Here is a 47,651-nt window from a genome sequence, read left to right on the forward strand (position 1 = left end):
TCAAATTCATCACTTAAAGCAACCAATCTAATCTCAAGTAACTGTTTTTCAACAAGTTTCTATCTGCATCACCGCCGATGGATGTGCATTATAGACCATCTCATCCCCTTTGCAAGCGAAAATTAAAAATTAATGACTTGAGCGTTTACTTTTAAACCACCACACGAATTAAGCTATTGTTTTATATTGATAATTATTTTAATTTTTTATTTTTGACTTAAATAAGCCAGTATCATGCTCGATAATTCGCGTTTAAGTTGTTGTTCTGAGATAAGAAAATTGTTTTGGCTTACATATCGCATCATCGTAAAAAGCGTACTATTAATAATTACAAAGGATTTATGCTTTACCTGTTCGAAGTCCCACTGATGAGGATTTCTACTGAATGTATATAACCCTACTTCAAAAAAATGCTTTTCTAAAATCTGAGCAGCTTGCGAATGACTATAGTCATGCCAGTGTTTCAGCACTTCTATAAAAAATCCATGATCGGCTTTTAATGCATTAAATCCCAACTCTATTGCTAAGGGAATGAGCAGCTCTAAAGGAATATTTCCTTGTCGCACAACTAATTCTTTAAGTTGTAGCCCCAGCAATTCGCTTTTACGGCGCAATAGTTCTTCTATGATTTGATCTTTATTCTCAAAGTATTGGTAAATCGACCCAACACTTACTCCAGATTTCTCTGCAATTTTAGGCGTCGTCGTATGTAGTAATCCATACTGGGCGATACACTGCTGTGTCGCCTCTAAAATATGGTCAACAATAATTTTTGAACGCTGTTGCTGTGGGGCTTTTCTCATCGTTTTTATTCGTTAAATGCGAATTGAATGCGAATAATTATTCATATTAGCCTATTTATTATTCAGTTCAATAAGTAAGTAACGATATGCAAATGATTAGCCCGACTCGACTTGCTTCTTTTAATGACATGCAAGACAGCAATTTTTTTACTCAGTTTTTAAATATCTGTTGTGAAAAACCTGTACAACCAAACTATACGGAATATATGTCTTTACAACATGCTCTTTATGAAGGGGATATTGAAATGGATCAGGTGATTGATTGGGTTATGCAAAATCCCAAAGATCACCGCATGATTTTTGAGAAGATATTATTTCAAGGCCGCGATAATCTATCTGAGCCTATACCTACCGAGTTAGAAAATTTCTTTAATTACATTGAACAAAAGCCTGGATGGTTAGATGAGCGTCAAATTGATGAGGCTGTTAAATTTACTCATCGTTTAGGAATAAATAATGGTTTTATTCTTAGAGATCTATCCTTAATGGCGGGATATTTATATCCGGGATTTAATCAGCCGCTAATTTTAACGGGTGCATTAAAGAAACAGGCGGGTACTCGTTTAGCTGAAACCACAAAATGGTGGGTCGATATTACTGAACCTCAAGGACTTGTCCGTTTAAGCGCAGGTTTTACTTCAACGATTTATGTTCGCTTTATTCATGCACTCGTTCGCCGACAATTAAAAAAGTCTGATCGTTGGAATAGTGAGGTTTGGGGAATTCCACTTAATCAATTTGATTTAGCAATGACTAATTTGGCTTTTAGCAGTGTAGTTTTACTCGGTATTAGAGCTTTGGGTGTATGGCCGACCAAACAAGAAGCCAAGAGTTTTCTACATTTTTGGCGTTATGTTGGCTGGTTGATGGGTATTGATGAAAAATGGCTTATTCAATCTGAATCTGAGGGTTGGAGGTTACTTTACTGGATGCAGTTTGCTCACCCTCGCTCCGATCACAGCAGTGTTGAGTTAGGATCAAGCTTATCCAAAGAGCCTTTTGAGAGAAAATATCTACATTTACGTTCTTTGCAGCAGAAGCTTGCTTATCGACAACATTTAGAACTTACCCAATTTTTTATTGGCAAGAAGAGAATGAAACTACTCGGATTGCCTCAGCAGTCTGCCTCATGGTTTGCTTATTATCTAATTGTGCGTAATTCACTACTTTATAATGGTGCAAAGCTTTCACCAAAAGTTGAAAAGTTTTTATCTAAATCAGGCCGTAATATACAAAAACTTGGCTTAACGCTTTATCAGAATCAAGGTAAGGCAAAAACCTTAGCGAGTATGCATCAATAACTTTTAAAACTTAAAAACAAAAATGGAAGCCCGTTAATTAGACTTCCATTTTCAAATATTAAGGAACTTATTGAGCTGATGAACTGTGCATTTCAGCGTGATTCATTTGCTCGTGTGACTCCGTCATCTGCTTCTTTTTTTGACTTGGCATGTAGTCAGGTTCATTGTTGATCGCCAAGTAAAAAACAATCATAAACAATAAACTCAGAATAGAAGCCACAATAAGTAACTTCCATCCCCACCAAGACTGTTCAGGTGATAATTTATCAGTCATTTCATTTCTCTCTTTAAATTAATATTTTCAGTTCATTTAATTCGCTAAGCTTTTTAAAATTTCATGCTCATACGGACCCAGTAGTTTCTTCCGATATTGTTAAACTGCTCTTCACTCGCAAATCCAAAACCTGCACTACCCGCTTTATTTAAGTGTTCGGTATAGGTCTTATCTAATACGTTATCAATGCCAACAGAGACATCGATATCTTTACGAAGGTTGTAACTTCCGTTTAGAGAAAGAGTCGAGAAACCTTTACTTGGTTTTAAGTCATATCCTACGATATTACCTTGATGTAGACTCACGCGGTTTTGCTCAGCAACCGCTCGCCATAATAATCCTAAATTATATTTATCAGCCACATAGCGAATATTTAGGCGACCTTCTAAAGGTGAAATTTGAGGTAGTGGTTTGTCATCTGTGGTGTTCTTACCCCATGCATACATCGCACTCAAATCTGCCTGAATATGATCGGTAAATTGATATCCAATACCCGCTTCCGCACCTGCAATGGTTGCATCGACATTCTTGGCACCCGCAGTAATATCATGACTCATATCATGCCCACCCATTCCAGTACTTGGGTGATGGTGATAACTCATTAAAATGTAGTCATCCACCAAACCTGCATAAGCAGAAGCCCATGTGTTTAAAGCACCATGCTGTTGCTGAAAACCTAGATCTAACTGTAATGTTTTTTCAGGATTCACACCGTTAAAAGTATTAGTTGAGCCAGCGTTACCATGTTTAGGCGAGAAAAGTTCCCAATAATCAGGCATACGCTCTACATAACCTAAACCAATATAGCTTTTTAGGTCATGCTCTGGATGCTTATTTTCCCAACGGACAAATGCACTCGGTAAAGTCTTTTCAAGTTTAGTATTAAAGCCTTTTGCTTCAGAATCAGCACGCTCATCTTCAACTGTAACTCGATCTAAACGTGCACCTGCAACCATTTTGTTGAAATCGTTCCATTGATAGCCGAGTTCGCCAAAAGCACCATATGATTGAAAACGCATATCTTGGCGATATGGAATATTCATAGAAGGCATTGTTGGCGATGACATGCTACCGCCATGTTTATTAAATTGAGAGTCAACGCCTGTGATCAAACTCCATTTGTTCCATTCAGAAGTCATTGCCAAACGTGAGTTTAATGTACGGCGTGTCACTTGCATTGCCATTGGATTCGGCATCAGCATGGTCATACCACCATGATTCATTTCAACTAATGGCGGTGTGCGCAAACTAAAGTTATCCATAATATGGTCGTTATAGCTGTAGTTCACCTGCCCTTCAATTTTCTTGATCACATCAGTGATATTTTTCTTTTCAAAACGAAGCCCTAAACTTTCACGCGCAAACTGAGAACCATCCATTGAACGTCCAGCATAAAGCGATTCACCATCAGATTTCCCACCCGTGATTTCGACCCACGTGTTTTCATCTGGAGTAAAGCCAAGCGCTACATCAGCATTCCACTTTTTCCATGCTGACGGCACGGTATTTCCATCACCATCTTGATAACTATTCGACTCTGAACGGTTGGCATTTAAACGGATATATTTTTTCTCATCGCCAATTGCCGCTTCAACATTATGATCAATACGTCCAAATGAACCTAGCAAGACACTCGCTTGACCCCGATAAGGTTTTTCTGTGGTGAGCTGTTCAGGCTGACGCTCAAAAAGGACTGTTGCAGCAGAACCTGTATTGGCATATTGAACTGTTTGCGGGCCTTTAATCACAGAAATACGATCATAACTTTCTGGTGAAATGTAGGAAGTCGGTGCATCCATACGGTTTGGGCATGCACCTAAATTTTCAGTTCCATCAGTTAGAATTTTGATGCGTGAACCAAACATGCCTCGGAAGGTCATATCACCATTGGTTCCACCGCTTTGTATTGAGTTAAAACCCATAATACTTTGTAGGTAGTCTGCACCATCTGTAGCAGGCACTGGCTGAATGGGCTGTTTCGGGTCTGCATGTACAATCAAGCCATTTGCATCGTTGCCTTGTTGTGCTGTAACAACAATAGGTGCTAATGAGTGAAGCGCTTTAGTATCGGCATCATTTTTTTCTGAATTAGCAAAAACTAGCCCCGAATGAGAGACAGCAAACATCGCAACCCATAAAGGTTGTAGTAAAAATTTAGAATGTGGCATTTTTATACGCTCTAAAACATAAATAAAGTGATATCGAAGTCAGTTAAGACCCCAACAAAAAATTGCTTTTATTTATGCAAATAGAGGTGGTGCACGCCCTTGCGGGAGTAAAAAAAGTCGCTGTAGTGCAAAGTAGACATGTCTAAATGCTTGTTGATAAGCGACTAAGCGGACTTGTATGCGGACTAAAACTTCTTTTACGCCAAATTCAGGTGGCAAAACCAGATTGGCATAGACGGTACAATATTGACACTGGTGATTTGCATCATGATGATCATGTTGCTCAGAGGCTTGAGCCTGTTCAACAGGATGTTCATGATGTGAATGCATGGCATGTGACATGGTTTCCATTTGTGCTTTAGGTTTAAGCAAAGCGAGGGTAATAGTTTCACAGACCGGAGCAATTTGATACTGCTTCGGTAATAGCGGCTGTAGAAATACCGCAACCTGTAAAAATACTGCTGCACATGCAAGCAGTAAGCCACTACGAAAAACCAAAAATCACATCCACACTACATTAATGTTTCAAGAATAGAAATTTTTAACGTTTTACTGCAACTTTTTCACGCTCACGTTGACGAACAACTTTTTCGACTTTTTCTCGAGCACGCTGACGTTTAAGTGGCGACAAATAATCCACAAATAATTTGCCATTTAAGTGATCCATTTCATGTTGGATACAAACAGCGAGAAGTCCATCAGCTTCTAACTCAAATGCTTGACCTTCAAGGTTAATTGCCTCAATTTTCACACGTGACGGGCGCTCAACTTTGTCGTATATTTGTGGCACCGATAGGCAGCCTTCTTCGTACTGCTGCTTATCTTCTGTCAGTGGAGTTATTTTGGGGTTAATGAAAACCATAGGGTCATCTTTAGATTCAGACAAATCTATGACGATAAGCTGAATATGACGATCGACCTGAGAAGCTGCTAAACCAATACCCGGTGCCGCATACATGGTTTCAAGCATATCTGCTGCAAGTTGACGAATTTCATCAGTAACTTCTTCAACAGGCTTAGCAATGGTACGAAGACGGGGATCAGGAAAACTTAAAATAGGTAATAAGGCCATACTGACGTCCTCACTTATGCCATTGATTGAAAAACCAAATGAAGGAAATACTTCATCGAAAAATTGTGTGTTAGCCGCCTATTATAACGCATCTGCACGCATAATTTTTAGGAATTATCATAATGAAAAAGGTTTTTGACGGCATGGTTCAATTTCATGCTTTGGGGATAAAAAAGCATTTACTTGCTTTGGCACTTTTTACAGGGGTTGCATTCAGTACGGTAGCAGAGACTTATGCTGCTAGTCCGAACCATAATCCACCCTCTCTTAAAAGTAATGCACCACATGTCTACGTTGTAAAACGAGGAGATACGCTATGGGATATTTCCGGTCATTTTCTGAGTAAACCTTGGCGCTGGCCTGAAATTTGGGCAAACAATCAGCATGTCAAAAATCCACACTGGATTTATCCTGGTGATCGATTACTGCTGTGTAGTTTAGATGGCCGCCCATTGATCGGTAAAGATGAGGGAGATGGCTGTGTCGGCATTATTCGCCGTTACACAGGCCAAATGACAAATTTACAACCTCAAGTTCGTGTGGAGTCACTTAACAATAACGTACCTGTTATTCCCCTTGAACATATCAAACAATGGTTAGAACACAGCACTATTCTACCTATCGATGCAATTCAACACACTCCTTATGTAGTCGGTACTGCCGATCAACGTGTACTTGCAGCAAAAGGTCAAACTATTTATGCGCGCGGACAAGGTTTAATTGATGGTCAACGTTACGCAGTTTATCGTGAAGGTGAACCTTATTATTTCACCGATAATAAAGGCAAAAAGCACAGTCTAGGTATTGAGCTACAACAAGTTGCCTCAGGGATTGCGATCTCTTCTGAAAAAGACATTACCACGCTTGAGTTAACTGATAGCTACAATTCTGAAGTACGTCGTGGTGATCGGGTAATGCCAGAAGAAGAAGCAACATTGCCTACTTTGTTTTATCCGGTAGATGCCACTCAGGTGACGGACGGCGGCAAAATTATTCGTGTAATGGGCTCAATTGGTACTGCTGCCAAAAATAGTGTGGTCACTTTAGATCGCGGTACGGCACAAGGTATTCAAGTAGGACAAGTTTTTGATATTACGCAACAAGGTGAAACCATTCGAGATCCTAAAACCAAAGAACCAATACAGTTACCAGGACAACAAATTGGTAGTCTGATGGTCTTTAGAACTTTTGATCAGTTGAGTTATGCCTACGTATTAGAAAGCGATTTACCAGTTAAAGTTGGTTCAAGCATCCAGCCACCCCGCTTTAATGATTAATGCTGGATGTACCTTTTACAATGCTTACTCAACTTTCTTCACACCATTACCACACGCTTAAAGTGTGGTATTTGGTGCAACACTCTTTAGTCAGCTTTAAAAAAATTGTCGATTATTTTGGTAGCTGTGAAAAGGCGGTCCAACCTGCTGGATTATCTCAATGGCGCAATCTCGGGTTACATGCTAATCATTTAAAACGCGTAGATGAATTTCAAACTGCTCAGGGTCAAGCTCAGTTTGAAAAACTAACTGAGCAGATCCAGCAATATACCGACTTTATTTTAACGGCAGATGACTCAGGTTATCCCGCTCAGTTATTACCTTATACAGATCATCCACCTATCATTTTTGGAAAAGGCCAAGCTCAAGCTTTGTTGCAACCACAAATTGCGATTGTAGGTAGCCGAAAACCAAGCCCACATGGTCGTCAGGTTGCTTATGATTTTGCCTATTACTTAAGTGAAAAAGGTTTTTATGTGAGTAGTGGCTTGGCATATGGGATTGATGAAGCTGCTCACCAAGGAGCATCAGCACATCAACGTACAATTGCAGTAACAGGAACTGGTTTAGACAGTACCTACCCTGCTCAAAATAAAAAACTTGCAGAACATATTTTGGCTCAAAACGGCGCGATTATTACTGAATTTTTGCCTGGAACACCCCCATTACAACAGCATTTCCCACGTAGAAACCGAATTGTCAGCGGTTTGAGTTTAGGCGTGTTAGTGGTAGAAGCTACCTTAAAAAGTGGTTCTCTCATCACTGCGAACAAAGCTGCCGAACAAGGTAAGACTGTATTTGCCATTCCTGGTCATATTTACAGTGAGTTTCATCAAGGTTGCCATCAACTTATTCGTGAGGGAGCAATTTTAGTCGATCATCCTGAACAAATTATTGAAGACCTTGCTTTACCCACTCAATGGCAAAGTCAGCAACAAAACTCCACCGAGGAGGCTGTAGTTTCTAGTACTCCAGAAATTCCTGAGCATTTAATTAACCTTTATCAATCTTTAGACTGGGTCGGACAAAATATTGATCAGCTTGTTTTACATCACTCTCAGCCTGTTGCAGAACTCACCTCTTCACTGATGGAACTAGAACTACTTGGTTTATGTATGCAACAATCAGGATTGTATTTACGTTGTCGTTCTTAGTATTGGAGCGCACAATAGCAATTCTGTCTGATTGAAAGGAAGAGTATTACCATGATTACCACCTCAGTTACCGAAGCAGCCCAATGTTTACAACAAGGTCAAGTTTTGGCATATCCAACTGAGGCAGTTTGGGGGCTAGGTTGCGACCCTTTTAATGAGCAAGCTTTTCAAAAGATTCTTGAACTAAAGCAAAGGCCTATTGAAAAGGGTGTAATTTTATTAGCAGGTCATATTAACCAAGTTGAGCACCTACTAACTTCTCTACCTCAAACAACTCAACAAGAAATTATTGATTGTTGGACTAATCATCAACCTTCAGAAAGAGCAACAACTTGGCTATTACCTGCTGGTGAACATATTCCTTCATGGATTAAAGGTGAGCATCCACTTGTCGCTGTTCGAGTCACTACACATCCTTTATGTGTGGCATTATGCAATGCTTTTCATGGCTTTATTGTCTCGACTAGTGCGAACCCAAGTGGACAAGAACCTGCACACTCACTACAGGATGCCTGCCAATACTTTGGTTCACAATTAAACTATCTGAATGGTGACTTAGGCCAGAGCCAACAACCAAGCCGAATCATTAACGCTCTTACCAGAGAGATTATTCGCGCCTAATTTCAAACAAAAAAAAGCTCAGTTATATAGGGATAACTGAGCATAAAAAAGGATGGGTATATACCACATCCAGAGGGTTTGGATATCTGTGGAACAAAAGGTAATTTACAAAGAAAAGAGCGCCTTTCGTAGTGGCCGCTATTATGTGGTAAGAGATTCAATGAGAGAAATATATTATTTCTCTAAAAAAAGCATGAAAAGTGTAGGGAATTTGCGGTTTTTTGCCTATAAATTAAAATTATATTAATATTTTTACTCGGCTTTTTTAATATTTATATTACAACCTATTTCTATAAACTATTTATAAATCATATAGAAAAACTTTAACTAAGAAAAAATTGGCATATTTTTATGAGTTTTTTTCAAAATATGCCATAGTTTTTTTAGCAACTTTAGTTTTGTTCTTGCATTAATTCGCTCTTTTTAGGACTCACCTTCTTCTGAGCCATAATGATACCAATTAAAATAACAATCCCACCTAACGTATGATAAATGGTCCACTGCTCAGACAACCAGACGCTTGCAATAACTGCTGTAAAGACAGGCACCAAGTTCATAAAAATACTTGTTCTATTAGGACCGAGTTGTTGAACAGCTAACATCCAAACTAAAGGCGCAATAAGTGAAGCAAATACACCTGCATAAATAGCACTTGGTGCATTTTCTACATTTAAAGCATCGAGTCCAAACCAGAGAATTAAAGGAATATGAAATATGACAGAAAATCCAATCTGAACATATAAGCTTGTCATAATTGGTAGTGGCAACTGCCATTTTTTAAGGAATACTCCATAAAATGCATAGAAGAATACGGCAATAATCATCAAAGCATCACCAAGGTGTCCGCCACCACTTAAAAGCTTATTAATATTTCCTTGGGACATGACATATAGCAAACCTGCAAAAGATAGAATACTGCCAAAAACTGCAAAGCGATTAGGCACATCTTTTAAAATGGCAAGCGAAACAAAGATCGTAAAGATGGGAATAAATGCATTCACAATTCCCATATTGGTTGCACTGGTATAATGGGCAGCCGTATAAGCTAAGCCTTGATAAAGCACCATCCCAAATGCACTTAACACAGCAAGCTTAGGTAAATAGGGTATGACTAGTCGTCTTTGTCTCCACACAGACATAAACATAAATGGAGTCAAAATAATAAAAGCGATTAACCACCGATAAAAACTAATACTTACCGGAGAGATATAATCCGAGACATAGCGGGTGACTACAATATTTAAAGACCAAATCAATACTGCCAAAATGGGAAAAATAAACGCCCATTTGTGATATTTCATGACCTGACTCATAGCAATACACCATCTACAAAAGATGGTTTTATTTTGAAGAATGTCTTAATAAATTGAAATATCGTATTTCCGACATTGATATCGAACTTAGGACATTATCCTTTTTAGAATAATGTCCAAGCTTTCACGGCATGACCTACCACTTTATGTAATTGCTCGCTACTCGCACCGTCTCTTGCTTGAATGGTAAGGCCTTGAATGACAGTAGTATAAAAATCAGTCATTTCCTGTAAAGGTGCATGAGAAGATAAATCCCCTTGCTCTACCCCTTGCTGAAGACGTTTTAATAATTTTTCTTTTGTCTTTATGCGCTTATCTAATAGATTTTGCTGTACATCTTGAGTTGCATCAGAGCAGTTCATCGCAGCAACGACCACCATACAACCTGCTGGCTTATTCGGCTGAACCAATCTTTTAACAATGTCATAAAGATATAACTCAACAGCAATTTTTGCAGTTTTTGCTTCTACAAATATAGTGTCAATCGGACATCCTTCATGAGCTAAATAATAATCAACACTTCTGTAAAACAGCCCTTCTTTGTCGCCAAAGGCACTGTATAGGCTTGGTGCTGTAATTTCCAAAGCATGCGTTAAATCGCTAATAGACGTTGCTTCATAGCCATGCTCCCAAAAGAGCAACATTGCTTTTTGCAAAACCTCTTGTTCATCAAAGCATTTAGGACGTCCGCGCTTTTTTTTCAGCGTATCTTCTGTAACAGCTAAATTCGTTTCATGCCTATTTGTCATAAAGATCACATCTATTTTTATAACAATCGTTATTAAATTAATTGACGTTCGATTTTTTATCAACTATTTTATTTTCATAATGATCGTTAGTTAATTAATAAATTGCCTTTCTTTACTCCAAATTTAGCCAAGTAAGGATTTCCTATGGACCAATCGTCTATCTCTAAAGCGCGACCCACGACCTCTACTCAAGGAAGCTGGTTTGCCATTTTGGCCGTTTCTATCGCAGCATTTGCATTAGTAACAAGTGAATTTTTACCTGTTGGTGTTCTAAATAGTGTCGCAACTGATTTAAATATTTCTGTAGGTACAGCAGGCCTGATTATTACAGTACCCGGCATTATGGCAGCAATTGCAGCCCCTCTATTGCCTGTATCAGTAAAACAACTTGATCGGCGTTATGTGCTTATCTTGCTGACAGCTATTATGGTTATTGCCAATACCATTACCGCATTTGCTGAAAACTTTCATATTTTATTGTTAAGCCGCTTAATTTTAGGTATTTCAATTGGTGGTTTCTGGGCGACCGCCATTGCTCTAAGTGGAAAATTAGCTCCTTCGCATCTTCCTATTGCTAAAGCAACTGCGGTCGTGATGGCAGGTGTGACTTTTGCTACAGTTCTAGGTGTACCGATTGGAACTTGGTTAAGCGAGTTTTATGGCTGGCGTAGTGCTTTTGGAATTACAGCAGGAATTGGCTTAATTGTTTTAATCTTACAATTAATCTTTTTACCTAAACTTATTCCAGACTCGGCAATTCACCTGAAAGACTTACCAGCACTATTACGTACTCCCAAAGCACGTAGTGGCATGTTGATTGTTTTATTGATCGGACTTGCTCATTTCTGTGCCTATAGCTATTTAGCCCCTTTCTTTAAAAATGTTGCCGGTTTTAATGGAACAACCATTAGTTCATTATTATTGCTCTATGGAATTGCTGGTATTTTCGGAAATGCTTTTGCCGGATATAGTGGGAATCTAAATGTCCGTTATACATTAGCTTTTGTGGGTACATGCTTTGCAATCGTATTCTTTGGATTTCCTCTTTTTGCCGTTCATGAGTTTGGTGCTATTGTCTTAACCGCGTTATGGGGATTTGCATTTGGTGCCTTCCCTACCTCAGCGAATATTTGGATGTTTGTACATGCGCCAAATGCAGTTGAAAAAGGTATGCCGCTTTTTGTAGGTATGTTTCAGGTGATGATTGCGACAGGTTCATTATTAGGGGGATATGTGGTTGATCATTTCAATGAAAATACTTTAATTTATGGTGTATTAAGCTTTGTTGCCCTAGCATTACTGAGTACATTTACCTTAGCGAAAGGTCTTAATAACCCTAAAGCTACTTGTGAAAATTAAAATATGAGTCAGAGCATATAGATGAACAATGAGGATCAGCAATTTTCATTATTAAACAGTATAGAAGTTCATGAATTTCTATACCAAAAAGAAGATATTGTTCGTCCTCATGCATCTCTTTGGGGAGATTTTAATTTCAGTTTAAATGGCATATTAGAAATGGAGATTGAAGAACAGCTATATCTTTCTCCACCTAGCTATGGTCTTTGGATTCCACCTCAAACTGTTCATCAGTCAACCCATATCGACCATGAAATTCATTATATCTGTATTCGACTGCACCCTCGCCTATGCTCTATTTTAGGAAATAGCTGTCGATGCTTTAGTATTCAGCCTTTTTTTCGCACTTTAGTTTTACAAATTCTAGAGCAGCAAAAACAAACCGAACAACCTGAATATTTAGAACATCTTTTACAAGTTTTATTCGATCAACTCAAACAAGCTCCTGCATATTCGCATTATTTACCGCAAACACGGCATCCTGTTTTATTGCCTATTTTAGAAAAACTTTCAGATCCATTACTTTTTGATCACTCTTTACAGCAGTTGCTACAAAACTTTTCGGTCAGTGATCGCCACTTATTACGTTTGAGTCAACAAGAGCTTCAGCTTTCGTTGTCCGAATGGCGTAACCGAGCCAAAATTATTTATGCCATTCATCAGATTCGCCAAGGGACGCCTATCAAGCGTTTAGCATATGATTTAGGTTATCAACATAGCTCAAGTTTTATTGAATTTTTTAAACGTTACACTGGGCAAACACCTATCCAAATCAGAAATAACTAGAATTCAGTTTATCTTTAAAAACTTTTTCTTTTTTGAACACGAATATTATTGCACTACCCTTCAATAGCAGTTAAAACAAATGCGTTACTTGATATCAATTACAATCTTTAGGAAAGACTCATGACACAATCTGTATATCACATTCCAGTAAAAGCTATTTCAGGCGAAACGGTCGATCTTGAACAATATAAAGGTAAAGTTCTACTTATCGTAAATACTGCTTCTAAATGTGGTTTAACTCCACAATACGAAGGCTTAGAAAAACTTTACCAAGCAAAAAAAGACCAAGGTCTTGAAATTTTAGGTTTCCCAGCAAATAACTTTAAAGAGCAAGAACCAGGTTCTGATGAAGAAATTCAACAGTTCTGTTCATTAAATTATGATGTTCATTTCCCTTTATTTTCTAAGGTTTCTGTAGTCGGCGAAGATAAGCACCCACTTTACCAAACTTTGACAGCGGCTCAGCCGGAACGCACTGGTGAAGGTCCTTTCCGTGAGCGTTTAGAAGGCTTAGGTATTCCAACCAACCCTGCTCCAGAAGTTTTATGGAACTTCGAAAAGTTTTTAATTAATAAAAATGGCGAAGTCGTAGCTCGCTTTGCTCCAAACCTAACAGCAGACGATGAACAAATCGTTAAAGCAGTTGAAGCAGAGTTAGCAAAATAATATTTTAAAATATGAGAAAGGGCGTTTTATACGCTCTTTTTTATGCTCTCCTCAAAGTGTTGTTCGTTTGCAAAAATACAATCTTTCTTCATATTTTATGCCTATAGTATCCATTTGCTTTATTTGATGTTGTTTGTAGTTATGAAAAAAATTTTACAGGGCGCATTTCTTCCTTTTGTAATTTTTGCCTCAGGCATGCTTTTACTCGGGTGTGATCAGGCACAAGACCATGCTACCGAACAAGAAAAAACTGAAATAGCTGAACAGGCAGCTGACCAAAACATTGAACAACAAGAGTCAGAAATTGCACCCAACAAAGCCGAACTTAAAAGCGGCAATATTTTTTATATGGTCCGCGACGCTGCTAATTTACAGCTTAAAGCTGGTGACTATGTTGAACAGCTTAAAGATACTCAGCTTGATGTTGAACAAGCCATCCAAGATAAGAATCAGAATGAACTAAAAACTACTGTCACTACGTTAAAACAGCAACTAGAAGGTTTAAATCAAGCACTTTTGACTTTAGATATCAAAAGTCAGGAAATTGAGAATATTCGCCAAAGTTTATTACATGCCAACCAACAAGCTCTTAGCATGCCATTACTCAATGGGAAATTAGATCAAATCAATTTTGACCAAATTGAAAAACAGCTTAATACCATTCAAATGGATATGGTGAAGCTTGCTGCCATGATTATGGCAGGAGATGAAAAGTCAGATTCAAAAACTGAATCTTAAAAAAACAACGTATAAAAAAAGCCACCTTACGGTGGCTTTTTCAATCTCAAACCGGCAATTATAGTGCGCGGTTTTTGATTTTACGGATAGTTTCAAGCTGTGCAGCTGTTTCTGCCAAGGCAGCCAACGCAGCAGCTGAGTCCAAATCACTCTTTTGGTTTGCAAGCAATTGTTCAGCATTTTTACGTGCTTCTAAAATTGCCGCTTCATCCAAGTTGTCTGCACGGATTGCAGTATCTGCAAGAACCGTTACAACATGAGGTTGAACTTCTAAAACACCGCCAGATACATAGACGATTTCTTCTGTACCATTTTCCAACTGAACACGAATCGGGCCCGGTTGAAGCAAGGTTACAAGTGGAGCATGTCCTGGCAAAATACCAAGCTCACCACCAGCACCTTTCGCGATTAACATCGTTACTGCGCCAGAGTAAATAGACTCTTTAACACTTACGACATCACATTGCATAGTCGCCATGAGATGATCTCCTTAAATTAGAGTTTCTCAGCTTTAGCAATCACTTCGTCAATACCACCAACCATATAGAACGCTTGTTCTGGGATGTGATCGTATTCACCAGCTAATAGACCTTTAAAGCCACGAATCGTTTCTTTAAGCGGTACTAATTTACCAGGAGCACCAGTAAACACTTCAGCTACGTGGAATGGTTGAGAGAAGAAACGTTGGATTTTACGCGCACGGTAAACAACCAATTTATCTTCTTCAGCTAATTCATCCATACCCAAGATTGCGATGATGTCTTTAAGCTCTTTATAACGTTGCAATACGTTTTGTACTGCACGCGCAATTTCATAGTGCTCTTGACCAACAACTAATGGGTCTAACTGACGTGAAGTTGAGTCAAGTGGATCGATCGCTGGATAGATACCAGAAGATGCGATGTCACGGCTCAATACTACTGTTGCATCTAAGTGAGCAAATGTAGTTGCAGGAGATGGATCTGTTAAGTCATCGGCAGGTACATATACCGCTTGGATCGATGTGATCGAACCAGATTTAGTAGATGTAATACGCTCTTGAAGAACACCCATTTCTTCTGCAAGTGTAGGTTGGTAACCTACCGCAGATGGCATACGACCTAACAATGCTGATACTTCAGTACCCGCAAGTGTATAACGGTAGATGTTGTCGACGAATAATAATACGTCACGACCTTTACCATTTTCGTCTTTTTGATCACGGAAGTATTCAGCCATAGTCAAACCAGTTAACGCTACGCGTAAACGGTTACCTGGTGGCTCGTTCATCTGACCGTAGACCATTGCTACTTTGTCAAGAACGTTAGAATCTTTCATTTCGTGATAGAAGTCGTTACCTTCACGAGTACGCTCACCAACACCAGCAAACACAGATAAACCTGAGTGAGCTTTCGCGATGTTGTTGATCAACTCCATCATGTTAACGGTTTTACCAACACCAGCACCACCGAATAGACCAACTTTACCACCTTTTGCGAACGGGCAAAGTAAGTCAATTACTTTAATACCAGTTTCTAAAAGATCAGTAGAAGCTGCTTGTTCAGCATAAGAAGGGGCTTGACGGTGAATCGGCAAACGCTCTTCAGTCGCTACAGGACCTGCTTCATCAATTGGGCGGCCCAAAACGTCCATGATACGACCAAGCGTAGCTGGACCTACTGGAACAGAAATCGGTGCATTTGTGCTAGTTACATTAAGGCCACGTTTAAGACCTTCTGTAGAACCCATTGCGATGGTACGAACAACACCATCGCCAAGCTGTTGCTGAACTTCTAATGTAGTTTCAGTACCGTCAACTTGGAGAGCGTCATAGATCTTAGGAACGCTATTGCGCTCAAACTCGACGTCGATAACCGCGCCGATGATCTGAATGATACGACCGCTACTCATTGCTGTCTCCTCAATTCAAACTTAATAATGTTAAACGGCAGCGGCACCGCCAACGATCTCGGAAATTTCCTGAGTAATCGCGGCTTGACGCAGCTTGTTGTAAATGAGTTGTAGGTCTTTAATCAATTGTCCTGCGTTGTCTGTCGCTGCTTTCATCGCGACCATACGAGCTGACTGCTCACATGCAACGTTTTCAATCACACCTTGATAAACCATAGACTCGATATAGCGAACCAACAAACCATTTAACAATTCTTCTGCTTCTGGTTCGTAGATATAGTCCCAACCATAAGTACGGTTGAGATCATCGCCTTCTTCTGCTGGTGCTAAAGGAACAAGTTGTTCTACTTTAGGCTGCTGAGTCATTGCATTAACGAAGCCATTTGATACGAGATAGATACGATCTAATTCGCCTTTATCAAATGCATCAAGCATAACTTGGACTGAGCCAGTTAACTGTTCCAAACTCGGCGCATCGCCAAGTTGGGTAGTTGCACCGAGCACTTTACCGCCGTAATTCTTAAAAAACGAAACCGCTTTTTGACCAATTAAAGCAAATTCAACTTCAATTGACTGCTGTTGTTGTGCTTTGACATGCTGCACAACTTTCTTGAACAAGTTAATGTTCAAGCCACCTGCCAAACCACGATCTGAAGACACTACGATATAGCCAACACGCTTAACTGGGCGGTCAACCATATAACGGTGTTTGTATTCAGGGTTTGCTTGTACCAAGTGAGCAATTACACGGCGCATATTATCGGCATACGGACGGCCCTGAGCCATGCGCTCTTGCGCACGACGCATTTTAGAAGCAGCTACCATTTGCATCGCGCGAGTAATCTTTTGCGTGCTCTTGATACTAGCTACTTTGGCGCGAATTTCTTTTAAATTTGCCATACGCTTAACCTAGTATTCGAAAGCTCTTTCGAGCTTCCGAAGGTTGATCCGTGAACCAAACTTAACTAAAACTAAACTTAGTAAGTTTGAGTCGCTTTAAAGCTTTCAATACCTGCTTTGATTGCTGCTTCGATGTCTTTGTTGTAATCACCAGTTTCATCGATTTGTTTCATCAACGGAGCATATTCTGAGCGGAAGTAAGAAATTAACGCAGCATCAAAGTCTACGATTTTCTTAACTTCTACGTCAGCCATGTAGCCTTCGTTAGATGCATAAACAGAAACAGCTTGGTCAGCAATTGAGTAAGGAGCATATTGTTTTTGCTTCATTAACTCAGTTACACGTTGACCATGTTCAAGTTGCTTACGAGTTGCTTCATCAAGGTCAGAAGAGAACTGAGCAAACGCAGCCAATTCACGGTATTGTGCTAAAGCAGTACGGATACCACCAGACAATTTTTTGATGATCTTGGTTTGAGCAGAACCACCAACACGAGATACAGAGATACCCGCGTTCACAGCAGGACGAATACCTGCGTTGAATAATGATGTTTCTAAGAAGATCTGACCGTCAGTAATCGAAATTACGTTCGTTGGTACGAATGCAGATACGTCACCTGCTTGAGTTTCAATAATTGGCAATGCAGTTAAAGAACCAGTTTGACCAGTTACTGCACCATTAGTGAATTTCTCAACGTAGTCAGCAGATACACGAGAAGCACGTTCAAGAAGACGTGAGTGAAGATAGAATACGTCACCTGGATACGCTTCACGACCTGGTGGACGACGTAAAAGTAATGAAATTTGACGGTAAGCAACAGCTTGCTTAGACAAATCATCATAAATAATAAGAGCGTCTTCACCGCGGTCACGGAAGTACTCACCCATTGTACAGCCAGAGTACGGAGCTAAGTACTGCATTGCAGCAGGATCAGCAGCCGCAGCAGCAACAACAGTTGTATACGCCATAGCGCCAGTTTCTTCTAGCTTACGTACAACGTTTGCAATTGTTGATTGTTTTTGACCAATCGCAACGTATACACATTTAATGCCAGAGTTTTTCTGAGCGATAATCGCATCGATCGCCATCGCTGTTTTACCAGTTTGACGGTCACCGATGATCAACTCACGTTGGCCACGACCAACAGGAATCATGGTATCAACTGATTTATAACCAGTTTGAACAGGCTCATCTACAGATTGACGCCAAATTACGCCTGGTGCTACTTTTTCAACAGCATCAGTTAATTTCGCATCAATTGGGCCTTTACCATCAATTGGGTTACCCAAAGCGTCGACAACACGGCCAAGAAGTTCAGGACCAACTGGAACTTCTAATACACGACCTGTACAACGAGCTTTTTGACCTTCTTGAAGGCTTAGGTAGTTACCTAAAACAACGGCACCCACTGAATCCTGTTCTAGGTTCAGTGCCATACCAAATAAGCCGCCGTCGAATTCGATCATTTCACCGTACATTGCATCAGCAAGACCGTGAATGCGCACGATACCGTCGGATACCATAACAATGGTACCTTCGTTTTTAGCGGTCGCGCTGGTGTCCAGATCTCCGATACGCTGTTTAATGAGCGCACTGATCTCGGATGGATTCAGTTGTTGCATTGCGCTATTCCTCAATCTTTTATTAGTTCAGTCTTCATCATTTGCATTATGCAAGAAGACGAGTACGCATTTTTTCAAGCTTGTTAAGCGCAGAATCATCTATCACTTGATCGCCTGCACGAATTACAACACCTGCAATAAGCTCAGGTTTAACTTCAACTGAAACAGTTACTGTACTGTTAAAACGCTTTTCTAAAGCAGATTTCAACAGTTGCTCTTGTTCAGCAGTTAACGGGAAAGCCGATTCAATCACGACATCCACATTGTTGTTATTCTGTGATTTAAGCTGTTCATATTCTGCTTCAATTTCAGGTAACAGCATTAAACGATCGTTATCTGCAAGAAGTGTCAAAAAGTTAGACACTGCTTGAGATTGATCTTCACCTAAAACTTTAGCAAAAAGCTTCACTTGCTCCGCAGGAGTAAGTTCAGGGCGATTTAAATAAGCGGAAAATGCTTCGTCTTGCACCGCAGCACTGAGCACTTGTAACGCATTCGACCAATTGTCTGTTGCACCTTGCTCAGAAGCATAAGCAAATGCTGCTTTGGCATACGGACGTGCCAACGTCAAGAGTTCAGCCATAATTCGCCTCGCTTAAAGTTTAGCAGCCAGCTGAGACAGCATGGCGTTATGAGCTTCTGCATCAACTTGCTGGTTCAGGATTTTTTCTGCACCAGTTACTGCCAAAGCAGCTACTTGTTGACGTAATTCTTCGCGAGCAGAATTGATTTCTTGATCAACAGCTTCTTTAGCCTGTTGACGAATACGCTCACCTTCAGCCGCAGCTTGAGTACGAGCTTCTTCGATCAATTGCGCTGCACGACGGTTCGCTTGTTCGATCAATTGAGCCGCTTGTGCTTTAGCTGCATCAAGTTCTTGCTTAACTTGCGCTTGTGCATCGGCAAGGTCAGCTTTCGCTTTTTCTGCTGCATTTAAGCCATCAGCGATTTTACGCTGACGCTCACTAATCGCATTGATTAGTGGTGGCCAAACAAACTTCATGCAGAATGCAACAAAGAATGCAAACGCAATCGCTTGACCAATCAATGTGAGGTTGATATTCATTGCAATTCCTCAAATAGTGGATTTAGGAATTAAGATGATTAACCTACAAATGGATTAGCGAAGATGAAGAACAAGCCAATACCAACACCGATCATAGGCACAGCATCAAGAAGACCCGCGATTAAGAACATACGAGTTTGAAGTTGTGGAGCCAATTCTGGTTGACGAGCAACAGCTTCTAAAAAGCGACCACCCAAAAGACCAAAACCAATCGCAGTACCCAAAGCACCGAAAGCGATCAAGATAGCAGATGCAATTGCAACTAGACCTAAAGTGAGTTCCATGAAAAATTCCTCAGAGGTTAGGTTATTACCAAATTAAATTAAAAAAATTCAGCCCAACCATCATTTGATAGTTAGGCAATACCATTAATGTTTTTCGCTTGCCATGCTCAAGTAAACGATGGTAAGCATCATAAAGATGAATGCCTGCAACGTGATTACAAGAATGTGGAAGATCGCCCAAGGCACAGACAACGCCCATTGAATCCAGAACGGCAATAAAGCAATTAGGATAAAGATCAACTCACCGGCATACATGTTACCGAATAGTCGGAGAGCTAATGAAATCGGACGAGCAAGGAATGTTACCAATTCCAAAATCAAGTTCACTGGAATAAGCAACGCTTTTGCAACTGGATTACTTGGGTTAAATGGGTTAAGTGCCAACTCGCCAACGAAACCACCAACACCCTTTTCGCGGATGCTGTAGAACAAGATAAGTACAAATACAGATAAAGACATACCTAAAGTAATGTTTGGATCTGTAGATGGAACGATCTTGAAGTAAACGTGGTGAGGGTCCATACCAAATACGTTTGCACCTACAAACGCTGCAACTTGAGGAATCCAGTCAACTGGGATCAAGTCCATTAAGTTCATGAGGAAAATCCACACGAAAATAGTGAGTGCAAGCGGAGCGATTAAACGTGATTTGCCATGAAAAGTATCACGGACACTTGAGTCAACAAACTCAATGATCATTTCGATTGCTGACTGGAATTTAGTTGGAACACCTGCATTTGCAGCTTTCGCAACGATCCAGAACATCAAACAGAAAATCACACCAAGGCCAATTGACCAACCCATTGAATCCAAGTGAATTGCAGTGAACCCCATCGAATGAGCTTCTTCAGCAGTCTCAGCCAATTTCCATGTACCGTCTGGCATTTTGCCATAGGTCATATTGGTCAAGTGATGCTTGATATACTCTGTCGAAGTGAGGGCATGTTCTTCAGCAGCCATAAATCACACCTGGTCAATGTCAATTACTAAAAAGAAGGGAAACGAACATCGGCGTACTGTCGATATCTCGCCACCCTCCAAAAAATCTTCAATTCTTCTTGTTTCTACACCCGTTTTTGTAGACGTGACACCCAAAACGGAGCGACCCACGACATTGCCTGAACGAGAATAAAACCAAACAGCAATGCTAACGGTGATAAAGGTTTAACATTGCTCAAAATCAAAATAAATCCAACGATCATGATTGCAAATTTGCCTAACATGCCCCTATACATGTTAGACAGCACTTGTTTTGATGCTCGTGCACCTGCTGTTCTGAAGGATTGCCACGAAAAATAACCCGTAGCAAGCCAGCAGACCAACGCACCAAGTGCCGCACTTAATGCTGCTGTCATGTCTTTTATGCTCCACGCCACAAGTGCGGAAACAGGGATCATACATGCTTGTAAGAAGACCAAAGCTTTTGCTAATCGTCGGTCAATCAAGCGACTAGTTTGGCTCATTATTTATCCACTCACAGCATAAATGCTTGACAAGTTTAGCTGATGATCGCTTTTAATCGCAGGCATTATAGAGTTACACCCCTGAACATGCAATCTTTTCCCGACTTTAGTCGGGGTTTTTCATGACAGGTGGTGCTGACGCTACAGTCAGCCTTTGTTTACTTTTTATCTTACTTTTGCGTACTTAATACACATTTATCTGTTTTTATAGCCAGTTTCTTCCATGCAGTGACGAAATCATCCTCATTATTCATGCTCTCGTCTACTGGCTGAAAAGTAATGTTACCTAATTTTTGGTATTGACCCTTAGTGGTAAAACTCTCTGCCAACAAACACATCTGATTTTTTGGTCGACTATCATTAAGATACTTAATTTGAGCTGCTGTTGGTGCAACATGAGGGTCATCTGTTAAAGCACCAGCGAATTTTAAGTTTAGTGAACGCTCTAAATATTGATAGGCATCATGATATGCCCAATACGGTTTGCCATTACTTGAACTATCGTAAGCTTGTGCTGCCTGCAACATTTTACGAGCAAATACATTGGCATTATTCCAGTACTTTGCCTTATTTTCAGGATGTTGCTGAGAGCGCAAAGCCGCAATAAAGAAACCAATTCGAACCGCATTGTTAGGCTCTAACCATACATGTGTATCTACTGTATTAGGTAAAGCTACACCACGTGTACTACGCTGGGGCAAAACAGAAACAATGCCACTATCTAATAGTGCAATCGCCTTTTTATTATTACCTAATAATTTATTTAAGGGCGCTTCATGCGCTTTACCCAACCAAATCACCAAAGACGCATCATTAATTGCTTTACGATGCGCTGGAGTTAATTGTACGTCATGCCCAGTTTGTCCCTTTAATAAGAGTTGTGGTTCTTCAACCCCTTGAGTGACTTCTTTTGCAATCAGATAAATCGGGTGTGTAGAAACCACCAAACCCTGACTCCACCCTAACGTACTCAAAAGTGAGAACATACTGAAAACAAAAAAACGGAACATGACAGACCATCAATTTAAATTAGCTCGAAGCATGTTATAATATAACAAAGTTACAAAAATACCTAAGATTAATCGAATGAAGCATCGCTTCATGCTAATATTCCGTTAAAAATTCGAGGTTACCCCTATGAGTTCCTGCTCGCATGAACATCATGATTCTTTGCATGGTGTGCATGATCATCATAATGTCGCAAGTCGTTTAGCTGAAGCAGAAAGTTTATGTTCTGCGACTGGCGCACGCCTTACACCTTTGCGCAAAGAAGTTCTGGAACTCATTTTAAATGCTTCGGGTCCGATGGGTGCCTATGACTTATTGGCACGTATAAAAAGTCAAACTGATCGCCCTGCTGCGCCTCCAACTGTATATAGAACTTTAGATTTCTTATTAGAAAAAGGTCTCATTCACCGCCTAACTTCTATTAATGCGTATATTCCTTGTTGCCACCCGCGTGAAGGCCATCAAGCAGCATTCCTGATTTGTACCGAATGCCATATGGTTAAAGAAGCTTCCTCTCAAGGCCTCACACACCAGCTTGACCAGCTTGCAGCTTCAGATGACTTCGTGGCTCAACACAGCATTATTGAAATTTCGGGGAAATGCCAACAGTGCCGCACAACTCCTTAAATCCTGTATTAATTCAGCTTGAGCAGGTTTCTGTTCATCGTGATGATCGGGATATATTAAAAAAAGTTGATTTTGCCTTACATGAAAATGAAATTGTGTCTTTAATTGGCCCCAATGGCGCTGGCAAATCAACACTGATAAAGGTTCTACTCGGTATTCTCCAGCCGAGTAGTGGGCGTGTTATCAATCATAAAAAACTTAAAATGGCTTATGTGCCACAAAAGTTTAACCCTTCACACAGTCTCCCTTTACGTGTTCAGGACCTTCTTGATTTAGAAAAATGCAGCTCTGCCCTGCGTCAGGAAATTATTCAAGACACAGGTATTTCAAAGTTACAACAATCAAAAGTACAACAACTTTCAGGTGGAGAACGCCAAAGAGTACTATTGGCTCGTGCACTGCTTCGTCAGCCAGATATTTTAGTTCTTGATGAACCCATGCAAGGTCTAGATATTCAGTCAGAAGCGGAACTTTATGATTATGTTCGTAGCCTGCCAGAACGATATGGTTGTGCGATCTTAATTGTCTCTCATGACTTACAATGGGTTATGCAAGGAACACACCGCGTAGTGTGTTTAAATAAACATATTTGCTGTAGTGGGCTACCCGAGAATATTCAGCAACACCCTGAATATCAGGCAATATTTGGAACTCAAAGGGTCTTCTATCAACATCATCATGACCATTGTGCTCACGGTGATGCTGCTCACCCTTGCCCTCATAATGACCGCCCTCATATTCACCCAGAACCGGAAGCTTAAGCCATGATGGAATGGTTACAATTATTGTTGCCCGCATGGATTATGGGAACCCTGCTGGTATTTTTGACTGCACCTCTGGGTTGTTTAATGCTTTGGAGACGCATGTCTTTTTTTGCTGACACGATGGCGCACGGAACACTACTCGGGGTTGCTATTGCAGGAGCCTTAAGTCTTCCATTATGGCTTGGCGTTGCAGGCACAGCGGTTTTACTGGTAGGCGTATTATGGGCTTTACACGACAATCGTTTGCCCAACGATGCTCTGTTAGCCTTATGCTCAGCGACATTACTGTGTAGTGGTTTATTGTTTATTCAACATGTACCAAGTTTAAGACCAGAGCTTTTAAGTTATTTATTTGGCGACTTGCTCAGCATTGATTGGCCTGACCTCCCTGTTTTCACTTTGATTATTGCGATATCACTCGTAATTCTTTACCGTTTTTGGCAGCCACAAATACAGTTTGCAATTGATCCGGATATCGCAATTAGTGAAGGAGTGAATGCAAACTGGCAACGCCTTATTTTCATGCTGTTATTAGCCTTATTTACAGTTTTAGCCTTGCGTGCTGTGGGTTCTTTGCTAATGGGTGCATTACTCGTAATACCAGCCTTAAGTGCTCGTCTATTGGCAAACTCACCAAAGCAAATGGTTATTTGGGCATTCGTGTTAGCCCAGCTCGGTGTTAGTGTCGGTTTATGGTCAAGTGCAGCACTCAATATCTCTACAGGTCTTAGTATTGTTTTATGTATGGCATTAAGTTTTGCTGTTATTTTTATAACTCAAAAAGTAAAAAATCAAACACAGGCGGCTTAACTTAGGACGCCTGATGAACAGTGCTCAATAATAAAGCCGCACAGCTAAACATTACAGCAAAGCCCCGATTTAAATATTTTTGCTGTCTAGGGGATCTAAGTAATCTTAAAACCTTGGATGCCAGCCCCGTATATCCAGCCATTACAATCAAATCGATCGTAATCATAGTGGCTGCCATAATTAGATATTGTATCCATTGAGGCTTACTCAAATCTAAAAACTGCGGCAAAACTGCCAATAAAAATACGATCGCTTTAGGATTACTAATATTGACTACAAAACCATTTAATAGCAGAGCTAAAGCAGATTTATCTCTTTTTTCTTGTTGAATTTCTATATCTTTTACAGGTGCTGTCCACTGCAAATAGGCTAAATATAATAAATAGGCTACGCCAAACCACTTAACGGCCTGAAAAGCTAAAGGAGTCGTTGCAAATAAAACCCCGACACCTGCTGCCACCACCATAATTTGAAGCACCAAGGCAACTTGTAAACCAATTGCATTCCAGTAACCATGTCTAAAGCCATAATTTAGACCACTCGACATTGAGGCAATAGCTCCCGCACCCGGAGAGATACTAATGACCCAACAGGCCAACATATAGGCAAACCAAACTTGCAAAGACATAGTAAAAATAGACAATAAAAGTGGAATTATACTGTTTTATAAAACTATATTGATGAGAATTCAAACAATAAAATCAAGAAATAGACTACTAACCGCTCTTCGCATCAGGCACAATAATTAAAGCTCATACTAAATTATAATTGAGGAGATACCTTCCAATGACTGCTCAATCTGTCATTTTGCCGTTGCCATCAGATCATGCCCGATTTATTGTTCTTCGTTTAAAAGACTTATCAATTGATGAATTAAAAGAACAACTCGAAGCGTTGTTTGAAACACGCGACCGTCTCATTACTCAGCATTCAGACGCGCAAATCAAAACAGCAGTCGCTTTTGGTCCAGAACTTTGGAAGCAACTTTACAGTCAATCTCCTGCTGGCTTTAAACAACTTGAACCAGAAAACGGCGCATTCAACATGCCAGCCGTTCCCGCTGATGTCCTCATCCATATTGCTAGTATGCGTTCTGATATTTGTTTTGCATTAAGCCAAGCATTTTTTGAAGGTATTAAAGATAAAGTTGAAGTTCTTGATGAGCGTGTTTGCTTCCGCTATTTTGATGGCCGAGATATTACAGGCTTTATAGACGGTACAGAAAACCCTCAATTTCCAGATGACCGTGCAGAAACAGCTCTATTGCCAGAAAGCGCGGGAGTTTTTGCTGATGGCAGTTTCATTTTCGCGCAGCGCTATGCACATGACTTAGAAAAATGGAAAAAACTAAAAGTTGATGCTCAAGAAAATGTCATGGGTCGTACTAAGCTTGAGTCAATTGAACTGGATGATGACGTTAAACCAGAAAATGCTCATGTCGCACGTACTGTTGTCGAAGATGATCAAGGCGAAGAAATGGAAATCTTGCGTCATAGTCTGCCTTATGGCGACGGCAGAGGTGATCAGGGTTTATTTTTCATTGCGTACACCAAGGACCTGAATATTATTGATGCCATGTTAAAACGTATGTTTGGTACAAGTGGAGATGGTATCCATGATCGCTTATTGCATTTCGTGACACCACTAGACGGCGCATATTACTTTGCACCTAGTGAAGAATTGCTAGAAGAAGTTTTAGAAGACTAAAATAAAAAAGAGGAGCTTAAGCTCCTCTTTTTACGTTCTCAACCTTAGAAAGGAATACGCTTATATTTGCGGTATTCAGGTTTCCAGAATGATTGATCAATTTTTTGCTGTAGCAAATCATCACTAATCGTTACTGCCACGCCATCGACCATTGCAGCTTTGGCAACTTCAAATGCAATCACTTTAGAGACTTGCTGAATTTCACCTAAAGGTGGCAATAAATCAGCTTGCGGATCTTTCAGTAATGGCGAGCAATTCGCTAAAGCACTACTTGAAGCCATTAACATATTTTCAGTAACGCGTTTAGCACCCGATGCCACCACCCCTAAGCCAATGCCCGGGAAAATGTACGAGTTATTACACTGAGAAATATTATAAAGCTTGCCGTGATGATTCACAGGAGCAAACGGGCTACCTGTTGCAATTAATGCTCTACCTTCAGTCCATTCCACAATATCAGCCGGTACTGCTTCAACACGTGAAGTTGGGTTAGACAATGGCATGACAATTGGGCGTTCACAATTCGCTGCCATGGTCTTAATAATCTCTTCTGTGAAGAGACCTGGTTGACCAGAAACACCAATTAACACTGTAGGCTTCGCATTTTTAACAACATCAAGTAGTGAAATCACTTCTTCAATATTGCCCCACTGATCAACCACCTCAGCTTTTTGTGCTAACTTACGTTGGAAGTCGAGCAAGTTTGGCTGATTCTCAGTGATCAAACCAAAACGGTCTACCATATAAACGCGAGCACGTGCTTCAGAATCAGTCAGACCTTCAGCAACCATTTGCGCAACGATTTGCTCGGCAATACCGCATCCCGCAGAGCCCGCGCCTAAGAAAGCAATTGTTTGATCTTTTAATTGCTTGCCTGCTGCACGACTTGCAGCAATCAAACTACCTACAGATACCGCTGCTGTTCCTTGAATATCATCGTTAAAACAACAAATTTTATCTCGATACTTTTCTAAAAGTGGCATCGCATTTTTTTGAGCGAAATCTTCAAACTGAATTAACGCTTTTGGCCAACGACGCTTCACAGCCTCAATCACCATATCGACAAATGCATAATATTCATCACCACTAATACGTGGCTGACGCCAACCCATATAGATCGGATCATTTAACAATTGTGGATTATTCGTCCCCACATCAATTGTGATTGGCAATGTATAGGCTGGGCTAATTCCACCACAAGCGGTGTAAAGTGAAAGTTTCCCAATAGGAATACCCATACCACCAATACCTTGGTCACCAAGACCTAAAATACGTTCACCATCAGTAATGACGATCACTTTTACATTATTTTTATTTACGTTTTGCAAAATATCATCAATCACATCACGATCTGGATATGAAATGAAAACACCACGATGACGACGATAGATATCAGAGAAACGCTGACATGCCTCACCTACTGTTGGGGTGTAAATAATCGGCATCATTTCTTCAAGATGATTTTCGATTAGATGATAGAACAAGGTTTCATTAGTATCTTGGATATTACGCAGATAGATATGTCGGTTGATATCATCAGTAAAAGCGCAATATTGCTGATAAGAACGCTGGCTCTGCTCTTCAATAGTTTCAATAATATGGGGGAGTAAACCGTGTAAGTTAAAGTTACTTCTTTCTTCTTCAGTGAAAGCCGAACCTTTATTTAAGAGTGGTAACTCTAAAAGTGTAAAACCTGCATATGGAATATAAAGGGGATGTTTACTTGGGTGTCCTGATATCATTGCCTATCTCATTTTCCAGCTTAGAGTAGAGAAAAACACGTTTTGTATGGTCTCTAAAACTCTTTGTGCGTATAAGCTTAAGCCTAATTCGATCAAAATAGATATTTTAAAACATGATGTTAAAATTAAATACTATTTAGTTAAAACATGTTTAAAAATAAATAATAAAAATCAGTATCTTAATATTTTTATGATTTTAAAAATTTCTTTTATTTTCTCAAATTTAAAAGCCATAATTATATGATTTAGCGGCAACAGGTATTTCCTCAGGAAATAGTATTAAATTAAACACGTAATTTACTCACAAAAACTACCCAGAAGGCTTGTAATTCATTATTTTCAGAATAGTAAGGTGATTCATCAACCGACATTCATTTAAAAAATAATCATCAGTAATTTGCATAAAGAATTATTGGAATATTAAATCCCCTCCCCTAAGTCATCGGAAATTTGCTATATTTGACGTTTTTCTGCGACATCTATTTTCGATTGATATGAATACGGCAATACAAGCAGCTCTCGACCATGCAGTGCAAACTCTTCAACAAGAAGGGGTGCTTCCTTCCGACTGGAAAAACACAAGCAACTTAACACGCACCAAAGACCGAAGCCATGGCGACTTTGCTTCTAATATTGCCATGATCGGCTCGAAAGCTGCTGGTATGAAACCACGTGATCTAGCTGAGAAAGTTCTAGCTGCATTACCAGAAGTGGCAGATATCAGTAAAGCTGAAATCGCAGGGCCCGGATTTATTAACTTCTTTTTAAATGCAGACCAGCGTTTTGCTATTCTTGATCAAATTCAAGCACAAAAAGAAATTTTTGGTCGTAGCCAAGCAAATGCAGCGAAAAAGATTCAAGTCGAATTTGTTTCTGCAAACCCAACGTCTAGCCTACACGTAGGTCATGGTCGTGGTGCGGCATACGGTATGACTGTTGCTAATTTACTTGAAGCAACGGGTGCTAAAGTTGACCGTGAGTACTACGTGAATGATGCTGGCCGTCAAATGGATATTTTGGCGACTTCTACTTATTTACGTTATTTGGAACTACTTGGACAAAACCTTGTATTCCCTAAAAATGCATATCAAGGCGATTACGTTAAAGAAATCGCACAAGGCATTATTGATAAAGATGGCGACGCTTACGTTCGTGAAGTTGCGAATGTTTATAAAGATGTACCAGAAGATGTGCAATATGCTGAAGAGCTAGATAGCGAAGGTAACAAAGTCGTTTTATCTGGCGATAAAGAAAAGCATATTGATGGACTTATTGCCAACTCACAACAATTATTAGGTGAAGGCTACCGTGTATTCCACCAAGCTGCTCTTCACGCCATTTTAGATGATATTAAAGATGACCTTGCTGACTTTGGTGTAACGTTCAACCAATGGTTTAGTGAAGCATCTCTTAGTGCAAAAATTGATGAAGCTTTAGAAACACTTGATCAACGTGGCTTCCTTTATCAAAAAGATGGCAACATCTGGTTCAAGTCGACTGAATTTGGTGATGAAAAAGACCGTGTTGTTAAGCGTCGTAATGGCCAAACGACTTACTTTGCATCTGACATTGCATACCACTTAAATAAACTACAACGTGGTTATACTGACCTAATCGATATTTGGGGTTCTGACCACCATGGCTATATTTCTCGCGTAAAAGCGGCGATTGATGCAATGGGTTACGACTCTAAGAAATTGACTGTTCTTTTAGTTCAGTTTGTAAGTTTATGGCGTGGCGGCGAGATGGTTCAAATGTCTTCTCGTTCAGGTCAATTCGTGACTTTACGTGACTTACGTAAAGAAGTGGGCAATGACGCAGCTCGTTTCTACTACGTAATGCGTAAGAGTGAACAACACATCGACTTTGACCTTGACCTTGCTGTTTCACAAAGTAAAGACAATGCTGTGTACTATATTCAATATGCACACGCACGTATTTGTCGTATGTTAGAAAAAGCAGTAAGCACAGATTTACAATTCGATGTAAACGCTGCTCGTCCACATGCAGCTCGCTTGTCTCTTGATGCAGAAACTGAGATTCTTGCTAAACTGGCAGCATACCCAGACACGGTATTACGTGCTGCAAATGCATATGAACCTCATCAGGTTGGTAACTACTTAAAAGAGTTAGCCGCCCTGTTCCACGGTTGGTACAATGAACATAAAGTATTAAGCGATGATGCAGAGCTTACACAAGCCCGTTTATTGCTTTCAATCAATGTACAACAAGTGCTTCGTAATGGTTTAGAATTACTTGGTGTATCTGCACCAGAATCTATGTAATAAATATATTGCATGACAGCAAATTAAAGGTCATGCAATATATAGTCAGCAGTGGTTTGTATAGTTAAAATATCAATACAAACCACTGTTTTTAGCATCGTAAGACGAGACTCAAACTCGAATTAAAAAACAATCAAAATACAGAGGAATAATCCACGTGTTTGGCAAAACGCAACGCGGTGTATCTGAAAGACCTAATAAGCCTAAAAAGCCTCTAATTCCCAAATGGTTAGGGACACTTGTCGCTATTTTGGCGGTCTTATGTATCGCTGTAATGCTTATGCTTTGGAAACCTTGGCAACCTGTTCCTGCGAAAAATCAGATTACTTCTGAACATTATCAAGAAGAAGATACTAATAAAGACTATCGCTTCTACGACCTATTGCCTCAACAACAGGTTACCCCTATTCCTGAACAAGCGATCCCTGAAAGTAAAAATCAAGGCACTGCTATGATCGTTGAGGCACCAAGTACCACTCAACCAGCTGCCTCTGAAAGTGTAGGAATTGACCCGAATCAGTCAGCTACAACTCCTCAGCAACCTACATATATTTTACAAGTTCGTAGTTATAACGATCCTGATCAGGCTGATGCTCGTCGTGCAGAAATCATTTTAAATGGCTTATCTGCTGATGTAGTCAAAAGTACTGAAAACGGACAAACATGGTATCGCGTTATTTCTGGACCGTATGATACTCAAGACGCTGCATTGGCCGCTCAACAAACCTTACAACATAGCGGCATTGATTCTATCGTGATCAAACGCAAGTAAACGGCAAATAAAAAAGGAACAAATAATTGTTCCTTTTCTTTTAAATATCAGCACAATTCCTTTCATTAGAACCAATTCCCTTTTGTTTCGCTTTCTGAAATGCGGGTCTTTGCTGAATACGATGTAAAAAAGCCTGAATATTAGGGTATTTCCCTTGCAAACGTGATTGCAAAGCTTCCAGTGGGAAACTCATTTGAATATCAGCAAATGAAAAGTCACCTGCAAAATATTCATGCTCTGCCAAATAGTTTTCTAAAAAACTAATATGATCTTTCATGCGTGGGCGAACAAAATTTGCCTTCACCCCTTCTGTAATTTTTTTAGCTACTGGCTGAATTAACCATGGCACATGTTTGTTTACACCATTCATGACCAAAGTCATGACTAATAACGGCATAAGTGAACCTTCTGCATAGTGCATCCAGTAAATATACTGCTGTAAATCTTGTGGCTCTTTAGGTTTAAATTGTTGCTTCTGATCATAACGCTGCTGTAAATATTCTAAAATCACAGCAGATTCTGCGATGACTTGTTCATCATCAGTCAAAATTGGAGCTTTACCTAAAGGATGAATACATTTCAATGTTTCTGGAGCGGAATAGTTAGGTAGACGTTGATAATAATGAATATCATAATCTAAGCGCAACTCTTCTAAAGCCCATAGAATTCGAAACGATCGCGAACATTCCAGGTGGTGTACACTAATCATGTTATTGCCTGCTTTTATTTTTCTTTTTTACATAAAAAACAGCATGTGAACATGCTGTTTTATTCCATTTGTGGGATGGATATAAAATCATCCACCTCAACAAAATAGCATTTTTACGCTGTAACAAGCACAGTATGAATGTCTAAACTACGTAACAAAGTTTTAGTGACTGGGGTTTTACCGCATACCGCTAAGATTTTTTGTTGAAGCTCTTCGTTTGGCAAGTCTTTAAAAACAATACGACGTTCTATATGTTCTTCATGTTCTCTATTGGTATGAAAATCGATTTCAACCGAAAACTCACCAAAATCATAACCCTTATGCTTTGCGTACATTCTTAAAGTAATGAGCGTACACGCGGCTAAACTTCCAGTGAGCAAATCATATGGCGCTGGGCCTTGATCTTGCCCTTCTAGCTTCTCTGGCTCATCACAAAAATATTGGTGACGACCACTGGTGATTTCGCCCTTCCATTGTTCAGCAAGGGGCTTTGCTTTACTGCTTGCGATTACTGCTGTCATTTTGATGCTCTCATTTGATCTGGAAGAACAGGGGCTTCTAAACGTGCACCAACATAATCTGGGATTTCACCAAAACGTGCATCATGGTTAATCCATTGCTCACGGGCTTCTTTTAAATCATCCATTGTACGTGCAACAAAGTTCCACCATAGCAAAATTGGAGTCTCAAACGGTTCACCACCAACTAACAGCACACGGTTCCCTTTCTTTACTTCAATTTCGATCTCACTAAGACCAGTATCTAATACCACCATGTTGTCAGCCGTTAACTCATGGCCATTCACATGGGCAACACCATCTAATGCCATAAAACCATATTCAAACTCAGGATTTAATGGAATGCGGGTTTTAGTATCTTCGGTAGCAATGAGGTCAACACCCACTAACGGTGTATGTACCAAGACTGGGGAAGTCGTTGCCAAATATTCACCCACAAGCACGGTAAACTCTAGACCGTCTTTCTCAACAACAGGCAGTTCAGGATAATGTTCAAATTTCGGATCCATGTTGCGCTTAGCATCTGGTAAGGCAATCCAGAGCTGAGCAGCGTGCATTTGAGTTTCAGTATCAGGTGCAACTTCTGTATGTGAAATTCCGTGACCTGCCGTCATTAAATTAACTTGTTTAGGTCGAATCAGTTGTTTTGAGCCTAAGCTATCGGTATGCATCATGGTGCCTTCAATCATCCACGTGAAGGTTTGCAAACCAATATGAGGATGAGGACCAACATCTAAACCATCACCCGCCGGAAAAGTTACTGGGCCTGCATGATCTAAGAAACACCACGCACCAATCATTCGTTTTTGTCGGCTAGGTAAAGCCCGCTTAATGACTGTCCCCTGTCCAATTTCAGCAGAGCGAATTGGAAATTCCTGAATAAACTGATTGGCAAATTTTTCGCAATCCTTTGAATCAGAAATATCGTAATCATTATTATTGCTCATGATATTACTCTCTTTTACCTATGCTTTTGCAATGAGTCGTTGTAATGATCTTAACAATACACTCATTATTCAATATAGTCTTTTAGTAATACACAGGGTGCTATGAATGAGACAATCATTTGTTAATTACATAAAATTAAAGCTGCATTGAGCAGCTTAAGATGATTGAGTTTTAACGAGCTGTTTTAGGTTTTTCATAAATTGACCAAATTGTGGGAGAAACTCTTGAAATAGTGGGTGGTCACGGTTTTCAAGCATAACCTCACTAAAAAGTTTTAGTCCAACTCCAAAAGATTTTGTTGTTTCATCATCAAAAAAATCTGCTTTTTTTAAGCGTTCAACAATTTCAAAAATATCGTCATGATTTCCCGCATAGAATTCAAGGCGTTCAGTATAAGTAGACGCTTCTCCTTTTGCATTTTTTAAGTGTTGTACCGTGACATGATATTGATGTTGTTTCATATATAAATTCTCTCTTAAAATTAATAACTTTGAAAAATTTCAACTTGTTTAAGGTCGACTTATAGGCGCCCAATCGCAACAGCAGCCTGATCAATTTTTTCGGCAATTTGATAAATCTGCTCTTGCTGTAAACCTGCCGAGTTCAGCTTCAAACGCAAGGCTGTTTTTAGGTTTTCCATTGCACGGTGAATTTCGATTAATTCATCATTACTGTGGATTTCTCGTCTTAAACGTAGTTTTTCTAATAACTCTTTCAACTTGTCTTGTTGTTCAGTTAAGTAAGCCTTCCCAAATTCCGTGATTTGATATTGCTTACGCTCTACATCCAGCAAATTAATCAAATTCATTTCTTCAAGACTGGTTAATGTTGGATAAATTGTTCCTGCGCTTGGCGTATAGCCATCGCCTACCAAATCACTTATTTCTTTAATGATTTCATAGCCATGCTTTGGGTTTTGCTGAATGAGATGAAGTACCAAAAGTTTCATGCGTCCAGCTTCAAAAAGTCTTCCACGGCGTCCCGAACGATGATGTTCAGTATGATGCTGTTCTGATTGTTGCTTCATCTTTTAAGATCCAAAATGATCAATTTATAATTATTAAGATATATCTTAATATATCTTTGATCAAGTAAAAGTAATAAGAGTTGTTCTATTGGTTTGATAGTTATCAAAATTAATTTTGAGCTTTAAAATCTAAGTAATAAAAAAGAGTGCTTAAGCACTCTTATATAGCCACATGTTTAGCAAAGTCGGTAAATAAAGCCAGAATCAAAAATTATTATGTGATCAGATTTCTTTTCTGCTCAAACTGCTCTTCAATTTTTGAACTCAAAAAATTGACAATAGGCTGCAAAGCATAATGCTCCTCTTGCCAATTTTGTTTGCCGATTTCCCCTCTATATTCCTGTATAAGTCGCTGCAATACGAATTTCTGCTCATCAGGAAGCTGAGACATAACCCATCGTGCAGCATTGTCTTTTGAAGCAATATCCTTCATCACTAAACTAAAATAGATCCGGCATAAAGCTAAAATCTGGTTTCTTTCATCTGCATCTTCATCCCAATACGCTACAATTTCGGGATAAGTGTCAGACATTGCTTGCCATAGTTCTTGATCAGAAATTTCAGGTGCCCATTGGTTTAAAGCTGGCCCAAATAAAACTGTATGATGAGATCTCGCTTTTCTAAGCAATATACTAATATCTGGGTCTTTCTGTGAGCTCAGTGTGCCACCTTCTTTGAGCTCTTCACGCAGCCATTCACCAAATTGCATTTCATAACTTAAAGGATAAATTCCAGACTGAATCTCATCTTTTAATAAAATAGTAACTTCTAATGGTCTTTGTAATTCCCCAACAGGCTGTGAAATTTTTAGTAATTCTTGTGCAAGCTGCTCACGTAAAGCAGAAGTTAATGGTTGAGTGACCACGACCAGTACATCAAGATCACTTTCTGGCCCTAAACCACCGTCAACAGCTGAACCATAAAGATAAATTGCAAATAATGATTCCGCTAAAAGTTGCTGTAATTTTTCTTGTAGATATTCTAACTGAATTAAATCAGGCATCTCTCACCTCCTTCGGAAGAAACAGATATAAAAAAGGCAGGATTAAATCCTGCCTTTTCATTTAATTATTCCCACTCAATCGTTGCTGGTGGTTTAGATGACACGTCGTATACAACACGTGATACATCTTTAATTTCATTCATAATACGTGTTGAGATTTTATCAACTAATTCGTATGGTAAATGTGCAAAACGAGCTGTCATAAAGTCAACTGTTTCAACTGCACGAAGTGCGATTACCCATGCATAACGACGACCATCACCTACTACGCCAACTGACTTAACTGGTTGGAAAACAGCAAATGCTTGAGCAGTTTTATCATACCAACCACTGTCACGAAGCTCTTGCATGAAGATGTCATCAGCAAGACGAAGAATATCAGCATATTCTTTCTTCACTTCACCCAAAATACGAACACCTAAACCAGGCCCTGGGAATGGATGACGGTAAATCATGCTATGTGGCAAACCAAGTGTAGTACCTAACTTACGAACTTCATCTTTGAACAAGTCACGTAAAGGTTCTACCAATTCAAATGCTAAATCTTCTGGTAAACCACCCACGTTGTGGTGTGATTTAATTACGTGTGCTTTACCTTGTTTGCTTGCAGCAGATTCGATTACGTCTGGGTAAATCGTACCTTGTGCCAAGAATTTCACGCCATCAAGTTTACGTGCTTCTTCAGCAAATACTTCGATGAATTCACGGCCAATGATTTTACGTTTTTTCTCTGGATCAACTTCACCAGCCAATGCAGTTAAGAAACGTTGTTCAGCATCTGCACGAATAACACGGATACCCATGTTTTCAGCAAACATTTGCATCACTTGGTCACCTTCGTTTAAACGAAGTAAACCATTATCAACAAATACACATGTTAACTGGTCGCCAATTGCTTTGTGTAAAAGCGCAGCAACGACAGATGAGTCAACACCACCAGAAAGACCTAAAAGAACTTTTTCATTACCAATTTGTTCACGTAATTGTTCTACACGTAAATCAATGATGTGTTCAGGCGTCCAAAGACCGCCACATCCACAAATTTTATGAACGAAGTTTGCAAGTAACTCTTCACCTTTTGCCGTGTGTGTTACTTCTGGGTGGAATTGCACGCCATAGAAACGACGCGCTTCATCACTTACAGCAGCAACTGGACAGCTTGGTGTGCTTGCAGTAATGGTAAAGCCTTCTGGAATCTGGCTAACTTTGTCACCATGACTCATCCAAACATGAAGTTGGTTTTCACGGTCTTGTAAGTTACCAATCAGTTGGTCGCGTTTAACGATATCAACTTCGGCATAACCAAACTCATGTACAGTACCTGGCTCAACTTTACCGCCTAACTGTTCAGACATGGTTTGCAAGCCATAGCAAATACCCAATACTGGAACGCCTAACTCAAACACTACTTGTGGTGCGCGAGGGCTGCCTTCTTCATGCACACTCTCAGGTCCACCTGACAAAATAATGCCATTTGGCTTAAAAGCGCGAATGTCTTCTTCAGACATATCAAAAGCATACATTTCAGAGTAAACACCAGCTTCACGTACACGACGTGCAATGAGCTGACTATATTGAGAGCCGAAATCCAGAATCAGGATACGATCTTCAGTAATTTGAGTATTGGTAGTCATGACAAACCACTAAATGGCAAAAGAATTAAGCGCGCCATTTTAACATTTTTCGCGCTTCGGCGCACCGCAAATCATCATATATCTTATTTTTTTCATATCAGAATCATTTCTATAATTGGATTGTTTGATATAAATCAAAATTTACTTATATTTATCAACTGTATGGGTTACGCTTAAAAACTCCATGTGTATTGATAAATTCATCACATTCTATGCAACATCACCTTGAATTTGATGTTAAGATGAGCCGATAAAACAGGCATTACCATGGAAAGGTAAATACCATAAGCGATATTTGTCTGTGCTTAAACAATTATCCATTTTTATGGCTTGTTGCCCCCTATCAAAATCAATAGAAATCTAAGGAACAACAATGCTTCAAACTATGATTGCAGATTTCCAGCAACATTTTTGGTTGTATGTCTCTATTCCTTTTATGAGTGGTTTAATTGGCTATATCACCAAGGTGGTTGCCATCCAGATGATGTTTTCACCACTTGAATTTAAAGGTATTAAACCATTTTTGGGTTGGCAAGGCATCGTGCCTCGCAAAGCCGAGAAAATGGCAACCATTGCTGTTGAGCTCATGACAGCAAAGCTCATTAAGCCTGAAGAAATTTTTGCACGCCTAGATCCTAAACGTATTGCCAAAGAAATAGAAAAACCCCTACTTGCAGCGGCTGAAGATATTACCCGTGACGTTGCTCAAGAGTATCAGCCTGGTTTATGGGAAGGCATGCCAGAATTTGCTCGCCAAAGACTCATCCGTCGTGTGCAATCAAAAGCACCAGAAATTGTTGAACACATCATGAGCGAAGTACAACGTGATGTGAATCGATACTTTGATATTAAACATCTTGTTATCAGTAACTTGCTTAAAGATAAACGTTTACTGAACAATATTTTTAAACGTGTAGGGAAACAAGAATTTAAATTTTTCAGTAATGTAGGTTTTGTATTTGGCTTCGGTATTGGTGTGATTCAGATGCTGTGCTGGATTGTCACTCAAGGAAAATATCCTTGGATGCTACCTTTGTTTGGTGGTTTTGTGGGTTTCTTCAGTGACTGGATTGCACTACAAATGATGTTTAGACCACTTTATCCTAAAAAGATATTGGGTTACACATGGCAAGGGCTGTTTATTAAACGTCAAAATGAAGTTGCAGCTGACTATGCAGCTTTAATTTCTAAACAGCTTTTGACTTCACGTCACATGATGGAAGAGTTATTTTCGGGTACACATTCTGCACGTGTTATTGATCTGGTTAACCGCCATGTTAAACAAGAAATTGATATGCAAGCTGGGGTTATTCGTCCGTTAGTTGTATATGCAATTGGCGGAGAAAAATATCAGAATATGAAATCACAAGTTGCTGAACGTATTATGCAACAGCTTCCAGAGACGATGAAATATGTAGAGTCTTATGCAGAAGATGCAATGAATATTCGTAGCACACTCATTGAACGTATGCAAAAATTAACACCTTCTGAATTTGAAGGGATGTTACGTCCTGCATTTAAAGAAGATGAGTGGGCCTTGATTGCAGTCGGCGCAGTTCTTGGTTTCGTGGTTGGGGAATTGCAAATCCAATTTATGCTTTAATTTTTAAAATAAAGAAATAATAAAACCGGATGAATTGCTCATCCGGTTTTTATTTTGTCTTGAATATTATTTCTCGATTGCATGATCCAGACTAATACGGCCAGCACCATGAAGCATTAGGAAGAATAAACCACCTGCCATTGCTAAGTTTTTCATAAAGTGGATGCCATTATTGTATTGTGCCGCTGCATCAGCCCCACCTTGGTGGAACAAGAATGCAGTTAAAATACTAAAGATACCAAGACCAAAAGCTGCAAAGCGTGCTTGGAAACCAAATAACAAGGCTAAACCACCACCAAACTCAACCAAGATCACTAAAGGAAGAATCCCACCTGGTACACCCATTGCTTCCATATATCCTGCAGTTGCTGCATAACCGGTAATTTTCCCCCAACCAGCAACAAGGAAGATATAAGCCATAAGAAGACGAGCAATAAGGCTAATAAAACTGTCCGCGCCTGATTGCGTTACGATATTTTTGACCACTACATTTGGATTAAACATTTTGCCACCTTTATTTAAATGCTTATTTATTGATGAGCTCATTCTAGGTTTGGGACATTGATAATTAAATACTCAAAATCCATATATATCGTTGCACAAACAGGATGATCAATTTGTATATTTTTGATGTTTTATACTGACTTTCTATAGGGTCACTGCTAGGATTTGAGCACGGTTTACCACTTAATCATCTCATGGAACTTCTTGATTTTATTCTACACGTTGATCAACATCTCGCCGAGTTTATTACAAATTACGGGACGTGGATTTATGGCATTTTATTTTTAATTATCTTTGTCGAAACCGGTTTAGTGGTTATGCCGTTTTTACCGGGAGATAGTTTACTATTTGCAGCTGGTGCTTTAGCAGCATCTACAGGTGCGATGGATCCATGGTTATTGGGTGCTCTACTCTTCATTGCTGCCGTTTTAGGCGATACAGTGAACTACCATATTGGTCGTTTTATCGGTCCACGTGTATTTGAAATGAATTCACGATTCATTAATAAGCAGCATTTAATTAAAACTCAAGAATTCTTTGCTCGTCATGGTGGCAAGACGATTATTTTTGCTCGCTTTGTTCCATTTGCCCGTACTTTTGCCCCTTTTGTTGCGGGTGCTGGTAGCATGAACTATAAGTTTTTCTTAACTTATAATGTGATTGGCGCATTTTGTTGGGTCGCTTCTTTTGTGGCGTTGGGCTATCTATTTGGAAATATGCCAATCGTTAAAGATAACTTCACTCATCTTATTTTTGGCATCATTATTATTAGTGTTTTACCGGGCATCATCGGCTTTATACGTGAAAAGCTAAAAAGCCGTAAAACCAATGCTTAAGGCTTAATTTAGAAGAAACGGAATACCACTGGAAGCATACATAAAATAAGCAACATAGCCGATCCTTTATATAAATGATCGGCTTTTATTTTTTGTACTGGGCCCGTTAATAGTGCACGTCCAAAAATCATCCAGAAACTCGCAGCTGGAATGAGCGTCAATGTAAAAATACCAAATACCATTAGACAATTTTCAGGCGAATTCCATGTTTCGGCAGGGAAAATACCTGCAGCAAAAAGTAAAGATTTCGGATTTTTTAAGGTTGAGAAGAATAATTGACGTGGGCGAATGTTACGGTGAGTTTGACTAAATTGTTGTAAATGGGTGGTTTTCCATAATCGGAATGCCATCCAGAACACATACGCCACACTTATAATATGTAAAATGAGCAATAACGCCGGCCAAACTGGTGCTGCCAAATGAATAAACACAGCCCAAAAGCTAATACCGTAGGCATAGCCTAACCATTCCATAGGAATAAGCCAAAATGCTTTAGATAAACCTTGAGAATGAGCAGCGGTTGCAAGTAAAGCATTTGTCGGCCCAGGAATGAGCAAAACAGCCAACATTGCCAATACAAAAAACCAACTCTCAATCATAAAGTTTCCATAATATCCAAGATGGGGCCACCTTAAACGAAACAGGCAAAATATAGCAAGTTTATAAGGCTTTTTGATTACAGAAAATACAGAATTTTGGAAGCTTAAAAATTGATAAACCACTTATTTATATTAATTTTATTATGAAACATTTTGCTAAACTTTATTCATCACAACATGCCTTAGTTAGCATATTGTGATGTAAAGTTGACTATTAATTGGTCTTTTTACGGACAATAATTGGACAATTCTTAAACTGAGCAGCCTGAACAATTGCTTCTTGTTGACCTAAAACACGTGAAAGTTCGGTATTTTTCGTTGAAGAAGACTGTCCCATATTTACAGAAATAGATGGACCGAATCCCCAACCACCTCGTCCCCAGCCACCACCGAGTCCAAGACCAACACCCATACCTGTACTTTTTGGAGTTTGCACGCCATTGTCGATATATTGCTGAATACGGTTATATTCACTTTGTAGCTGTTGGCAGCTCAAAGATTGATATTGTGTCGGAGACACATAAGTCGGTTTTACCGTTGTAGCACAAGCGCCAAGGAGTAAAGTGGCTGCCACCAAAGGCGCAATATATAAGCCTTTCATCATTTTTCTCTTATCGTTTTGGCTCAATCTCACCAAACAATGTCTCATAAGCTTGAGTCAATTTATGTTCGGGTGCCAAATGGGCCAAAGGTAAATTTTTCTGATGCGATTCTTTCATCAAAATCGAAGGCGGTAACATGCTATTGAGTACAGGCAACCCTTCATCTTTTAACTGCTGAACCACTTCCCGAGGTAATTTTGCTTGGGATTGGAATTGATTCACCACAATTCCTTCAATTTCCAAGCGATCATTATGATCATCTTGCGTTTCGAGAACATTTTCAATCAATGTTTGTAACGCACGCTTTGAAAAAACATCACAGTCGAAAGGAATAAGTACTTTATCTGCCGCAATCAGAGCAGAAAGAGTAAAAAAGTTAAATGCTGGTGGTGTGTCTATATAAATACGGTCATATCGCCCAACTAAGTTTTGGATCGAATCACGTAATTTATAAATTTTATGTTTACTTTCAAGCGCATGTTCAAGCGCGCCAAGTGTAGGGCTTGCTGGAAGCACATCTAATTTTGCAAAAGGAGTTGAATGAACAAAACTGTCGAGATCTTTATTTCTTGGAGCTTTTAAAATTGAACCTAATGCGTTACCGATTAAACCCTTTTGTTGATTGTTGCCCAACACATCATCAAAGAAATTTTCGATATTTGGCTCTAAAATTGATTTTTCAGCAGAATAGGTTGCTTCGTCACCTAAAAGATACTGACTAGAATTGGCTTGAGGATCAAGATCGATCACCAATGTTCTTAAGCCATGTTTGGCACTAATTGCAGCCAAATTTACAGTAATACTTGATTTCCCTACACCGCCTTTTTGGTTAAACACCACACGAGTTAACATGTTTCCCTCTGCATATTATTTTACTGTACGCAGTTTAACCTAGAGCTTAATCAAAAAGGCAAAGAATGTAGAACAATTAAGCAAAAACAGGTTTCACAATCACTAAGATAATAATAGCAATAAATGCAATCGCACTAATGACCAAACCTGCACGACGCTGTGCCAACAAAAGAGTGTCATCTTTTTTAAAGGCTTTCATCAGGGAAGATAACAACACTAAAAATAGAATAATTTTAGCGTAAAACCACGGTTGTACTTGAAAGTCTTTCATGACTAACAAAATTGCACCCGTAATGAAAACCACGGTAAATGACAAATGTTGTAAGGCAACTAATACTTTACGCCCTGCTGGATTGGGTTGTTCACCTTGAACACCTATAAACAGAGTTGAAGCGCGTAAGACAAAGACCATAAGTGCAGCAGCTACCGCAGTCATATGAATAATTTTAGTGAGTAAATGTGCATCCATGAAATTAACCCTTAGCTTTTAGGTGCATGTGCACATTCTGGGCTAGCAGGTGCTTGACCTTGCCACTCACTTGGCAAATAAGCATGAATTGCTAAAGCATGAATTTGGCCCGGATTCATCAAATCAGAAGCTAAGGCGTATACTTTTTGATGACGTTGAACTAAACGCAATCCATTAAATTCGTCGCTCACTATAATCACTTTAAAATGAGATTCCTTGCCTGGAAAATAACCACCGTGCCCGGCAGACTCATTGATCACTTCCAAATGACTAGGTGCAAGTGTTTGTAACCGTTCAATCAACTGTTGTTCAAGGCTCATAGCTTTTCCTTTTACGATTATTCGTATATTTGAACCTAGTATACCTTGTCTACACACAAACAAAAGTTGCTCTTGTATGCTTTGACTTCAAACAAAATGTCTATTTATTCGGCAACTTAACAACAAAAATACCGCTAAATGGTCATTTCTGTTTTTATTTTATGCAATCAGCATAATTATTTGCATAAAGTTGTTGACCCTTGTTTTGCTTAATGTATTATAAGCGGCACGCGGGAATAGCTCAGTTGGTAGAGCATAACCTTGCCAAGGTTGGGGTCGCGAGTTCGAGTCTCGTTTCCCGCTCCAAATTGGTTTTTTTTTGAGAAAGTTTTAGTAAAAACTGCTTATATATGCGGGAATAGCTCAGTTGGTAGAGCATAACCTTGCCAAGGTTGGGGTCGCGAGTTCGAGTCTCGTTTCCCGCTCCAAATTCAGAAAGCCCTCATCGAAAGATGGGGGCTTTTTTATTGTTGATTTTATTAGATTTTTTAAAACAAGAAAGATTTTTAGACTGCTTTCAAATAACGTCTATCCCAACGTCTTCAATTTGCAGGTGACCATAAGTGACCAAAAAGTGCCTTCAATAAATCAAAAAGATAAGAACCCCTTTCTAAAACTGCTTAAAAAATTATTCCATCGAAAATTTCTATGTCATTAGACTTCTATTATTTTCAATTCAATATTTTTACAAGATCAAATAGGATCGTGACCAAATTTGGTCACGCAATAAAAATATCGACAAATACTAATCATTTCTAGTTTCAAAAACTCTGCCCAAAGAGCCAGATTTAACGACTGTTCTCACAATTAAAAATACTTCAAAAAAGGAAGGTGACCAAATTTGGTCACCTTATTTTTATTAATATTTCATTAACTTAGTCTTCATCAGCTTGTAATTTTAGAAGCTCCCCTACTTCTACATTTAGCAATAAGCAGAGCTTTTCAATAGTTTCAAAATCAATACGCGTCGATTGACCATTATAGAGTTTATGCAGAGTAGTTTTACTCATCCCTGTTTCACGCGCAACATCCGCAACCTTCATTCTGCGCTCAGCTAATAAGACTGGTAAATTGCAAACTATCATTAATTACCACCATTGTGTAATAAAGTACTTGCATGATGTATTAAATGCTTATAGTATTGCATTGTGATCTTAAATAACATCATTGTGATACTTTTTAAAAGGATATACATATGAACTTCACGTATCTTACTACAAAAGAACTGTCGGAACGAATTCATTACAACGAGCGTACTATCCGAAATCAACTCAAAGATAGTGTTTTACTCGAAGGCGTTCATTACATTCGCCCATTTGGTGGACGCAAAATTCTTTTTGTTTGGGAACGTATTGAGGAAGACATGACTAAAACCTCGTTCGGTTCTCTACATAGCCTACAACTACAATAGGAGTTTCAAGCCAATGGCTTCAATCCGTACTAGATACGGCAAGCTTACAATCGATTTTCGGTACTTAAATAAGCGTTGCCGTGAAACAACTGCAATGGAGGACACACCTAACAATCGCAAAAAACTTGAAAAAGCGATTGAACGTATGGAAGCTGAAATGCTCTTAGGTGTATTTGATTATGCAAAATATTTTCCCAAAAGTGCTCGACTGGCAGAAATTAAAGCTGCTGAAAACCAAATCAATGCAGTGAGTTCTAAAGCACCTGTTTTTTCTAAGTACTGTGAAATATGGGTTGCTGATAAAGAAATAGAATGGCGTAGCAGCTACGCAGAAAAAATTAGGATTGTTATTCGAAAATATTTAACTCCATATTTCGGAACAATTTCTGTTATTAACATCAAAAAGTCAGACATCCTTGGATTCCGTTCATCCCTCGCCAAAGTGACATACGGAAATAACCAAGAATGCCTTTCACCATCACGAATCAACCAGATTATGACAGTACTTCGTATGATACTAGATAGCGCATCCGAACGATATGATTTTGATAGCCCTTACAAAAACATAAAAAGTTTGAAAGAAGGTCGGATTGAAGTCACGCCTTTCTCTCTTGAAGAAGTTCAGCGAATTATTACATCTGTTCGTGACGACTTTAAACCTTATTACACCATCCGCTTTTTTACGGGTATGCGCACCAGTGAAATCGATGGCCTTCAATGGAAAAATATCGACTTGCAACGTCGTGAGATCCATATCCGTGAAGCGTTAGTGAATGGTGTTCTTGGTGGAACCAAAACGTATGGTTCTGACCGCACGATCCAGATGAATGACCGGGTGTACCAAGCCTTTCTGCAACAGAAAAGCCTCAACAACGGAAAATCGGACTTCGTCTTCTGCAACCGTGATGGTGGTCCTCTAGACTACCGTTTAGTTAATAAGCGTGTATGGCACCCTATCCTGCGTTTTTTAGGATTAACGCCTCGTCGTGCTTATCAAACACGTCACACAGCTGCCACACTTTGGTTATCTGCGGGTGAAAATCCTGAATGGATTGCACGTCAGCTAGGTCATTCGACCACTGAAATGCTGTTCCCTGTTTACAGCCGCTATATTCCCAATGTTACGCGTCGCGATGGCAGTGCATTTGAAGCCATGCTGGAAAGACTAAATACAGAGGAGCTTGCACATGAATAGTAAAGCTTTCTTTGGTGGTGTAGTCGTTAGCCCAGAAGCAGATATGGTCGCGCGTGAACTCATTCATGAGTTACACATTCCCAAACTGCACAATCTGGCCTTTTTGCTGGAAATCAATAAATGCTTCGATGATCACCAGGCGTTGAGACTTTGGCTACAGCGAATGCTGGATGATGGACAAGCCCATTACGACGACCTGGCCCAACAGGCTCGCCTCCGGTTAATGAGCTTAGCTCCCTGATCTAATAAATATACAAGGTCGTCCAATCGATGACCTTAGCCCCTCTATACCTATAAAAAAGGTGAACACATGCATAAAGATATTTCAATTTGGATGCCACTCTATATTGGCGACTTACAGGCAAAATTTGCACGAATGACTGCAGAGCAAATCGGTGCATCACTGCTGTTAATGATGGATTTCTGGAAAAATGGAACTATTCCTCATGATTTAGCAACGGTATGCAGCATCACGAAATTACCGCAGCATACCAAGGCTAAAACTTTGTTGAATACGCTGACAGCATTGGAATTATTTGAAGTCGAATCTGAACAAATTCTTTCAAGTTTTTTAACCAGTTTAAAAAACCAAGCATTGCAAAATCAACAGATGAAATCTGATAAAGCTAAAAATGCAGCTCAAGCACGCTGGAATAAATCTGCAAGTAATGCTCAAGCATCAACTATGCAACGAAAAGTAAATGCTCAAGCAGCTCTAGAGAAGAGCCTGAGTATTACTCAAGTCATGCTTGAACCATGCCCTTCATCTTCATCTTCATCTTCATCTTCATCTTCATCTTCATCTTCATCTTCATCTTCATCTTCATCTTCAAATTTTGAAGAAAAAAATGAGGATTTTTTAGAAAATTCAAAGTGGATTTAGGAGATCAGTCATGAATACCATGCTTAAAACACTCCAGTTTCACTCAGAAACAACGGAAACACTCTGTCCTACCCATCATACACCCCTGATGGAAATCGCAGGTCACAGGCTCTGTAAATTGTGTGCCAAAGAAACCGTGCATCACTCACATGCAGCCTATGAGGATGAACTGCAACAGCGATTGCTACAACAGAAAATTAAAAATTCAGGGCTCAATAAACGCTACCTGGATAGTGGCTTCAAGAATTATGTAGTTGCATGCCCTGCACAAGACAATATCATCAAGCTATGTCAGGCATTTGCACAGCAAATTATTTCTGACCACAACCCGAACATGTTGATGATTGGTACACCGGGTACAGGTAAAACCCATCTGAGTGCATCAATTATTCGCAACATTCTGCATAACAGTACAAAATCTGCACGCTACTATACCAGTGCAGAAATTGCTCAAAAAATGATGGATACTTGGTCAGATACTTCACGCTCTGAGAAAGAAGTCATCGACCATTTCTCCAGTTTTGATTTATTAGTGATTGATGAATATGGCCTGCATGACCGGCATGAAAAACGCCTGGAGATGGTACATAAGGTTTTGTATAGTCGTTATGACAACATGAAATCTACCCTTCTGATTTCCAATTTCACAGTCCAAAATATGCAGCGAGATTTAGGTATCCGATTATGGTCACGATTACATGAAAACAATTTGATTGTAGTACCGTGTTATTGGGATGATCAGCGGATAACCAAATAATACGACTCTTTACTTAAGCCAATTATCTCGCTGAAATAATTGGCTTTTATAATTAGATTTTTCAAAATTGCATTAATTGCATATTCTTATTAAATGGACAGATATTCTTATTTGAAGCTAAACACCCGTTCTTATTTGGTGGTGTTTCAAAAAGTATGCTGGCGTTAAACAAATCCGTTATTAAGGTGGCTTTGTTGCACAAAGATTTGAAATGCAAAGCGCCCCTAATTGAGCCAAATTTAAGGCGTAACTTGGGTAAGTGGTCGACCTAATTCCGTAAATCTGTTAAGGACGGCTACACGTGCATGGATCTCATTCACTTGGCTATCAAAACTCCTTGCACTGAGCTTATCTCCTAATAATTTGATGCAATGCATCTTAGTTTCAACCAAACTTCGCCGATGATAGCCTGACCATTTTTTCCAGAGTGTCCTGCCTAAACGTGTAACTGTTCGAAGTCATTCGTTTCGCTCTAGCGAGCTACTCTTTGTATCTTTCCATGGTTTCGCATTTTTTCTAGGTGGAATCACCGCATGCGCTTGCCGATCTGCAATGACCTG

Annotated in this window: 53 protein-coding genes, 2 tRNA genes and 2 pseudogenes; 23 read left to right on the plus strand and 34 right to left on the minus strand. The window is 39.5% G+C overall.

All coding sequences use genetic code 11. The annotated features are described in order from the left end of the window. Positions 1–232: 232 nt before the first annotated feature. A pseudogene (locus MKL51_RS14920) lies at positions 233–803 on the minus strand (TetR/AcrR family transcriptional regulator). An 86-nt stretch (positions 804–889) separates the two neighbouring features. On the opposite strand from MKL51_RS14920, the gene MKL51_RS14925 reads away from it, so the two are divergent. Continuing rightward, positions 890–2,104 (plus strand): oxygenase MpaB family protein, encoded by a 1,215-nt coding sequence (locus MKL51_RS14925; protein WP_017482416.1) that lies wholly within the window; start codon positions 890–892, stop codon positions 2,102–2,104. A gap of 67 nt (positions 2,105–2,171) precedes the next feature. On the opposite strand, the gene MKL51_RS14930 is transcribed toward MKL51_RS14925, so the two are convergent. The 4 genes from MKL51_RS14930 to def form a co-directional block, all read right to left on the minus strand. Beyond that, positions 2,172–2,378 (minus strand): hypothetical protein, encoded by a 207-nt coding sequence (locus MKL51_RS14930; RefSeq protein ID WP_005804745.1) that lies wholly within the window; start codon positions 2,376–2,378, stop codon positions 2,172–2,174. Positions 2,379–2,431: 53 nt separating this feature from the next. Next, positions 2,432–4,546, minus strand: coding sequence for a TonB-dependent copper receptor (locus MKL51_RS14935; RefSeq protein WP_017482415.1), 2,115 nt, complete (start codon positions 4,544–4,546; stop codon positions 2,432–2,434). A gap of 72 nt (positions 4,547–4,618) precedes the next feature. Beyond that, on the minus strand, positions 4,619–5,044 hold the full coding sequence (locus MKL51_RS14940; protein WP_005804747.1) for a DUF2946 family protein: 426 nt from the start codon (positions 5,042–5,044) through the stop codon (positions 4,619–4,621). A gap of 43 nt (positions 5,045–5,087) precedes the next feature. Then, the gene (def, locus tag MKL51_RS14945) at positions 5,088–5,618 is read right to left on the minus strand and encodes a peptide deformylase (protein WP_002114101.1); all 531 of its coding nucleotides are present in this window, start codon (positions 5,616–5,618) and stop codon (positions 5,088–5,090) included. A 122-nt stretch (positions 5,619–5,740) separates the two neighbouring features. Here def and MKL51_RS14950 point away from each other — a divergent pair, with 122 nt between their 5' ends. From MKL51_RS14950 to MKL51_RS14960, 3 genes are read left to right on the plus strand one after another with little or no spacing between them, the layout of a single operon-like run. Then, complete coding sequence (locus MKL51_RS14950) at positions 5,741–6,895, plus strand: LysM peptidoglycan-binding domain-containing protein (protein ID WP_005804748.1); 1,155 nt, start codon at positions 5,741–5,743, stop codon at positions 6,893–6,895. 20 nt (positions 6,896–6,915) lie between these two features. Then, positions 6,916–8,049 carry a DNA-processing protein DprA gene (gene dprA / locus MKL51_RS14955; protein WP_005804749.1) on the plus strand — a complete coding sequence of 378 codons (1,134 nt, stop codon included), beginning with the start codon at positions 6,916–6,918 and terminating at the stop codon, positions 8,047–8,049. A gap of 51 nt (positions 8,050–8,100) precedes the next feature. Beyond that, positions 8,101–8,670 (plus strand): L-threonylcarbamoyladenylate synthase, encoded by a 570-nt coding sequence (locus MKL51_RS14960; RefSeq protein ID WP_005804750.1) that lies wholly within the window; start codon positions 8,101–8,103, stop codon positions 8,668–8,670. A 392-nt stretch (positions 8,671–9,062) separates the two neighbouring features. Here the strand turns inward: MKL51_RS14960 and MKL51_RS14965 are convergent, their stop codons facing one another. Together MKL51_RS14965 and MKL51_RS14970 are read right to left on the minus strand one after the other, a co-directional pair. Next, positions 9,063–9,983, minus strand: a complete 921-nt coding sequence (locus MKL51_RS14965) for a DMT family transporter (RefSeq protein ID WP_002114137.1) — start codon at positions 9,981–9,983, stop codon at positions 9,063–9,065. Positions 9,984–10,087: 104 nt separating this feature from the next. Then, entirely contained in the window at positions 10,088–10,741 is a 654-nt protein-coding gene (locus MKL51_RS14970; RefSeq protein WP_079377716.1) for a TetR/AcrR family transcriptional regulator, read from the minus strand. A gap of 135 nt (positions 10,742–10,876) precedes the next feature. Here MKL51_RS14970 and MKL51_RS14975 point away from each other — a divergent pair, with 135 nt between their 5' ends. From MKL51_RS14975 to MKL51_RS14990, 4 genes are all read left to right on the plus strand, one after another. After that, on the plus strand, positions 10,877–12,091 hold the full coding sequence (locus MKL51_RS14975; RefSeq protein WP_005804752.1) for an MFS transporter: 1,215 nt from the start codon (positions 10,877–10,879) through the stop codon (positions 12,089–12,091). A gap of 21 nt (positions 12,092–12,112) precedes the next feature. Beyond that, positions 12,113–12,877, plus strand: coding sequence for an AraC family transcriptional regulator (locus tag MKL51_RS14980; protein ID WP_005804753.1), 765 nt, complete (start codon positions 12,113–12,115; stop codon positions 12,875–12,877). Positions 12,878–12,997: 120 nt separating this feature from the next. Next, the gene (locus MKL51_RS14985) at positions 12,998–13,543 is read left to right on the plus strand and encodes a glutathione peroxidase (RefSeq protein WP_005072014.1); all 546 of its coding nucleotides are present in this window, start codon (positions 12,998–13,000) and stop codon (positions 13,541–13,543) included. A gap of 141 nt (positions 13,544–13,684) precedes the next feature. Beyond that, the gene (locus MKL51_RS14990; protein ID WP_005804755.1) at positions 13,685–14,281 is read left to right on the plus strand and encodes a hypothetical protein; all 597 of its coding nucleotides are present in this window, start codon (positions 13,685–13,687) and stop codon (positions 14,279–14,281) included. Positions 14,282–14,339: 58 nt separating this feature from the next. On the opposite strand, the gene MKL51_RS14995 is transcribed toward MKL51_RS14990, so the two are convergent. The 10 genes from MKL51_RS14995 to MKL51_RS15040 form a co-directional block, all read right to left on the minus strand. After that, on the minus strand, positions 14,340–14,759 hold the full coding sequence (locus tag MKL51_RS14995; protein WP_002114076.1) for a F0F1 ATP synthase subunit epsilon: 420 nt from the start codon (positions 14,757–14,759) through the stop codon (positions 14,340–14,342). A 17-nt stretch (positions 14,760–14,776) separates the two neighbouring features. Beyond that, positions 14,777–16,171, minus strand: coding sequence for a F0F1 ATP synthase subunit beta (gene atpD, locus MKL51_RS15000; RefSeq protein WP_002114045.1), 1,395 nt, complete (start codon positions 16,169–16,171; stop codon positions 14,777–14,779). A gap of 30 nt (positions 16,172–16,201) precedes the next feature. Further along, positions 16,202–17,071 (minus strand): F0F1 ATP synthase subunit gamma, encoded by an 870-nt coding sequence (gene atpG, locus MKL51_RS15005; RefSeq protein WP_002114131.1) that lies wholly within the window; start codon positions 17,069–17,071, stop codon positions 16,202–16,204. Between the two features lie 77 nt (positions 17,072–17,148). Then, the gene (atpA, locus tag MKL51_RS15010; RefSeq protein WP_270904345.1) at positions 17,149–18,693 is read right to left on the minus strand and encodes a F0F1 ATP synthase subunit alpha; all 1,545 of its coding nucleotides are present in this window, start codon (positions 18,691–18,693) and stop codon (positions 17,149–17,151) included. A 46-nt stretch (positions 18,694–18,739) separates the two neighbouring features. Next, positions 18,740–19,276, minus strand: coding sequence for a F0F1 ATP synthase subunit delta (locus MKL51_RS15015; RefSeq protein ID WP_002114070.1), 537 nt, complete (start codon positions 19,274–19,276; stop codon positions 18,740–18,742). 12 nt (positions 19,277–19,288) lie between these two features. Continuing rightward, positions 19,289–19,759, minus strand: coding sequence for a F0F1 ATP synthase subunit B (locus MKL51_RS15020; protein WP_001024691.1), 471 nt, complete (start codon positions 19,757–19,759; stop codon positions 19,289–19,291). Positions 19,760–19,797: 38 nt separating this feature from the next. After that, positions 19,798–20,043: a F0F1 ATP synthase subunit C gene (gene atpE, locus MKL51_RS15025; protein ID WP_000424060.1), complete on the minus strand. Its 246-nt coding sequence runs from the start codon at positions 20,041–20,043 to the stop codon at positions 19,798–19,800. An 84-nt stretch (positions 20,044–20,127) separates the two neighbouring features. Next, positions 20,128–21,003 carry a F0F1 ATP synthase subunit A gene (atpB, locus tag MKL51_RS15030; protein ID WP_002114072.1) on the minus strand — a complete coding sequence of 292 codons (876 nt, stop codon included), beginning with the start codon at positions 21,001–21,003 and terminating at the stop codon, positions 20,128–20,130. A gap of 104 nt (positions 21,004–21,107) precedes the next feature. Continuing rightward, positions 21,108–21,506, minus strand: a complete 399-nt coding sequence (locus MKL51_RS15035) for an ATP synthase subunit I (protein ID WP_005072004.1) — start codon at positions 21,504–21,506, stop codon at positions 21,108–21,110. Positions 21,507–21,676: 170 nt separating this feature from the next. Continuing rightward, complete coding sequence (locus MKL51_RS15040; RefSeq protein WP_005804756.1) at positions 21,677–22,516, minus strand: metal ABC transporter substrate-binding protein; 840 nt, start codon at positions 22,514–22,516, stop codon at positions 21,677–21,679. A 127-nt stretch (positions 22,517–22,643) separates the two neighbouring features. Between MKL51_RS15040 and MKL51_RS15045 the strand changes: the two genes are divergently transcribed. The 3 genes from MKL51_RS15045 to znuB are packed head-to-tail and all read left to right on the plus strand — an operon-like array spanning position 22,644 to position 24,715. After that, entirely contained in the window at positions 22,644–23,141 is a 498-nt protein-coding gene (locus MKL51_RS15045; RefSeq protein WP_002114130.1) for a transcriptional repressor, read from the plus strand. Then, a complete protein-coding gene (gene znuC, locus MKL51_RS15050) occupies positions 23,114–23,902 on the plus strand; it encodes a zinc ABC transporter ATP-binding protein ZnuC (protein WP_005804757.1) in 789 nt (262 codons plus the stop codon). The genes MKL51_RS15045 and znuC overlap by 28 nt, the downstream gene beginning before the upstream one ends. Positions 23,903–23,905: 3 nt before the next feature. After that, positions 23,906–24,715 carry a zinc ABC transporter permease subunit ZnuB gene (gene znuB, locus MKL51_RS15055; RefSeq protein ID WP_005804758.1) on the plus strand — a complete coding sequence of 270 codons (810 nt, stop codon included), beginning with the start codon at positions 23,906–23,908 and terminating at the stop codon, positions 24,713–24,715. 1 nt (position 24,716) lies between these two features. On the opposite strand, the gene MKL51_RS15060 is transcribed toward znuB, so the two are convergent. Next, complete coding sequence (locus MKL51_RS15060) at positions 24,717–25,343, minus strand: LysE family transporter (RefSeq protein WP_005804759.1); 627 nt, start codon at positions 25,341–25,343, stop codon at positions 24,717–24,719. A 158-nt stretch (positions 25,344–25,501) separates the two neighbouring features. Here MKL51_RS15060 and MKL51_RS15065 point away from each other — a divergent pair, with 158 nt between their 5' ends. Beyond that, positions 25,502–26,422: a Dyp-type peroxidase gene (locus MKL51_RS15065; RefSeq protein ID WP_005804760.1), complete on the plus strand. Its 921-nt coding sequence runs from the start codon at positions 25,502–25,504 to the stop codon at positions 26,420–26,422. Positions 26,423–26,466: 44 nt separating this feature from the next. Here the strand turns inward: MKL51_RS15065 and MKL51_RS15070 are convergent, their stop codons facing one another. After that, the gene (locus tag MKL51_RS15070; RefSeq protein WP_005804761.1) at positions 26,467–28,164 is read right to left on the minus strand and encodes an NAD-dependent malic enzyme; all 1,698 of its coding nucleotides are present in this window, start codon (positions 28,162–28,164) and stop codon (positions 26,467–26,469) included. 494 nt (positions 28,165–28,658) lie between these two features. On the opposite strand from MKL51_RS15070, the gene argS reads away from it, so the two are divergent. Both argS and MKL51_RS15080 read left to right on the plus strand, forming a co-directional pair. Further along, complete coding sequence (argS, locus tag MKL51_RS15075; protein WP_017482407.1) at positions 28,659–30,449, plus strand: arginine--tRNA ligase; 1,791 nt, start codon at positions 28,659–28,661, stop codon at positions 30,447–30,449. 157 nt (positions 30,450–30,606) lie between these two features. Then, a complete protein-coding gene (locus tag MKL51_RS15080; RefSeq protein ID WP_005804763.1) occupies positions 30,607–31,221 on the plus strand; it encodes an SPOR domain-containing protein in 615 nt (204 codons plus the stop codon). A 40-nt stretch (positions 31,222–31,261) separates the two neighbouring features. On the opposite strand, the gene MKL51_RS15085 is transcribed toward MKL51_RS15080, so the two are convergent. The 7 genes from MKL51_RS15085 to guaA form a co-directional block, all read right to left on the minus strand. Further along, positions 31,262–31,930 carry a glutathione S-transferase gene (locus MKL51_RS15085; protein WP_005071984.1) on the minus strand — a complete coding sequence of 223 codons (669 nt, stop codon included), beginning with the start codon at positions 31,928–31,930 and terminating at the stop codon, positions 31,262–31,264. Between the two features lie 113 nt (positions 31,931–32,043). Beyond that, complete coding sequence (locus tag MKL51_RS15090; protein WP_002114081.1) at positions 32,044–32,451, minus strand: OsmC family protein; 408 nt, start codon at positions 32,449–32,451, stop codon at positions 32,044–32,046. Next, complete coding sequence (locus MKL51_RS15095) at positions 32,448–33,395, minus strand: pirin family protein (RefSeq protein WP_005071982.1); 948 nt, start codon at positions 33,393–33,395, stop codon at positions 32,448–32,450. The genes MKL51_RS15090 and MKL51_RS15095 overlap by 4 nt, the downstream gene beginning before the upstream one ends. Before the next feature lie 156 nt (positions 33,396–33,551). Next, positions 33,552–33,857: a DUF3861 domain-containing protein gene (locus tag MKL51_RS15100; protein WP_002114086.1), complete on the minus strand. Its 306-nt coding sequence runs from the start codon at positions 33,855–33,857 to the stop codon at positions 33,552–33,554. A 59-nt stretch (positions 33,858–33,916) separates the two neighbouring features. After that, positions 33,917–34,423 carry a PadR family transcriptional regulator gene (locus tag MKL51_RS15105; RefSeq protein WP_005804764.1) on the minus strand — a complete coding sequence of 169 codons (507 nt, stop codon included), beginning with the start codon at positions 34,421–34,423 and terminating at the stop codon, positions 33,917–33,919. 214 nt (positions 34,424–34,637) lie between these two features. After that, positions 34,638–35,426, minus strand: a complete 789-nt coding sequence (locus MKL51_RS15110; RefSeq protein ID WP_005804765.1) for an ANT(3'')-II family aminoglycoside nucleotidyltransferase — start codon at positions 35,424–35,426, stop codon at positions 34,638–34,640. A gap of 65 nt (positions 35,427–35,491) precedes the next feature. Then, entirely contained in the window at positions 35,492–37,060 is a 1,569-nt protein-coding gene (guaA, locus tag MKL51_RS15115; protein WP_002114136.1) for a glutamine-hydrolyzing GMP synthase, read from the minus strand. Between the two features lie 385 nt (positions 37,061–37,445). Here guaA and MKL51_RS15120 point away from each other — a divergent pair, with 385 nt between their 5' ends. Next, positions 37,446–38,663, plus strand: coding sequence for a DUF445 domain-containing protein (locus tag MKL51_RS15120; RefSeq protein ID WP_014208114.1), 1,218 nt, complete (start codon positions 37,446–37,448; stop codon positions 38,661–38,663). 66 nt (positions 38,664–38,729) lie between these two features. On the opposite strand, the gene MKL51_RS15125 is transcribed toward MKL51_RS15120, so the two are convergent. After that, positions 38,730–39,167, minus strand: a complete 438-nt coding sequence (locus tag MKL51_RS15125) for a DoxX family protein (RefSeq protein ID WP_002114126.1) — start codon at positions 39,165–39,167, stop codon at positions 38,730–38,732. Positions 39,168–39,361: 194 nt separating this feature from the next. On the opposite strand from MKL51_RS15125, the gene MKL51_RS15130 reads away from it, so the two are divergent. Then, positions 39,362–40,003: a DedA family protein gene (locus tag MKL51_RS15130; RefSeq protein ID WP_005071971.1), complete on the plus strand. Its 642-nt coding sequence runs from the start codon at positions 39,362–39,364 to the stop codon at positions 40,001–40,003. Positions 40,004–40,011: 8 nt separating this feature from the next. On the opposite strand, the gene MKL51_RS15135 is transcribed toward MKL51_RS15130, so the two are convergent. The 5 genes from MKL51_RS15135 to MKL51_RS15155 all read right to left on the minus strand — a co-directional run bounded on the left by MKL51_RS15135 (position 40,012) and on the right by MKL51_RS15155 (position 42,845). Then, the gene (locus tag MKL51_RS15135) at positions 40,012–40,602 is read right to left on the minus strand and encodes a LysE family translocator (RefSeq protein ID WP_005804766.1); all 591 of its coding nucleotides are present in this window, start codon (positions 40,600–40,602) and stop codon (positions 40,012–40,014) included. A 214-nt stretch (positions 40,603–40,816) separates the two neighbouring features. Next, a complete protein-coding gene (locus MKL51_RS15140) occupies positions 40,817–41,203 on the minus strand; it encodes a hypothetical protein (protein ID WP_002114091.1) in 387 nt (128 codons plus the stop codon). Positions 41,204–41,213: 10 nt separating this feature from the next. Next, positions 41,214–42,056: a ParA family protein gene (locus MKL51_RS15145; protein WP_005071966.1), complete on the minus strand. Its 843-nt coding sequence runs from the start codon at positions 42,054–42,056 to the stop codon at positions 41,214–41,216. A 76-nt stretch (positions 42,057–42,132) separates the two neighbouring features. After that, positions 42,133–42,525, minus strand: a complete 393-nt coding sequence (locus MKL51_RS15150) for a SirB2 family protein (RefSeq protein ID WP_005071964.1) — start codon at positions 42,523–42,525, stop codon at positions 42,133–42,135. An 11-nt stretch (positions 42,526–42,536) separates the two neighbouring features. Then, a complete protein-coding gene (locus MKL51_RS15155) occupies positions 42,537–42,845 on the minus strand; it encodes a BolA family protein (RefSeq protein ID WP_002114074.1) in 309 nt (102 codons plus the stop codon). Between the two features lie 230 nt (positions 42,846–43,075). Here MKL51_RS15155 and MKL51_RS15160 point away from each other — a divergent pair. Beyond that, positions 43,076–43,151: transfer RNA gene (locus tag MKL51_RS15160), tRNA-Gly, on the plus strand. 46 nt (positions 43,152–43,197) lie between these two features. Continuing rightward, positions 43,198–43,273, plus strand: a tRNA-Gly gene (locus MKL51_RS15165). Positions 43,274–43,720: 447 nt separating this feature from the next. Here MKL51_RS15165 and MKL51_RS15170 read toward each other — a convergent pair. Next, positions 43,721–43,930, minus strand: a complete 210-nt coding sequence (locus MKL51_RS15170; RefSeq protein WP_017396932.1) for a helix-turn-helix domain-containing protein — start codon at positions 43,928–43,930, stop codon at positions 43,721–43,723. Positions 43,931–44,040: 110 nt separating this feature from the next. On the opposite strand from MKL51_RS15170, the gene MKL51_RS15175 reads away from it, so the two are divergent. The 5 genes from MKL51_RS15175 (at position 44,041) to MKL51_RS15195 (ending at position 47,091) form a co-directional block, all read left to right on the plus strand. Further along, on the plus strand, positions 44,041–44,256 hold the full coding sequence (locus MKL51_RS15175) for a hypothetical protein (protein ID WP_004684369.1): 216 nt from the start codon (positions 44,041–44,043) through the stop codon (positions 44,254–44,256). Between the two features lie 13 nt (positions 44,257–44,269). Further along, the gene (locus MKL51_RS15180; RefSeq protein WP_270904346.1) at positions 44,270–45,451 is read left to right on the plus strand and encodes an Arm DNA-binding domain-containing protein; all 1,182 of its coding nucleotides are present in this window, start codon (positions 44,270–44,272) and stop codon (positions 45,449–45,451) included. Then, a complete protein-coding gene (locus tag MKL51_RS15185) occupies positions 45,444–45,692 on the plus strand; it encodes a hypothetical protein (protein WP_004684367.1) in 249 nt (82 codons plus the stop codon). The genes MKL51_RS15180 and MKL51_RS15185 overlap by 8 nt, the downstream gene beginning before the upstream one ends. Positions 45,693–45,761: 69 nt before the next feature. Further along, a complete protein-coding gene (locus MKL51_RS15190; RefSeq protein ID WP_068534512.1) occupies positions 45,762–46,334 on the plus strand; it encodes a DUF1376 domain-containing protein in 573 nt (190 codons plus the stop codon). Positions 46,335–46,344: 10 nt separating this feature from the next. Then, positions 46,345–47,091, plus strand: coding sequence for an ATP-binding protein (locus tag MKL51_RS15195; RefSeq protein ID WP_068534509.1), 747 nt, complete (start codon positions 46,345–46,347; stop codon positions 47,089–47,091). Positions 47,092–47,330: 239 nt separating this feature from the next. Here the strand turns inward: MKL51_RS15195 and MKL51_RS15200 are convergent. Next, positions 47,331–47,651, minus strand: a pseudogene (locus MKL51_RS15200) (transposase); the annotation flags it as partial.

The organism is Acinetobacter sp. AOR18_HL, from assembly GCF_027855145.1.
GTDB classification, from domain to species: domain Bacteria; phylum Pseudomonadota; class Gammaproteobacteria; order Pseudomonadales; family Moraxellaceae; genus Acinetobacter; species Acinetobacter pittii.

Excerpts from the sequence above, each read along its gene's own strand:
- MKL51_RS14925 (WP_017482416.1), top strand. The coding sequence starts at position 890 with ATGCAAATGATTAGCCCGACTCGACTTGCTTCTTTTAATGACATGCAA.
- MKL51_RS14930 (WP_005804745.1), bottom strand. The coding sequence starts at position 2,378 with ATGACTGATAAATTATCACCTGAACAGTCTTGGTGGGGATGGAAGTTA.
- MKL51_RS14935 (WP_017482415.1), bottom strand. The coding sequence starts at position 4,546 with ATGCCACATTCTAAATTTTTACTACAACCTTTATGGGTTGCGATGTTT.
- def (WP_002114101.1), bottom strand. The coding sequence starts at position 5,618 with ATGGCCTTATTACCTATTTTAAGTTTTCCTGATCCCCGTCTTCGTACC.
- MKL51_RS14950 (WP_005804748.1), top strand. The coding sequence starts at position 5,741 with ATGAAAAAGGTTTTTGACGGCATGGTTCAATTTCATGCTTTGGGGATA.
- dprA (WP_005804749.1), top strand. The coding sequence starts at position 6,916 with ATGCTTACTCAACTTTCTTCACACCATTACCACACGCTTAAAGTGTGG.
- MKL51_RS14960 (WP_005804750.1), top strand. The coding sequence starts at position 8,101 with ATGATTACCACCTCAGTTACCGAAGCAGCCCAATGTTTACAACAAGGT.
- MKL51_RS14965 (WP_002114137.1), bottom strand. The coding sequence starts at position 9,983 with ATGAGTCAGGTCATGAAATATCACAAATGGGCGTTTATTTTTCCCATT.
- MKL51_RS14975 (WP_005804752.1), top strand. The coding sequence starts at position 10,877 with ATGGACCAATCGTCTATCTCTAAAGCGCGACCCACGACCTCTACTCAA.
- MKL51_RS14980 (WP_005804753.1), top strand. The coding sequence starts at position 12,113 with ATGAACAATGAGGATCAGCAATTTTCATTATTAAACAGTATAGAAGTT.
- MKL51_RS14985 (WP_005072014.1), top strand. The coding sequence starts at position 12,998 with ATGACACAATCTGTATATCACATTCCAGTAAAAGCTATTTCAGGCGAA.
- MKL51_RS14990 (WP_005804755.1), top strand. The coding sequence starts at position 13,685 with ATGAAAAAAATTTTACAGGGCGCATTTCTTCCTTTTGTAATTTTTGCC.
- MKL51_RS14995 (WP_002114076.1), bottom strand. The coding sequence starts at position 14,759 with ATGGCGACTATGCAATGTGATGTCGTAAGTGTTAAAGAGTCTATTTAC.
- atpD (WP_002114045.1), bottom strand. The coding sequence starts at position 16,171 with ATGAGTAGCGGTCGTATCATTCAGATCATCGGCGCGGTTATCGACGTC.
- atpG (WP_002114131.1), bottom strand. The coding sequence starts at position 17,071 with ATGGCAAATTTAAAAGAAATTCGCGCCAAAGTAGCTAGTATCAAGAGC.
- atpA (WP_270904345.1), bottom strand. The coding sequence starts at position 18,693 with ATGCAACAACTGAATCCATCCGAGATCAGTGCGCTCATTAAACAGCGT.
- MKL51_RS15015 (WP_002114070.1), bottom strand. The coding sequence starts at position 19,276 with ATGGCTGAACTCTTGACGTTGGCACGTCCGTATGCCAAAGCAGCATTT.
- MKL51_RS15020 (WP_001024691.1), bottom strand. The coding sequence starts at position 19,759 with ATGAATATCAACCTCACATTGATTGGTCAAGCGATTGCGTTTGCATTC.
- atpE (WP_000424060.1), bottom strand. The coding sequence starts at position 20,043 with ATGGAACTCACTTTAGGTCTAGTTGCAATTGCATCTGCTATCTTGATC.
- atpB (WP_002114072.1), bottom strand. The coding sequence starts at position 21,003 with ATGGCTGCTGAAGAACATGCCCTCACTTCGACAGAGTATATCAAGCAT.
- MKL51_RS15035 (WP_005072004.1), bottom strand. The coding sequence starts at position 21,506 with ATGAGCCAAACTAGTCGCTTGATTGACCGACGATTAGCAAAAGCTTTG.
- MKL51_RS15040 (WP_005804756.1), bottom strand. The coding sequence starts at position 22,516 with ATGTTCCGTTTTTTTGTTTTCAGTATGTTCTCACTTTTGAGTACGTTA.
- MKL51_RS15045 (WP_002114130.1), top strand. The coding sequence starts at position 22,644 with ATGAGTTCCTGCTCGCATGAACATCATGATTCTTTGCATGGTGTGCAT.
- znuC (WP_005804757.1), top strand. The coding sequence starts at position 23,114 with ATGCCAACAGTGCCGCACAACTCCTTAAATCCTGTATTAATTCAGCTT.
- znuB (WP_005804758.1), top strand. The coding sequence starts at position 23,906 with ATGATGGAATGGTTACAATTATTGTTGCCCGCATGGATTATGGGAACC.
- MKL51_RS15060 (WP_005804759.1), bottom strand. The coding sequence starts at position 25,343 with ATGTCTTTGCAAGTTTGGTTTGCCTATATGTTGGCCTGTTGGGTCATT.
- MKL51_RS15065 (WP_005804760.1), top strand. The coding sequence starts at position 25,502 with ATGACTGCTCAATCTGTCATTTTGCCGTTGCCATCAGATCATGCCCGA.
- MKL51_RS15070 (WP_005804761.1), bottom strand. The coding sequence starts at position 28,164 with ATGATATCAGGACACCCAAGTAAACATCCCCTTTATATTCCATATGCA.
- argS (WP_017482407.1), top strand. The coding sequence starts at position 28,659 with ATGAATACGGCAATACAAGCAGCTCTCGACCATGCAGTGCAAACTCTT.
- MKL51_RS15085 (WP_005071984.1), bottom strand. The coding sequence starts at position 31,930 with ATGATTAGTGTACACCACCTGGAATGTTCGCGATCGTTTCGAATTCTA.
- MKL51_RS15090 (WP_002114081.1), bottom strand. The coding sequence starts at position 32,451 with ATGACAGCAGTAATCGCAAGCAGTAAAGCAAAGCCCCTTGCTGAACAA.
- MKL51_RS15095 (WP_005071982.1), bottom strand. The coding sequence starts at position 33,395 with ATGAGCAATAATAATGATTACGATATTTCTGATTCAAAGGATTGCGAA.
- MKL51_RS15100 (WP_002114086.1), bottom strand. The coding sequence starts at position 33,857 with ATGAAACAACATCAATATCATGTCACGGTACAACACTTAAAAAATGCA.
- MKL51_RS15105 (WP_005804764.1), bottom strand. The coding sequence starts at position 34,423 with ATGAAGCAACAATCAGAACAGCATCATACTGAACATCATCGTTCGGGA.
- MKL51_RS15110 (WP_005804765.1), bottom strand. The coding sequence starts at position 35,426 with ATGCCTGATTTAATTCAGTTAGAATATCTACAAGAAAAATTACAGCAA.
- guaA (WP_002114136.1), bottom strand. The coding sequence starts at position 37,060 with ATGACTACCAATACTCAAATTACTGAAGATCGTATCCTGATTCTGGAT.
- MKL51_RS15120 (WP_014208114.1), top strand. The coding sequence starts at position 37,446 with ATGATTGCAGATTTCCAGCAACATTTTTGGTTGTATGTCTCTATTCCT.
- MKL51_RS15125 (WP_002114126.1), bottom strand. The coding sequence starts at position 39,167 with ATGTTTAATCCAAATGTAGTGGTCAAAAATATCGTAACGCAATCAGGC.
- MKL51_RS15130 (WP_005071971.1), top strand. The coding sequence starts at position 39,362 with ATGGAACTTCTTGATTTTATTCTACACGTTGATCAACATCTCGCCGAG.
- MKL51_RS15135 (WP_005804766.1), bottom strand. The coding sequence starts at position 40,602 with ATGATTGAGAGTTGGTTTTTTGTATTGGCAATGTTGGCTGTTTTGCTC.
- MKL51_RS15140 (WP_002114091.1), bottom strand. The coding sequence starts at position 41,203 with ATGAAAGGCTTATATATTGCGCCTTTGGTGGCAGCCACTTTACTCCTT.
- MKL51_RS15145 (WP_005071966.1), bottom strand. The coding sequence starts at position 42,056 with ATGTTAACTCGTGTGGTGTTTAACCAAAAAGGCGGTGTAGGGAAATCA.
- MKL51_RS15150 (WP_005071964.1), bottom strand. The coding sequence starts at position 42,525 with ATGGATGCACATTTACTCACTAAAATTATTCATATGACTGCGGTAGCT.
- MKL51_RS15155 (WP_002114074.1), bottom strand. The coding sequence starts at position 42,845 with ATGAGCCTTGAACAACAGTTGATTGAACGGTTACAAACACTTGCACCT.
- MKL51_RS15170 (WP_017396932.1), bottom strand. The coding sequence starts at position 43,930 with ATGATAGTTTGCAATTTACCAGTCTTATTAGCTGAGCGCAGAATGAAG.
- MKL51_RS15175 (WP_004684369.1), top strand. The coding sequence starts at position 44,041 with ATGAACTTCACGTATCTTACTACAAAAGAACTGTCGGAACGAATTCAT.
- MKL51_RS15180 (WP_270904346.1), top strand. The coding sequence starts at position 44,270 with ATGGCTTCAATCCGTACTAGATACGGCAAGCTTACAATCGATTTTCGG.
- MKL51_RS15185 (WP_004684367.1), top strand. The coding sequence starts at position 45,444 with ATGAATAGTAAAGCTTTCTTTGGTGGTGTAGTCGTTAGCCCAGAAGCA.
- MKL51_RS15190 (WP_068534512.1), top strand. The coding sequence starts at position 45,762 with ATGCATAAAGATATTTCAATTTGGATGCCACTCTATATTGGCGACTTA.
- MKL51_RS15195 (WP_068534509.1), top strand. The coding sequence starts at position 46,345 with ATGAATACCATGCTTAAAACACTCCAGTTTCACTCAGAAACAACGGAA.